The following is a 57,671-nucleotide window of genomic DNA, read 5'->3' as shown; positions in this document are numbered from 1 at the left end:
CGTGTCAGCAACGCTTTCGTGTACAACCCAGCGCTGCCGTTCCAACATTTCCACAGCAATCTCGAAGGTCGGAGGTGCTTTGCGTTCCAAAACAGTCTTTTGAGAACCTCGGCGTCTAGCTTCGTCGTCTCCCAGAGTCACAGCTTGGATACCCCCAACTAAATCAGCCAGGGTGGGGTTTTTGATCAGGTTTTCAATCTGATTACCGTGGGCAGTACCTACCAACTGTACACCCCGTTCAGCAATGGTACGAGCTGCTAAAGCTTCCAGTTCCGTGCCAATTTCATCAATGACGATGACTTCTGGCATATGGTTTTCCACTGCTTCAATCATCACCTGATGCTGTTGATCTGGATGAGCCACTTGCATCCGCCGAGCGCGACCAATGGCGGGGTGAGCAACATCACCATCCCCGGCAATTTCATTGGACGTGTCAATAATCACAACTCGTTTCAGCAGATCATCCGCTAAAACACGGGCAATTTCTCGTAAGGCAGTAGTTTTGCCCACGCCTGGACGCCCCAGCATGAGAATCGATTTACCAGTTTCTACCAAATCGCGGATCATACCGATGGTTCCGAACACCGCCCGGCCGACGCGACACGTCAACCCAATAATCTTACCAGTCCGGTTGCGGATAGCACTGATCCGATGCAAAGTTTGCTCAATTCCTGCCCGATTATCTCCGCCAAAAATTCCAACTCGTTGAATGCAATCATCTATCTGTTCTTGAGTAACGGGTGTTTCGCTCAGATACTCGGCTTGATTAGGAAAGCGAGCCTCTGGGCGACGACCCAAATCCAAGACCACTTCAACTAAACTATCTCGTTTGGGATGACTCTCTAGTACTTGTCGCAGGTCTTGGGGCAAAATGTCTAATAACTTTTGGAGATCGTCTGTAATCGTCATGCTTTCTATGGTGACGTTTTGAGAGATAGCGAGGACATTTGCGTGCAGGAGAACCCGGTGTGGGAATTTGTCCAGAACGAGTAATTAATACTCCTGCTGTGACTTGATCTGGGAAACGAGAGAATGGGCTAGCTCTACAGCTTGCCAAAGTAATTCCTCATCTTCTTCTAGATGAACTGTAGTTTTAAAATTTGTGTTACTCACCTCCTTATTCTCTAATTGTTCAAGAATCGGTGACAGCAGTACACGGGCGTAGCTACCGTAGGCAATCCCAGCGATGGATGACGCGGAGACTGGGAGACGCGGGGACGCGGTGAAAGAATTCTCCGTGTCCCCGCGTCCCCGCGTCCCCGTGTCCTCTTCCTCTACCTCTTTAAGCAGTGCCATTGCCTTTAACTTAGCAACGGTATAGCTATTTGTGCCGCCTGCTAACTGCACATATCCTGGTAACTTAGCTGCCAAAACTTTTTGCCCTAATTTCACCGCTGCTAAGGTGGTGCCATCACCGATGTCACCGCTCATGGGGCGACCGTCGGTTTGCCAAATTAAAGCACTTTTGAGTGGGGTAATCAGGTTATACAGCGCTTTTAGGTAGTCAGTCATCCCCTCGCCATCGGGACAACTGATAGCTACTAGCTTAAGTCGATCTACCCACGGTAAAATTGCTTGCCACAATTGCTCAAATTCTGCCAACCGCCCAACTTTTGTATGGATTTCTACGGCATCTACTCCCGTTGACATTACCAATGGCGCGATCGCTCCCGGCGTTGACATATATGAACTTGTATAAATTATATCATATGGACAAACTGGTATACAACGACCACAGCCATAGCATTTTTGAGCTATTACTCCCGAAAATTCTTCTTTTATACTGTTAAACACGATTGCTTGTGCCGGACAAATCCTTTCACAGGGTCTAGGGCAGTCTGTAGGGCACTGAGTATAATTAAATTCTGCTTTACGAAAATGGGGGTCTTCTCCATCGTTCAGGCTGACCATTAAAAAAGGTGAATTGCCTTTGTAGTCAAAGCCTCGCTCCTGGGCATCCCTAGCCAAATCCTTGGCTACTTGTAGCGCTGCTTGCGCTGCTGCAATCACCGCCGGATCAGCTGCGACATCTATGCAGTCAGCGCCCGCCAAAGTGTAGGCTAACGTTAAACTTCTGACTGCCGGCAGATGCTGGTAACTGGCTCCGCAGATGAGCTTGAACCAGTGACCTTGTTTGAGGGATTGTAAAGGGGCGAACAGATCAGTCACATTTCTATTATGCGTTTATGCGACTAAAAATAGTAGTGTGTAATCAATAAAAAGTCCGGATTTCCTGATTTGGGGCATTGGGAGGTGTGGGAAGCTTTTTTCTAATCTCCCCACACTCCCCACTCCCTACTCCCCATATTTCAAGAAAGGTCACCATGACAGCCGATTCAACAACTGTATTCTTTGTGGAAGACTCTGCCCAAGACAGAGCTTTATATCGACGCTTGTTAGAGCAAGACGATCGCCACACCTACAATATTTACGAATTTGAGTCTGGGGAGGAGGCGCTGCACAGTTGTCAAGCTACAACACCGGATGTGGTTTTGTTGGACTATCAATTGCCGGATTTAGATGGGCTGGAATTTCTCACTGAGCTACAAAGGCAAACCCAAGGTAGCCAAATTTCAGTAATTATGCTGACTGGACAGGGTGATGAAGCGATCGCAGTCCAAGCCATCAAGAATGGAGCGCATGATTATTTGGTAAAGGGAAAATTGACTCGTGACAGTTTGTGCCGAGCAATTCATGGAGCAATCAAGCAAATGCAGCTCATGCAGCAGCTACAACAGCAGCAGGAACAACAACGCCTAGTTGGAGCGATCGCTCTGCGTATCCGCCAATCTTTCAAACTTCAAGACATCCTTGCTACTAGTGTTCAAGAAGTTCGCCAGTTACTCAAGACCGATCGGGTACTAGTATATAAAATAACACCTCAAATCAAGGACAGAGTTGTAGCGGAGTCGGTATTACCTGAATGGACACCAAGTTTAGGACTTGAGATTGAAGGCAGTTGTTTTCAGGAAAACCAGAGGGAAGAATACCGTCAAGGAAAAATCTGGAGAAGCACGAACATCTATGAAGCGGGCTTAAGTGACTGCCATATTCAATTATTAGAACAATTTCAGGTAAAGGCGAATTTAGTTGTCCCGATTGTGCTAGAGAGCCAAGGAACTCCAGATCTGGAACTTTGGGGGCTATTTATTGTGCATCAATGTTCTGCCCCCCGACAATGGCAGACATTTGAAGTGGAATTGCTCAAACAATTGACAGTGCAACTAGCGATCGCCATCCAACAAGCCCAACTTTACGACAATCTACAAACCCTGAACACTCAGTTGGAAGCTAAAGTACAGGAACGCACTGCTGCACTACAAGAAAGCGATCGCCGATTCCGTGCTATCTTCAACAACAGTTTCCAATTCACAGGTTTATTGACACCAAATGGCATTCTTTTGGAAGCAAACCAGACTGCGCTCAGTTTTGGCGGACTGAAACTAGAGGATATCATCAATCGCCCTTTTTGGGAAGCACACTGGTGGACAATTTCACCACAAACCCAAGAACAATTAAAACAAGCGATCGCCCGTGCAGCCCAAGGGGAGTTTATCCGTTATGAAGTTGATGTGATTGGGGCAAATAACCGAGTCGCAACAATCGATTTTTCGCTGCGTCCCCTGCAAAACGAAATCGGTCAAGTGGTTTTGTTGATTCCGGAAGGGCGAGATATCACTGAACGCAAACAAACAGAACTTGCTTTGCATGAGCGTGAAGTGATGTTGTACTTGATTGGAGATAATCTGCCCAATGGCGCAGTTTATCGGGTGATCCGGGAATTGGATGGCAGCGATCGCTTTTCCTACCTGAGTGGGGGAATTGAAAGACTGATGGAAGTCAAGGTAGAAGATGCACTCAGAGATTCATCTTTGCTTTATCGCCAGTTTATTCCAGAGGATATCCCCCGTCTACAGGCAGCCGTTGACGAGTCGATGCGTCATTTGTCTGTGTTTGATATTCAGCTGCGAATCCAAACTCCCAGGGGTCAACTCAAATGGTTGCATTTTCGTTCTACACCACGCAAGTTACAGGATGGGCGTGTGGCTTGGGATGGATTGGTGGTAGATGTCACCGACCTCAAGCGCACTGAAGAAACCTTGCGCCAAAGTGAAGAACGTTGGCAATTAGCGATCGCTGGTACTAATGAGGCGATTTGGGATTGGGACATCTCTACTAATCAAACCTTCCGGTCTGATCGTTGGTTCGCAATTTTGGGATATGAACCCAACGAAATAAGCAATTACGATGATGAGTGGGGTAGTCGCATCCACTCGGATGATTATACCAGAGTCATGGCTGCACAAGCAGCTTATCTGCTGCGGCAAGTTCCAGATTATAACGTCGAGTATCGTCTGCGGTGTAAGGACGGCAGCTATCGCTGGGTGCGATCGCGAGCCAAAGCTATTTGGAATCACCAAGGAAATCCAGTGCGATTAGTGGGTTCACTTGGGGACATTAGCGATGTCTACGACGAGCTTCGCTTACGCAAACTTGCCGAGGATAAACTCCGAGAAAGTGAAGCCCAGCTAGCCACTACTCAACAAATCGCCCATGTAGGCAGTTGGGAATGGGACTTAGAAAAGAAAAAGCGCTCCTGGTCAAAGGAAACTTTTCGCATTTTTGGTCTAAACCCAAGTCAAAGAGAACCAAACCAAGCAGAATTTCTCCAGATGGTTCACGCGGAGGATCGCGAACTGTTCCAGACTAATTTTGAACGAGCGATCGCCCAAAAAACCCCTTTCAATATTGAGTATCGAATTGTCCGACCCGATGGCTCAATCCGCTACCTTGAGGCTAAAGCAGAGATAGCTTACAATCCCCAAGGACAGGCAGTTAAGCTGTTGGGATCTATTCTAGATATTACAGAACGCAAACAAACCGAGTTAGAAATCATCCGTAACCGAGACTTGCTAGAAGCTGTTTATAACGAATCCGCTGATGCGCTTTTTTTGGTGGATAAAGAAACATTACTAACCACTGACTGTAATGAGCAAGCAGTAAAGCTATTTGCAGCCTCTAGCAAAGCTGAACTCATTAACATTGCAGGTCACACTTTGCAAAAACAACAGTTTACCCCTGATGAATTAGACTCCATAACCGCAGAAGTTAACGAGCAAGGGTTTTGGAGTCGAGAAATTGAGTATGTTACCAAGCAGGGGAATTGCTTTTGGGGAAACATCGCAGCAAAACAAATCACAGTTGCTGGCAATGTCATGAGCCTAGTACGAGTCACGGATATTACTGCCCGCAAACAAGTCGAAATAGCCCTCAGAGAAAGTGAGGAACGGCTACAATTAGCACTTGAAGCTTCTGGAGATGGTTTATGGGACTGGAATATTCTGACTGGAGAGGTATATTACAGCCCTCGGTATTTAGAAATGCTCGGATACGCCTTCGATGAACTTCCGCAAAATTTGAGTACTTGGAAGCGATTAGTTCATCCAGAGGATCGGGCTTGGGTAGAGGAAATTATGGCAGCCCACCTCAAGGACAGTTCAGTACCTTACAAATTTGACTATCGGCTCCTAACTAAATCCGGTGAATACAAATGGGTTGCCGACTATGGCAAAGTTGTCATGCGGGATCAACAAGGTAACCCTTTGCGGATGACTGGTACTCATCGGGATATCAGCGATGTCTATGACGAGCTGCACTTACGCAAGCAAACTGAAGCAGCTTTAGCCAGAAGTGAAGAACAATTGAGACTAACCTTGGAATTTAACAACATCGGTCTCTGGGATTGGAATGTTAAAACAGGAGAAGTTATCTGGAACGACAACCATTTTCGCTTGCTGGGGTTGGAACCAGAAACATCAACAGCCAAGTATCGGCTATGGCGCAATTCTATGCATCCAGAGGATATTGACCGAGTTGAACAGGCTTTATTCAAAGCCCTAGCAGAGCATACTAATTATGAAGCTGAATATCGAGTAATTTACCCCGATGCTAGTATTCATTGGCTCACTGGTAAAGGGCGCGGCGTTTACAATGAAGCAGGCGAAGCTGTACGGATGTTGGGCGTGATAATTAATATCAGCGAACATAAGCAAGCAGAGGCAGCTCTGCGAGAAAGTGAAGCCCGATTCCAGGCATTTATGAACAATAGTCCGGTACTAGCTTGGATTACCGATACAGACGGGCGTGTACTTTACTTAAATCAAACATACTTACGCACATTTAAATTACGACCTCAAGAGGCGATCGGGCAATCTATTTTTGATCTTTACCCAGCTGAAATTGCTCAGCAGCATTTTAATCACATTCGCACAGTAACACAGACAAATCAGGTACTTGAGGTAATCGAAGTTGCTCCCCGACCAGACGGCACCCTTGGAGAGTTCTTAGTATATAAGTTCCCAATTCTGGGATTGTCTGCACAAAAGCTAGTAGGTAGGGTGGCAATTGACATCACAGAACGTAAAATTCTGGAGCGAGAACTGGCTCATCAGCAACAGTTATTAGATGCTTTTATCAGCAGCGCACCCGTTGGTTTAACCATTCTCGATCGCCATTTGCATTTTACATTGGTGAATCAAGCATTAGCACAAATGAATGGTATCCCCGCAGCAGCGCATATTGGCAAGACTGTGTGGGAAATTATCCCTGATTTGGCACGAAAGCTTGAACCAATCTTTCAACATGTTTTAACAATGGGTGAACCGATTCTGGATTTGGAAATCGGTGGCGAAACTCCAAAACACCCCGGTGTCAACCGGACGTGGTTAGTTTCCTGCTTTCCAATTCCTTTTCAGGCTGAGCAACCCATCGGTATCGGCTTTGTAATTGTGGAAATCAGCGATCGCAAACGTGCCCAACAGATGTTAGAACTGCAAGCAGTAATTACCCGCAATATGGCTGAGGGAATTTGCTTAATTAGAGCTAGTGATGCGATTCTTGTCTACACCAATCCGAAATTTGAGCAAATGTTTGGCTATGATCCTGGTGAATTAGTCGGTCAGCATGTATCACTTGTCAACTACGGCGATGAAAACAATACACCTGAAGATGTTAACCAGGCAATTAGAGCTGCTGTTTTCCAACACGGTGAAGCTACTTATGAAGTTCATAATGTTAAGAAAGATGGCACCCCTTTCTGGTGTAGTGCCACTACTTCCGTGTTTGAGCATCCGGAGTATGGAAGCGTCCTTGTAGCTGTCCAACAAGATATCACTGAGCATAAGCAAGCCGAGGAAAAAATCAAAGCTTCTCTCAAAGAAAAGGAGGTATTACTTAAAGAAATTCATCATCGTGTGAAGAACAATTTAGGAATTGTCAGCAGTTTGCTGCAAATGCAATGCAGACGTACACAAGATCCTCAGGTAGCTGCAATTCTGCGCGATAGCCAAAACCGCATCGCCTCTATTGCCCTAGTTCATGAAAAATTGTACCGTTCCGAAGATCTCGCTGATATTGATTTCGCTCAATACATCCCAGATTTAACAACTCATTTATTTGATTCTTATAACGTCAGTTCCAGTCAAATTCAACTGAAGATTCAAGTCGATAATGCTAGCCTCGATATCGAAACCGCCATTCCTTGCGGCTTGATTATCAATGAACTAGTCTCCAATGCTTTGAAATACGCTTTTGTTGATAATCGTCAAGGGGAAATTGAGGTTAAGTTTTATCAAGAACTAGAGTCTACTTTGATACTGATTATTCGAGATAATGGTATTGGTTTACCTGAAAATTTTGATAGTAAGAAAGCCAAAACTCTGGGCATAACCCTTGTCCAGGGTTTAGTCAAGCAGTTGAGAGGAAAGCTCGAAATTGACTGTCACCAGGGAACACAATTCAAGATTTCTTTTACAAACACCGGGGCATAGACATGATTGCGAGCGCATCAAACAGTAATGCAAAGGAGACAGTTGGAGTCCTTATTGTTGAAGATGAATATATTCTTGCCATCAATTTACAAGAAAGCTTAGAATCTCTGGGATACATTGTTTTAGACATTGCCGATTCCGCAGAAGGGGCAATTGCAAGAGCAACTAAACTACGTCCCAACTTGATTTTAATGGATATCAGGTTACGTAGTGGCATGGACGGCATCGAGGCAGCAGGCCAAATTTGGCGTGATTTGCAAATTCCTGTTATCTACGTCACTGGTCACTCAGATAAAAGTACTGTGGAACGGGCAACGCTCACATCTCCCTTTGGATATATTCTCAAACCCATTAAGGAGCAAGAACTTTACGTTGCCATTCAAACAGCCCTCAATCGCTACAATCGCGAGCAATTTTTGACTTCTGTGCTTCGAGGAATGGGTGATGGAGTAATTGTAGTAGATACTGAATTACGTGTAAAATACATCAATCAAGTAGCTGAAGCCCTGACAGGTTGGCGATGGGATGAAGCTAAGGACAAGATCTTAACTGAAGTCATCAAACTCATTGACGAACAAACTCAGCTGACTGTAGAAAATCCAATTATCGCAGCCCTTCAACAACAAACTATTATCTATCTAGGCAGTCGCGTCTTACTCGTTGGCAAAGACGGAACAACTATTCCAGTAGCTGATAGCGCTACTCCGTTGAGAGATAACAATGGTGTAATTACAGGAGTAGTAATGGTTTTCCGGGATGACACCCAACGACGGCTAATTGAAGAACGTAATCTTGCCGCTGAACGTGCTAAACAATTAGAAATTCAGGTGGCAGAACTCGAAAGATTGAACCAATTGAAAGAAGATTTTTTAGTAACTACGTCTCATGAAATGCGAACGCCATTGTCAAACATTAAAATGGCAATTAGCGTGCTAGAAAACATTTTAGATCGGCAGAGTGTTTTCAATTCAGAGGCATCTTTTTCATCTGAGATTGTAGCTCGTTACCTAAATATTATGCGTGACCAGTGCGAACAAGAGTTAGATTTAGTGGATGATTTGCTGTACATGCGAATGATTGATGCAGATGCCTATCCATTGGAATTAACTTCAATTCAGCTACAAAATTGGCTTCCTCATGTTGCTGAGGGTTTTGAAGCGCGTGTTCGAGAACAGCAACAGATGTTGCAAGTTAGGGTTTATCCTGATTTACCACCTTTAGTTTCAGACTTGGCGAGTCTGACGGAAATTATCTCAGAATTACTGAACAATGCTTGTAAATACAGTCCTGATAATGAACAGATTCAAGTAACTGCTGAGATCGTCGATATCACAAAAAGTCTTATCAATGAAGATGCAGAATCTAGTGTATTACATAATCTTAAAGTTCCCTACTTTCAAATTAAAATTAGTAATTCTGGAGTTGAAATTTCGATAGATGAACAATCTCGGATATTTGACCCGTTTTACCGGATTGCTCAAAGCAAGACACAAGATCAATCTCAAGTTTTTGACCAAATTTATCCGATTGTCCAAAGCGATCGCCGACAATATGGCAACACAGGATTAGGTTTAGCATTGGTCAAAAAGTTAGTGGAATATCTCCAAGGTACGATTGAAGTTAACAGTTCTCAAGGCTGGACAAATTTCATTGTGAAACTGCCTGTCTTGCCGTCGGAGTGATTAATATATTGTGAATTATGAATTTTTCTATTAACACTCAGATTGTTCTATGGGAATTTGAATTGTAAATTCTGCTCCTTCTCCAACAGATGAAGTGCAGGTAATCTCTCCTCGATGTTTTTGCACAATAATTTGATAGCTAATAGACAATCCTAAGCCACTACCTTTGCCTACAGGTTTTGTGGTAAAAAATGGGTCAAATAAACGCGATCGCAATGACTCTTGTATACCAGGACCATTATCGGCGATCACAATTTTAACCATATTAGAGTTTGTCATCTCTGTGTAAATCCGAATTTGGGGCATGGGGCATTGGCCACTTGTACTGAGCCTTCGCGTAGCATCTCTACAAGAAGCCGTTGGCGCAGCCTCTCGTAGAGATGTATTGGGCATTGGGGGGCTGAGGGGATGGGGGGCTGAGGCTAAAGGCTTACTGCTACTTCCCTTCTGCTCCTCTGCCCCTTTGCTCCCTATCCCTCCATCTCCCCATTCCCCATTCCCTACTTCCTTTTCTAAAGCATCAATAGCATTATTTAATAGATGCATAAAGACTTGATTGAGTTCACTTGCATAACAGTTGATTGCAGGCAATTTACCATAATTTTTAACTACAACAATTGCAGGGCGATTTCCTGTTTCTTTAAGTCGATGCTGTAACATCACTAAAGTATTTTCGAGACCCTCATGGATATTTACCCGCTTCATTTCGGACTCATCGTGTCGAGAAAAGTTTTGAAGTGCCAATACTATTTCTCGAATCCGATTAGAACCTCTATACATTGCACCTATAAGGTTTTGCAAATCTTTAATCACAAAATTCAGGTCTATATCTTGAGCTATTTGCTGAATTTTTGGTGTAGGTTGTAGATATTCTTGTTGATAAACCTCAATTATATTTACTAAGTCTTGTACATATTGACCAGCATATTGAAGATTGCCATAGATAAAACTGATCGGGTTATTAATTTCATGAGCAATTCCAGCTACTAACTGCCCCAAGGCTACCATTTTTTCGTTTTGAATTTGTTGAACTTGGGCGGTTTTCAAGTTATCAAGAGCTTGTTGGAGTAAGAAATTTTTTTCTTGCAGTTTAACTTGGAGCAAACGTAAATTAATCTGATTTTCAATTCGCAAAACAACCTCTGCTCCATGAAAAGGTTTAGCAATATAATCTACACCACCGACATCAAAAGCTTTTGCCTTATCTACAACATCATCAAGGGCGCTAATAAAAATTACTGGAATTTCGCAAGTTCTAGCGTCAGCTTTGAGTTGTTGGCAAACTTGATAGCCATCCATACCTGGCATATTAATATCCAACAAAATCACATCTGGCAAAACCATTTGACACGCGGTCAGCGCCATTTTACCATTTAAAGCTTTGCGAACTTCAAAACCTTGTGCAGTCAACATTGCCGACAAAAGCCGCAAATTATCTGGGGTATCATCTACCACTAAAATATTTTTTTTATGATGGTTAATTTGATTTAAATGCATTATCAAAAACTATGTTTATAAGGATTTAGGTAAGAATTGAACACCCAAAATTCATAAAGCAAAATATAAAAGTAATCTAGGATTATTGGTATATTGATTTCATTATATTTTATCCAGATTCTTTAATTATTTTGATTCTCCGTTGGTTTAGTGCCCCGCTGTTAATTTTCGAGCACGAAAAGCTGGCGAGCAAATTTATCTGTTGAATTATGGCTGCTGAATTATTACGGATTGAGGATAGGAAATGCGGATTTAAAATCACTCTGCAAATTTGGCTCAATTTCGCCAAAATAGTTATATTTATAGTTTAACTCCCACAGCGTTTGGAGAGTTTTGCAGACGATAAAAAGTATTGGCGAGTTAGGAACTTTGTGAGCATATGAGCTAACCGACTGCCAATCATGAAGTTTTTGCTAGCTACTATTTGATGGCTACCATTGGGGTGCTGCGGCAAGTAACTTCAGAACCAATTGTTCTTCTATGGGTTTAGAAAACAGATATCCTTGAGCAAAATCACAGTTTAAATTTCTCAGTTGGGCTAACTGTTCCTCTGTTTCAACGCCTTCAGCGATCGCACTCATTCCCATTGAGTTGGCAATTCCAATCATTGCTGGCACTAACCCCATATTTTCTTCGTTTTCCTGCATACGTTTGACAAAAGATTTATCAATTTTTAGTGCATTTAAAGGAAAGCTATGCAGATAACTTAAAGACGAATATCCTGTACCAAAGTCATCCATAATCAATTTAATTTTACGCTGTTTTAATTGCTCAAGTATGATTTTAATTGCATTGGTATTTTCCATAATTACACTTTCTGTAATTTCTAGTTGTAAATGTTCGGGATTGATTTTATTTTCATCAATTATGCGGTCAATTTGATCTACTAAATTGGGCTGTGAAAATAATCTAGCACTCAAGTTTACACTAATACTTAACGGTTCTGGTGTTACTGGATGATGTTGCCAGATGCTTAGTTGCTGACAAGCTGATTGTAATACCCAAGTATTGATGGCACTAATCAAACCTGTTTCTTCTGCTACAGGAATAAATTCTATAGGAGAAACCAAACCGCGAGTCGGATGTCGCCAGCGTACCAACGCTTCAAATCCAGAAATTCTCCCTGTAGTTAGGCAAACAATTGGTTGATAGTAAACCAGGAATTCTTGCCTTTCAACTGCCCTCCGCAAGTCGTTTTCCAACTCTAAAAGATGAATAGCTTCCTGATGCATTGCTGGATCGAAAACGTGATATTTTGCCCTTCCTTGAGCCTTGGCACGATACATTGCTGTATCAGCATCCCGCAGCAAATATTCTGGGCGATCGTAATCTTTATTGCCCCAACTAATACCAATACTGGCATTCATAAACACTTCATATCTTGATAGTTTAAAAGCCAGTGATAGCTGTTGAAGAATGCGTTCGGCAACTTGGATTGCGATATTGATATCTGTAAGATTTTCTAGAAGAATGCCAAATTCGTCACCGCCTAACCGTGCTAGGGTATCAATAGGTATCAGGCATGTTTGCAGGCGGCGAGCGATAGCTATGAGCAATTCATCTCCTACCAAATGACCCAGAGAATCATTAATCACTTTGAAGCGATCGCAGTCTAAAAAAAGTACAGCAAATTGATAATTGGGTTCTTGTTTAGCACGAGTTAGAGCATTTTTGAGTTGTCTGATAAACAAAACTCGGTTTGGTAACCCAGTTAGGGAATCATGCAGTGCTATATCTAGGATTTGACTTTGTAATTTCTGGCGAGAAATGATTTCTTCGTGGAGCTTTTGCAGAGCATTTTCTAGCTCCCAAGTACGCTGTTTTACCCGATGTTCCAGTTCGACATTTAGTTTCAATATTTCCAATCGCGCCGATCTTAAAGCCAGTTGATTTTGCACCCGTACTAGAACTTCTTGAAACTCAAAAGGTTTGGTGATGTAGTCTACACCACCTACTTTAAAAGCTTTAACTTTATCAAAAACATCATCTAAAGCACTAATAAAAATTACTGGAATATCAGCTGTTAGCTCCCAAGCTTTAAAGGTTTGACAAATTTCATAACCATCTACTTCTGGCATCATAATATCGAGCAGAATTAGATCGGGTAATACTGTTTGAGTTGCTGTCAGCGCCATTTGCCAGTTCAAGGCTTTACGAACGTTGTACCCTTCCCTTGTCAATATTGAAGATAAAACCCGTAGGTTATCTGGCATATCGTCAACGATCAAAATATCTTTTTTATAAGGGTCTAAATGCTCGTAATTCATTCTAGGTTTGTTCTAGTCAATTCCATGATTTTCTCAAACTGATAGTTATTTGCTAAATCCCTGAAAACTTGGAAAACTTGACTCTTATCTGATGGAATTTCCTTGAGTAACTGTAAAATTAGGTCATCGCTACAGCTGGCTGCGGCATAGTGTATCTGGTGGAGCCACTCAGGGGACATTTGTGACAAATGGCTCAGGAGTTCAGCAACACTAGTAAACATTGGTGTCGGTTGCTCGGCAACTAGTGTGTTTGTGGTTTGTATTTGGCTGGTATATTTTACGCCCAAATGTTCACTCAGTTTTTCTAATAATACTTCTTGGGTGAATGGCTTGCGAATAAAATCATCACACCCAATGGACAAAGTTTTCTGGCGTTCTTCTTCAAAGGCGCTAGCAGTCAGGGCAATAATAATGCTGCTTTTATGTGAGTAGTCTTCATTTGTTCCAGGGAAGTCGCAACGTGAAGCTAAAGCTCTGGAGAAGTTTGGGTCAAAAGAAGAGGAATTTGCCGTTGTACAAGAGTGACTTCCACTCAAGTGACTAGCAACTAATGTTGGACTGTGGGAATTCAGGTCACTTACAGCTGGTTCTCTATGGCCGTTGCCCCATTCCTGATGCTGCAATTCTTGAGATTTAATAATTCTTGTGGCTTCATAACCGTCCATGATAGGCATTCGCATATCCATGAAAATCAAGTGTGGTTGCCAAGATTCCCAATTGGCAACTGCTTCCCTACCATTTGTAGCTTCCCTGACTTCAAAGCCTATAGATGTGAGAATTTTAACTAGCAACAGACGGCTTTCTTTGGAGTCGTCAACCACTAAAATACGGTATGCCTTTTCAGCAGCAGCTAAAGCGAGAACTTGGTATTTATTTTTGTTTTTCGGCATTTCTCTGGGACAAGCCAGAGCAATCTGAACATCAAAAGTAAATATACTACCAATACCAGGAGTACTGCTGAGAGTAATATCTCCACCCATCAATTCTACGTATTTGCGGCTAATGGCCAAGCCTAGTCCTGTGCCTTGTTGGGATTTTCTACCGATTTCGGTTTGCTCAAAAGCCTCAAACAGCAAATCAATTTCTTCTGGAGCAATACCACAACCAGTGTCTTGTACCTCAAAGATTAGGGATTGAGACTGTTGACTGTTGACCCTTCGGCTTACCTCGACTTCTCTACTTCGACTGCCCTCAGCACAAGTCGGTACAAGTCGCTCAGGGTCAAGGTTGAGCGGCTTGTCCTGAGCAAAGCCGTTGGCGCAGCCTCTTGTAGAGAAGGAAGTCGAAGCCTTGAGTGTTGAGTGAGGAGCTATTATTCGCCCCTTTGCGCTGTCCCTCTGCTCCTCTGCTCCCCCGCTCAGCGTCAGGGGTTCCTGCTTAGCTGATTTCATGCTCCTGTGCTCCTCATTTCTCCAGTCCTCATTCCCCAGGGGTGCACTGAGCATCTCGTTCGCGGAGCGTCTCGTTTGCGGAGCGTCTCGTAGAGAAGAGAAGTGTCCCCAGTCCCCAGTCCCTAGTTTTACCCGTAAGGTTACCCTACCAGTATCGGTAAATTTGATGGCGTTTCCCAAGAGGTTGAGCAAGACTTGATACAGCTTATTTGCATCGGTTTCTACGTATTGGGGCAGATCTGGTGCATATTCAAATACTAGTTCTAAGTTTTTTGATGCAGCACGTAAGTGCAACATTTCTTCTAAGTTCTTCAAAAGATGAATTAAGTCAAAGCTGCTCAGATTTAATCTGATTCTACCAGCTTCAATTTTGGACATTTCTAGAATGTCGTTAATTAAATTCAGTAGATGTTCGCCAGCACGATTTATAATTGCTAAGTTTTGCTGATGTTCGCTAGATAATGAATAATCTCGGCTCATAACTTGGGTAAAACCAAGAATAGCGTTGAGTGGGGTACGCAGTTCGTGGCTCATATTAGCGAGAAATTCGCTTTTGGCGAGGTTGGCAGCGCTGCTTCGTGCTGCTTCGCGAACGGCTGCTTGTTTTTCCTGTGCGGCGATTTGTTGTGATTCAATCAGTTCTTCTTGGGTGATTTGCAATTGCTCAATAACTTGCTGAAATTCATCAGTACGTTTTTTAACTTGAGCCTCTAAGATGAGATTGTATTCTGCTAATAACTTTTCTGCTTGTTTGCGTTGACCAATCTCAAAAAATGTAGCGATCGCAAAAGCCAAATTCCCTGATTCATCATAAATTGGCTTTCCTAAAACTTCAATGGGAATAATCTTGTCATGACGGCGAATTTCCATATCATCAATCCTGGCACTTTCACCTTCCAATGCTCTTAAAATCGGCAAGCGATCGCTAGGATAAAGTTGATTTGTACCAGCAAGATAAGTTTGATATACCTCTGACAATTTTTCAGGGGGAACTTCTGCTACTGTCCCTTGTCCAAGAATTTCTTGACCGATTTCATTTGTATAATAAGGGTTACCTTCAGCATCTAGAATAAATACACCTACTGGCATGGCTTCTAAAAATTGAGTCAGCCGACTTTGACTTTCAGATAGCGCTTCATTTAAAACTTGCATTTCGGCATTCTTGGCTTGCAAAACACTAAATGATGCTTCGAGTTGCTTGGCCATAGTTTCAAATGATTTGGCTAGTTCCCCTAATTCATCAGAGCGGTTAATTTTTGGTGTTTGCTCCCATTTTCCTTCAGCAATTTTCTTGGCTGAGGTGTTTAATTGCAGGATCGGCTTAATTATCCAGCGAGCAGTCAAAATCCCAATTTCTGTAGCTACTAAAAAAGCAATTATGCACAGCAAAAACGTACTACGGGTGTTGGCGTTAATTTGCTCCATGAATTCCCCTTCAGGGATGACTGCGACAATTAGCCAATCCAAACCCAAATCGTCTTGCCAATTTTTTACCTGGACAAAATAATCTATCCCATCAACAGTAAAATTCAGCTGTTTTTTTCCCGCGACAACCTTAAGACTACCAAAGTGTTTGATTAAATATTGCGTTGTAAATCTAATTACAGAATCTTGACTATCTAATCCCGATAAGCGCTTCGGTTGACCATTGATCGTACTATATGGTGACTCACTAGAAGAAGCCACTATTAATCCTGAGCGCTCTAATATAAATGTTCTACCCGACTGTCTGGTCTTTAATTGGGATAAAAAATTGCCGATTTGTGATAATATCAAATCAACACCAATCACCCCTACAAGCTGGCGATTTTGATCGTAAATAGGATAGCTGGAAGATATGGATAAAATTTCTGGTTTATCTTCCCATTGATAAATTTGACTCCAAACTGGTTTGCCCACATTGACTGCATCTACATACCACGCTTCTTGACGAGGATCGTAATTTTTAATTTCCTGTAAATGTTGGCGATTTCCTTGGTTATCTGTAGTGTAAACATGAAGTTTGCCTATACCTTGCTTTTCGCTAACTTCATTAACTAAGAGCTTGCCATTATCTAAACGTTCAACACCAATAAATTCACCTTTGGAATTGGCAAAGTTGTTGTAGCCAATATTGAAAACTTGCATTTGCTTCCAAAAGTATTTTCCCGTGGTTTTAAAGTCAGAGAGGTTGAGCAAACTTAGCTCAACTGCATCTAAATTAATTTGATTGATTTGTTTGGGGGTAGTTAAATAGCTATCAAGATGCTGTTCAATGCGATCGCAAATTTCATTTTCTAATTGAGCAGCAAGCTCTTTTACCGCTTTTTGTCCGTTTTCATAGGAAAGATAGCCTACTAGTCCTACTGCCCCACAAATTTGCAATATAAAGGGGACAATCAGAATATACCTAAGGGGCATCTTGGCATACACTATGCCAACTAAGCAATTGAAAGATTTAACGGGCTGAAGTTTAGATAACATTGTTTTCTGATTCTTCCCCAAGTGTTACTAGGGGGATTTTTGCCATATTAGCTACATTGAATAGCAGGATAACTACGGTATCCCATAATTCACCTTATGACATATTTTAGATTTAAAGTATAAAAACACACTAAATTTTAATTGACATACTTGTTTTACTGGCTGAGTTCCTCCAATATCTAATTTTCAGACTTGATGATTACACGTGAATTTGCTCAATTTTATCTAGCAATGTATCAACAGATTTTCTGGAACAGAAATTGAACCGAACAGCTACAGTATGCCATTCTCAAATTCAGGTTGCCATTAGCACCGAATCCTAAATTTAATTTTCAATTGCTGATGTCTTGGTTTTCCAGTATTAAAACCTTTAGGTTTGTACAAAAATCTGGATCGGAAGTACAACAATTTTTAGATTTTGATGTAAACACACACCAAAAATAAAAAAAATAAAAAAAAATTTACTCTATATGTGATAGTTTTACAAAATGTTAATTTTGTTATGGAAATATCTCAACTTTTGTTCCGATTTGTAAAATTTTTCCGGCTGACGATGCAGGTAATTGTGTATTGATGCTCAATCTGTAGAAGTGGTTGAAGCGCGATGAAGTAACCCATTCTGGTAAGGTTGCTTGGCGATAGTTCGTAAAGGTTTTTTGAAAGTTTGGATAAGCTTCCCCCAAGTAAGAATCGCGTGTTGGGACTATACAACGCTGACAAGGTTTAACTCCAAAAAAATCCACATCTCCGACTCGAAAGGAGACTAATTCACCTTGTTCGCGAAATAGCCTATCTTCCCAAAATGCTGGTACACCATCGATTTCGATGTTGGCACGGATTCTGCGGCGCATTTCATCTACACTTAAACCGGGAAACCAAGAAGCTACTTCTGCTAACGTTGCTGTACTAATTACGGTTGGCCCAGGTGAGTCTGTATCGTCAGGAAAGCCCATTAGAGAATTTTGTCTGAGTGTGACAGGAAATCCAAAAAAATCACTCAAACTTGCTTCTAATGCTTGCTGTTCCTCATTCAAATGAAAAACTTGTTGTGAGTTACTACCAGGGATTTCCAGCGATATAGTTTTATTAAAAAGTGTGAATTGCGATGTCCCAAGAAGGTTTGTGTAAGACGCCCGTAGTAAATGAATTTTGGCATGGCGCTTGCCATTAACAAATCTACCCTGTCGATCAAAAATTGCAAATTCCCGGTCATGTTCTAGCGCACCACTGGCAAGAACTCTAGCACTCTCAACTTCAATTCCATCCAGTGACTTAACCGGATACAGTAAAATTTTAGCTAGGTAAGGCTTCATAGCAATTTTGGATTTGAGATTTTGGACGAACTCATTGATTCAGAATTCTGAATTCTCCATTCTTCTTCAATTATGGATAAAGTGGTGATTTATCGATTCCCCCAATATGGTTGAGAGGCCAGAAACGAAATACAGCACGACCAATAATATTCTGGCGGGGGACAACACCCCAACAACGGCTATCGTAGCTACTGTTACGATTGTCACCTAGTACTAAATATGAGTCTGATGGTATTGTCTGAGGTTTCGCTAAGAAGGGTAGTTGCGCTCCTGATAAGCAAACATCAACTGATGTACTCTGCCCAGAACTCAGATAATTTTCTTCTCGCAGAGGTTTGTTGTTGATATAAACTTTGCCATTCTGAAGTTGTACTTTTTCTTCAGGTAAACCGATTACGCGTTGAATAAAAGCATCCTGGTATTGTTCTTTTTGCAACTCTTCAGTAGGTCTAAAAACTACAATATCTCCCCGTTGTGGTTTAAAAAATCTATACTTCAACTTATCAATAATGATTTTATCTGCTTCCCACTGGTTTGGTATACCATGCAGAGTCGGTTCCATAGCACCAGAAGGAATCCAGCGTGCTTCACTAAAAATCAGCGTATACGCAGCAAAAGTATAGAAGACTAGTATTCGACTACCCTTTACAATCATCTGACGGTTGATACTGGGCATACCACGTTTTGTTAGCTGTACTTTCTCCTTTGCCCTTTGTCATTTTTTTAGCTCGATGACATTGATGGCTAATAACCAATGACCAATGACTAATGACGAATTTATGGAGTTGTTTGTGGATAGAGTGGTGTTTTATCAATCCCGCCGATGTGATTGAGAGGCCAGAAGCGAAATACAGCACGACCAATAATATTCTGGCGGGGGACAACACCCCAACAGCGGCTATCGTAGCTACTGTTACGATTGTCACCTAGTACTAAATATGAGTCCGATGGTATTGTCTGAGGTTTCGCCAAAAAGCGCGGTTGGGGAGCGTCTTTACAAACATCAATAACTGTACTCTGCCCTGAGCTAAGATAATTTTCTTCTGGCAGGGGTTTATTATTGATATAGACTTTACCATTCCTAAGTTGTACTTTTTCTCCAGGTAAGCCGATTACACGTTTAATGAAAGCATCCTGGTATTGTTCTTTTTGTAGTTCTTCTGTAGGTGAAAATACTATAATATCTCCGCGCTGGGGGCTAGCAAATTTATACTTCAACTTATCGACAATAATTTTGTCTGCCTCCCATTGGTTTGGTGTACCATGCAGAGTTGGTTCCATTGAACCAGAAGGAATCCAGCGTGCTTCAGCAACAAAGGTACGAATTCCCAGAGCTAAAACTATGCTCAAGACAATTGTTCTACCTAGCTCTGCGATCCAGGAATTATCGGGTTGTTGACTAGAGTTGTTATCAGACACTTTATTTTGCATGAAATTACTTAACAAAGAGAGAGAGGTAGGTAACTAACTAGACTAAAGTGATTTTATCTGTTAATGTTAACGGAAAAATTTTGATTTCCCAGTTAGATTCGGATTTTCACGAGGTTCTTCATAAATTAAAAATAAACTTTTTTTTAACGCTCCGCAAAAATTCGTCTCTTAGAGCGCGACTAAGTTTAACCTAAAAGGATAGTTATCTGTAATACGTAAGCTGCTCTTGCTGACGAAAGTGTTCCAGAAATAGTCTGAATACTTGCCAATATTACATTTTCTGATTTTGAATTTTAAATTGGAATTGCTAAGCCCCATGTCCTCTCCAAAAAGTTTACTGATTCGCCACGCTCGTATTATCCTACCCAATGGTGAAGCAATGATTGGGGATGTGTTGACGCGCGATCGCCAAATAGTCGAAGTTGCGCCAGAAATCTCCCAAACAGCACCAGCCACAGAAGTTGACGCACAAGGGTTAACTTTGTTGCCAGGAATTATCGATCCGCAGGTGCATTTCCGCGAACCAGGACTAGAACACAAAGAAGATTTGTTCACTGCCAGTTGTGCCTGTGCCAAAGGAGGAGTGACTTCTTTTTTGGAAATGCCCAATACCCGCCCACTGACAACAACACAGCAAGCTTTAGACGACAAGCTAGAACGTGCCTCCAACAAGTGCTTGGTTAATTATGGCTTTTTTATTGGAGCAACAGCAGAGAACCTACCAGATTTGCTTCTAGCTAAGCCAACACCAGGCATTAAAATTTTCATGGGGTCGATGCATGGTCAATTGCTGGTTGATGGCGAAACAGCACTGGAGGGTATATTTGCTAAAGGCGATCGCTTAATTGCTGTTCATGCTGAAGACCAAGCTAGAATCAACCAACGGCGTCAAGAATTTGCCAATATTCACGATCCAGCCATTCATTCCCAAATTCAAGATAATCAAGCAGCTTTGTTGGCAACTCAACTGGCATTAAAACTTTCTAAAAAATATCAACGTCGTCTACATATTCTGCATCTGTCAACAGCCGAAGAAGCTGAGTTGCTGCGTCAGGATAAACCGAGTTGGGTAACGGCAGAGGTAACGCCACAGCATTTGTTGTTAAACACTAGTGCTTATGAACAGATTGGTACTTTAGCACAGATGAATCCACCTTTGCGATCGCCCCATGATAATGAAGTCCTCTGGGAGGCTTTGCGCGATGGCGTAATTGATTTTATCGCCACAGATCATGCGCCCCACACCTTAGAGGAAAAAGCACAAGAATATCCCAATACTCCATCAGGAATGCCTGGGGTAGAAACTTCTCTCGCTTTGATGTTGACTGCGGCGATGGAGGGAAAGTGTACTGTTGCCCAAGTTGTGAATTGGATGTCCAAAGCTGTTGCTGTGGCTTATGGTATTCCCCAAAAAGGAGCGATCGCACCAGGTTATGATGCTGATTTAGTGCTTGTAGATTTAAACACATATCGTCCAGTCCGGCGCGAGCAACTGCTAACCAAGTGCGGTTGGAGTCCTTTTGAAGGCTGGAACCTTACCGGCTGGGCTGTAACCACCATTGTCGGTGGTGAGATTGTTTATGACAAAGGGCAGCTAAATACCCAAGTGCGGGGTCAAGCTTTAACTTTTTTGTAGTAAATATTTATTTAAGCTTACGTAATACATAAGTAATTATATAGCAAAGTCATACTTGGACTGGCAAGATTTCGATCTACCAAAGCCAAGTTTAGTACTGCTGTGCAAAATTCCAAATTTAAAAAGTTTATTTAAGTAAGTTTTTTAAATTTGGAATCGTTTGTCTTTTAAAGTCTTTGGTACTAGAACTTGTTTGATAAATTGACTTGACTTCTCTAAGGAGTCAGAGAAAGTCGAGTTTCGACAAATCGGCATGGGCGAACGGCGGTAAGGGTAATACTGCTCGGTTAAGCATTTTGAACTCGGAATTGGGTTCGGGTAAAAAGTTAAAGGTTTTTCTTTCCCACTTTCCCTTTTCCTCTTAACCGACAAGTATTGGGGGTAAGCGTGAATATCCGTCTCTTTACCCTTTTGACTTTAACTAATTGTGAGTTAAAATCACAAACTTCTAAAAGCCGCTTAATTACGAATTCTGAATTCAGAATTACAAAATCAAGGAGAATTACTATCTATGTCGTTCAAAATTCTCAGTTTAGACGGTGGTGGTATTCGTGGAGTTATTGCTGCACGGATACTTCAACAAGTAGAGCAAGAAATTAGAATTCAGGGTAAAGGAGAATTTTTACACGAATACTTTGATATGATTGCAGGCACTTCTACTGGTTCTATATTAACAGCTGGGATTGCCGTGGGAAAAGAGAGTGATGAACTAATTAAACTTTATCGAGAGAAAGGTAAAGATATATTTCCCCAAGATAGAAAAGACCGCTACAAAAGCTTGCCATCCATCATTAAAACAATTATTAATGTATTCTCACCACCTAAATATTCTCATGATGGTATTATTAATGTTCTCAAAGATGCATATAAAAGCAAAAGAATTAAAGATATTCAAAACCCCATTATTTTGATTCTTGCTTACGATACACTTTATCGCAATACAACCTTTTTTACTAATTGTCATCCCGATCTCGGAGACAGATGGTATGATGACTGTTTTTTATGGGAGATATGCACCGCTTCTGCCTCGGCTCCCACTTTTTTTCCACCCTATAAATTACAATGTGTTGATAAAGATAAATTTGGCGATTGGGTATTCCCACATATTGATGGGGGAGTTGGTGCTAATAACCCCTCTCTAGCTGCCCTGAGTTTAGCTTTGAGAGTAAGTCAATCTAATTCAGTTTCTGAAACAATTAAGCAACAATATAAACTTAATAATTTGGGGCTGGAAGATATTTCTATGCTTTCTATTGGTACAGGTCAAACTGGTGAACCATATCAATATGAACAAGTAAAAACATGGAAAGGCTTAGATTGGGTACAACATCTGACTGATATTTTTATGGAGCCTACATCTGAAATTGGTAGTACAATTTGCCGTCAAATTATGGGTGGATACAATTCTAAGCGTTACTTACGTCTTCAATTTGATTTAAATGAGAGATTTAAAGCCAAGCCGAATGAGACTTATAAAGATAGTCGGATTTTATTAAGCCAAGAGGAGCGAAAAAATCAGTTTACCCATGAAAATGTTAATGAAGAAATAGATAACACTCACAAAGAGATTATTGAGCAGTTAATAGATACTACATCTGCTTTTATTGACAAAGGCTGTAGCTACTATACGAGAGATGGAAATGGACCGCAGGTGAAAAAGGCGATCGCCTCTTTCATTAGAGATAACTAGTGCATCCACGTAAGTATATTAATGTTAGGCAAGTTATTCTAAAATTTCTCGTATTTCTACGCTATTTTATGTAGAAATACGATAATAATTCCTTGTTTATTGTTTAAGATAGTACTATTTACAGATGTAACTCAGAAAAATTATTGATAATTAGAATTATAAAAATTAGTCTCAAAAAATAAACTAGTTTATTTTTGTGTATAGATTACGAACATAAGTTGGGAATACTAAGTATTAGAACAAGTTAAACAACTTATGCAGAACTTGATTGTTGTTTAGCTTTTCTGTACTAGCTTTAGCTGCTAAATAATTTAGATTAGTTCTCGCAATGACAGTAGAAAACTAATCCAGTTCAACTAAACTAATTAAATTCTGTCAAACCTCTCATTTTAACCCAACAACAGTTAACATTTGCTTGAATCATAAACCGTCAAAACTAGGTTTTTAACTGATTTTTTAGCCATAAAGCTAGTAAACATTAATTTTAAATTTCTCAATACTGTTCAGGCAACAATCACTGTAGGTTCAATACTATTCGGATTCAAAAGATTAACCGAAGTGTATTGTAATTCAACCTGCTGGTGTCTCGCGTTTTTAGCTTTAACTGAACCGTATATCTGCTGTTGACCAATTCTCTCTTTTATTTTTGGTTGAGATAACAATGTTAGTGATTTACAGTGGTGAGCGTGGTAGTGGTAGATAGAAGGAGTGCATAACTCCTATTCATACTGAATTCTGACCTCTGACTTTTGAATTCTGCTGTAAATGGCAGCAATAGTTTTGTCAATGGCACAACCGAAAGGTGTGATTTCTGCCTGACGTAGGCGTAGCCCGTCGTAGACATCGCCTTCGTATCCGTGTGTCAAACTTATACTCAGATAACTATTTGGCTTGTATGGCATTCGTTCTGCCCATTCAATAGCCACAATTCCTGGTGTCACCTCAACACCTTCCCAGTAACTTTCTAAATTCAGGCTTAGAACTTCTTGCGGTTCTAGGCGATATAAATCTAGGTGGTAAAGGGGAAGGCGTCCTTCGGTGTACTCATTAATCAAAGTGAAAGTGGGACTGACAATCGGTTCAGTAATTCCCAAACCCTTGCCAATGCCTTGAACTAGGGTAGTTTTGCCTGTGCCCAAATCACCTTCTAGTAAAATTACACTGCCAGGGAGTAGGGATTCACCGAGAGTAATACCTAAACGTAATGTTGCCTCTGTATCTGCAAGAAAAATTTTCATAATTAGGCATTGGGCATGAAAAGAGGACAAGGAGATGGAGGGAATAACTAATGACTATTTTCCATGATTAGCTCTACCGTACCACCGCAATAACACTCGTGCTAGTTTCTGCGGATTGTGACGTATAATACCTATTTCATCTTCATATAAAACATTAGCTGGGACAATTCGCCGTCCTAGCTCAATTACGGCTTCTCTATCTAGGAAAACTGGATGAGAATTTTGTTGGGCGTAGCGAATGAGTGATTGCTCGGAGGGGGATTTTTTGTGTACTAGTACAGCATCAAATAGCTGTATTTGCTGACAAGCGGCATCAATCGCTCGGATGTGATCGGCAACAGTATATCCTTCAGTTTCTCCTGGTTGAGTCATTATATTGCAGATATAGATACGGGGAACCTTTGCTTTGGCGATCGCATCGGCAATTTCTGGTACTAATAAATTAGGAATCAGGCTAGTATAAAGGCTACCTGGGCCAATAATAATGTAATCTGCTTCTTTAAGTGCCTTGATAGCTGCTGGTATCGCTGGGGGATTAGCTGGAATACAGCCAATTTTGACAATTTTTCCGGCAGCTTTGGGAATGTTAGACTCTCCTTCAATGCGGCGACCATCGGCTAATTCTGCCCAGAGGCGAACATCACTGAGAGTTGCTGGTAGTACTTGTCCCCGCACCGCTAGCACTTTGGAACTAGCTGCAACTGCACGTTCCAAATCTCCAGTAATATCACTCATAGCTGTTAAAAATAAATTGCCAAAACTATGACCTGTTAACCCATCTCCAGCACGAAAGCGGTATTGAAATAATTCTGTTAATAACTTTTCTTCATCTGCTAGGGCTGCTAAACAATTGCGAATATCTCCTGGTGGTAGTACGCCAAATTCCTGGCGCAATCGCCCAGAAGAGCCACCATCATCGGCTACGGTTACAATGGCAGTAATATTAGCGCTGTAAGTTTTTAATCCCCTTAATAACGTAGAAAGCCCCGTACCACCGCCAATCACTACTATTTTCGGTCCTCGGTACAATCTACGATGCGCCAACAGAACATCAATGAGTTCCTCTTCATCATTTGATCTTAATACCTTAGTAATCGATCCGACGGTGCGAGTCTGCCCCCAAAGCAGTAACAGCAAGCCGCCAAGCAGCACCAAAGGGCCGCTAATATAGTTGGGTAAGATCTCGGTGATTACTCCCAGGAAACTCCTAACCAACTCGAACATCCAAAAAATTGGGGTCAGCTTAATCCAAATAGCTAACCCCAAAATTGCTAGCAGTACACCTCCAACACTGATTAACAACCAACGTTTAATCGATAGGCCAGGGGATAACCATTTGAACCACTGGTTAACGCGATAGGAAGTACGAGAGGGCGACTGCTTTCGCAGGGCGTTGAGGGCTTGTCTGAGAAAACCAATTGACATACCTGATGATTCACAGCAGTGCTACAAACTAATAATTAACAGAAAATCTACACCACTTGGTTTCAAACACGAGGCGTGAAACTATTATATTTTTCAATCCCATTACGCTAACAAGCAAGTCGTCAACATTGCCAGTGTTCCCAGTTAAACAATACCTTGGCTTGGTAAGAGTGAATTTAATGGAAAAACGAATTTTAGGATTAGATCCAGGACTGGCAATTTTAGGATTTGGGGCAATTACCTGTACACAAATTCCCAACAAGATGCAAGAGACTACAGTAAATATGCTGGATTTTGGGGTAATCAAAACATCAGCAGATGTTGAAATGGCACAGCGCCTATGCACCTTGTTTGATGATTTACACACCGTAATTGAGGAATTTCAACCAGATTTAGTGGCGATCGAGAAACTATTCTTCTATCGTATGTCAAGTACTATCCTGGTTGCACAGGCGCGGGGTGTAGTTATGTTAGTGTTGGGACAGCGCCGACTTCCCTATGTGGAATTTACTCCTGCTCAAATTAAACAAGCCTTAACAGGGTATGGCAATGCCGATAAGTCTGAAGTACAAGAAGCCGTGGCGCGGGAGTTGGATTTAGATGATATTCCCAAGCCAGATGATGCTGCGGATGCTTTGGCAGTGGCGTTGACAGCGTGTTATCAAATTTAATTGTGTAAAACGAGAATAAAGTTGGAAACTGAATAATAAACTTGGAAACTAGAGAATAAAGTTGGAAACTAACTGGCACATCTTTCTTTAGCACCTCAGCTAAACAAAGCTGGCTACAATGCCAGCTTCATTCTAACTTACCTAAAATTCGCTATTAATTTATCTGAAATGCCTTCAGATAATGAATTTATTTTAAATTAAATTGATTTTTTTTCTCAAGTTTTTTGTTTTTGAAAAGAACGGTAATGCCAGAACTATTAGCATTTCTCCAAATATACGTCATAGTTATCTCAGACCTTTCTACCTCAACACCTCGGCCAAGAATAGACTCAACTTCTGTTAGGGTCATACCAGGTTCAAGCCTAATATATTCGGCAAGCCCAAGGTTTTGCTTTTCACTTATAGTGTCGGTGCTATTAGACTTGGAAGGCGGTATTGAATCTGTTGCCTGTTTAAAACCATAACCTAAACCCGAACCAAGTGTAATGCCAATCAAGAACACTTTAGCTAGCAAGTGGACAGAGTTAGGAGGTTGTGGCTTTTGGCCATTACCCCCGTTTAGAATAGACATGGACTCCTCCTGGAGTTACAAAAAATTAGATTGATATTTTTCCTGTTGACGTAGGAAATGAAAAATCAAATTGTCGGGAGAGTTGATGAGCCAACATCAACTCTTCTTTTGTAGCAATAGATGAATTTATGAGCGTTTCCTTTTAAACGCCCATAAGAATATGAAAGGCACTTTGCCCACTAACTGAAAAAACTCCTAACTCTCCTGTAAAAAAATCTCCCGCCCGTAAGCTATTTGGCCAGGGGAGAGATTTTGTAATATTTGAATAAACGTACCCCAAGATGTGTTACTATTCTGCCCGGTTTTCTGAGCCGTCAAAGTCAGGTGTGTATAACACTCATCTTGCAATGATTCTTCCCAACCATTTTCTCTAAGCCGACCTGGTAGTTGCAGTGCTGGATCTAGAGAGCTACTGAAGATTAACTCCGAAAAAGGTAATTCTTTGGCAAGTTCGTAGTTATTGTGTTTGAGCTTGAATCTACGATCGCACAAATGGTAGCGGATGTACCCCCCAATATCGGTTACTCGAAGATAAGGTAATTTAATTGACATTGGATTTTTCTCTTTCAAATTTTGGAGATGCGATTGAAAGGCTATTCATTGGGAAGGTTTGGTTATGGCAGCTACTCAGTAACGATCAAATCTACATGAAAAAAATTGCTACTAATCAGTAGCCAGTACTTATCAAGTATTTGTCGCTTATCTGACTCACGGGTGATTGCTGACTGTTTTTTTAGAATAGCATACCCAGAATTTTATCCATGTGTACTCACAAAATTTTAAATTTGATTTTCTGGGCTTGAGATGCTATATTAGCATTGATCGGAAATTAGGTATAGTTTGGCACGAATAATTTATTAAGATGGGATTCCTCCACAGCACCTTAACCTTGTCAGTTGGAGGATAAATTTGTTGGCTTGAGGCAAATTCAAGAGCCAATTTGCTGTAGTGGAGGCAAGGAAATTGAAAGCACCAGCCCATACTCGAATTACACCGGGAATTCTGCATCAAGAAGATTGTTGGAGTGCTGGTTTATACTGCTCATCAGCTCAGCAGATTTTTAGTGGAGGTATTTCCCGTAAGGCAATTGGCGAAATTGGCAACTGTCTTGAAGGTTGGCGGGTGAGTACTCAATCTTGGACTAATACTTACGATCGCAGGATTGAGGAAACGCCTATTTACCGTCAGGCAAACTTGGATTGTATGAAATTTCGCCTTGATCCTGAACACTGGGAAAAACCAACAATGGAGGAGGAATGGTGTGTTCAACCTGGGGATGTGGTGCTGAATAAAATTCCGCCTGTGCGGGCTGCGGTGGTAACTTTTCGCCTACCTCGTCACCCAGTCGATGCCAACTGCATCCTGATTAGGGGTGTTCAATCTCCTTTTGGTGTCTGGGTAGCATTTTGTCTGAACCAAAAACCTTATGAGGCTTATCTTGTTCAACGGCAAGGGTCAGCTATTTTACCTCGTGTCAGTTTAAGGGTGCTGTCTAATATGCATATCCCTCTACCGACAGTAGAGGAGGCAAGTGTGCTTCAGGGGAATGTCTGGGATTGGAACGATGAGATTTTGGATAATCACGAGTCGCTAGTGCGCTTGCTGGGTGAAGTTGAAGCTTATATGGCTGAGGAACACAAACAATTAGATGAGTCCGAGGCAGTTTCTAGTGATTCATTATCAACTGGGCGGTTTTTTCCGGGTGAGTCAATTGATGATTCTTTATTACCTACTCATGTCCAGCTTTCCCATCGACTGCACCAGTTAAAACATCAATTGGGATGGGTTTCTTTAGCAAAACTGCTTTCAGCAGATGAAATTCCGAGAAGTCGCCTACATGGTGATGTTCCGCAACGGGGATATTATTTGCGGTTGAGCGATATTGGAACAGATTTAAGTTTTTCGCAACCAGAGGAAACAGAAAGTGAGCGACTATCGCATATGTTTTATCGTGTTTTTCGCGAACCTCTGACTCCTGGGGAAGTATTGCTATCAACTTTAGTGAGTCACCCGCGCGTGGCTTTTATTGATGAAGCACCGTCTACCAAAATTTACGTGACTGACCATTTGGAACGGTTACGGTTTAGAGAAACACCAGGCGCTTGGGCACTAGTGTTAAATACTACTGCTATTCGCACTCAATTAAAAGGAATGGCAATAGGAACTGTGCAACAGTTTACTTATCCTGCAAATATTCCACGCTTGACAGTTCCCAATGTACCTTTAGAACTGCGCCAGCGATGGGAAAAATTATTACGTCGCCATCACCAGCGACAGCGAGAGTTAAACGAACGATGGCAAGTTATTTGGAATGATGCACAGACTTTGTTTGAGGAAGTTCATAAATGAGGAAATGAGGAATGGGACATTTACTTAATTACACAGGGTTTTAAATGGGTATGACACCAGCGATTTACGAAGAAATTACCACTGCATTAAAGCGCGAAAATTTACCGCTAACTAAAGTATGTGAACTGGCTAAAAATTCTGGTAGCAATTGGTCAGAAACACAGGTTCACCTTTTTCTTGCCTGTATGGATGGTGTGGAAGTTGACACGGTATCGGAGGATTTACCACTGGTGAGGTTAGGTCAACGGACTGAGAAAGAAGAACTGGTGGAAGCGATTATTCAAGTAGTCAATTCTAATACTGGTAAACCAATATCGGCTGCGGAAATTCGCCGCAAGTTACCAGGAAAGTTTACTACTACAGAGGCGCAAATCAAAGCTTTGGCAAAAGAAACTCCTGTGTTGGAAGTTTTCGGGCCTGGACTCATTCGTTACAAAGGTTAATTGACCAAAATTAGGGATATGGCAAAGACAAAAACGGAAGCAAAACAAGAATCTTCGGGTGTGCAAGAGATATTAACGACTCTGTGCCAACAATATAATAATGATGGTTTTGATAAGTTAATTACGCTGACGAGTTCGGCGGATGAGGAAGCCGCAGCTATTGTTTGGGGACAGTATCAGGGAGTAGAAACACCCCGTATTTTCCTATTAGCATTAGCACCGGGACACTGGGATAAGGCAAATGCAGAATACGTTCAACAAAAATCCTATACCTTACCGCCTGCTGATACTAGAGAAGATGAGTTTCCCCAGTTTGGTGTGGTTAGTGATGGGGAACATAAAACATTCTTTGAATTAAGCTTTCCGGCTTACGAAATTGACCGTCTCCCGACACTCACAGAAATTAACGAATACAAACGCATCAAGGCTGACCCGACTTATCGGTGGTCAATGAAGATGTATGACCGTTTGATGCGGGGGTTTGATGAATTTCATGAACAGGTTTATCAAAACGTCCGGGATAACGTTTCTAGTTCTAATGACATTATCCGGGAAGTTACAAAAATCCTGTTTTTAGAATCTTTCCGCTTGCATCATGAAGGTTCTAATTTAGAATTTCAGCACGACAACCAAACGCTGAATTTAAATCAAATTTTTAACGTTGCTTACGTCAAACAACACGGTAAAAAAGCAGTAGCACAAATTCAGGCGGCTTTTGACTACTTTAAATCTCACGCTGACTATGTGGTGACAGATGATAACGGCGAGCATCACGCAATTTTTGATGAACAAACTCACCTCCGACTAGGACAACCCCGCAACTACGAAACCTTATTAGATTTAATTCAAAATTTGGGGGCTGTTACTAATAATTACGATCAGGTGGTGAAAACGCAAGGTACATTGGCAAATATTGCGGCGGATGTGCTGGGGCGGTTGTTAGATGTGTTTTTGCGGGCTAAGTTTAAACCGGAGGGGATGGGGGTATATTTGACTCCTGCACCTGTAAAACAGGCGATGTTGGCTATTGCTTTTCACGATATTAAGGAAGAAACGCCGGAACTGCTAACAGCGCGGGATGAAGATTGGAAGCCACTTTTTCGCTTTTGTGACCCTGCTTGTGGAAGTTATGGGTTTGGTGCAGTGGCGATGGGCTATTTAGAACGGGCGTTACTAGAAATATTGGGGAAGGAAACTTCTGAAGATGTGCGCCGTGACAAGCTGTTTCAGGATATGTGCCAGTACAGTTTTATTGGTGCGGACAATTCCCAAGATATGGTAACGTTGGCGCGGGTAAATATGGCGTTGTTGGGTGCGCCAAAAGCAAAAATTTTTCGTACCTATGACTCGTTAATCACTGATCAACTTAAACCCTGTAGTTATGACTTGATTTGTACTAACCCGCCTTTTGGTACGCCGAAGTTTAGCAAAGGTCAGGATAAGGCTAAAAAAAGCTATGAGGAAGCGAGGAAAAAGATTTTACAACAGTTTCGCTCTGATTTGGTAGAGAATCCCAAGAAAGCGGGAACTTATACTTATGAGCCTTCTGTGTCTGGGTTGGCGATGGGTGGAAAGCCGGATAGTAAGGGTATATGGAAGCCTGTTTCTGCCAGTATTGACCCAGCAGTTTTATTTATTGACCGTTGTTTACAATTGCTGAAGCCGGGAGGAAGGTTATTAATTGTATTGCCTGATGGGGTGCTTTGTAACTCTGGGGATAAATATGTGCGTGAGTACATAATGGGTACAAAAGATGAGGCAACGGGTCAATTTCATGGTGGGAAGGCAATAGTTAAGGCGGTAATTAGTTTGCCATCGGATACGTTTAAGTTGTCGGGAACTGGTGCAAAAACTAGCATTTTATATCTGCAAAAACGTCAAGCAAGAGAAGAAGACCCACAGCGTTTTCAGGATGAACCACAGCCTGATGTGTTTATGGGGGTGGCAGATACTTTGGGGTATTTAGTTAAGAATAACGTTGAAGATTACAGTGCTGGTGTGCCAAATGATTTGGCAAAAATTCAAGGAGCTTATGTGAGGGGAGAATAATTTTATGCAAATTTCTAGAGCTTCTTGGATAGACTTGCGAAATCGGATTGATCCACAATTTTACCACCCACAAAATCTAAAAGATGTTGCAGAAATTAATAAATTTAAAACAACTCGTTTAGATGATTTGCGTTATCGTGATACTAAAATTTCATATGGCGTTTTAAAACCACGGTTTGTTGAATCTAACTTTAAACTAGTAAGGATTCAAAATTTTGAAGATCCATTTTTGGATATTGACTCTTGTGAAGGAATTGCTGAAGAGCAGTTTTTGGAATATCAACGTTCAGAGTGCTGTGAAGGAGATATTTTAATTGCCATTGGAGGTTATGTTGGACGTGCAGCCATTATTCCGAAGCTTTCTTCAGTAAGACTAAATATAAATCAACATATTGCTCGCTTCAGACCTAATACAACGAAAAAATTTGATTTTTATTTTCTTTTGAGCTATCTCATTAGTTCCATTGGCTATAGGCAACTGAATCGTTATGTATCAGGTGCAGTTCAAGCTGGTATTAATTTAGAAGATTTACGAGAGATTCCTATCCCAACACCTATAATTCATGCTCAAACATACATAGGGGATAAGGTGAGGTTGGCGGAGAGGTTGAGAGACCGATCGCGAATATTAGCAGCAGACATTCAAGATAAGATGCAGGAATGTTTTTATAGCAATCCAAAGCCTCGCCCTAGCAAACACCATCGTATTAATTCGGATGTTTTGACAGCGAACAGATTAGAGTATGAGTTTTATACACCTTTAGGACTGTGGGCTGATGCAGAAATACGGGGTAGTCAGTGGCCCTATAAACGACTTGCTAACATTTCCCTTCGGATCAAAGATGGCCCAGGAGGTTGGGGTGTTTCAACAAGTGATTATGTCAATATAGGTGTTCCTGTAATTCGTGCAATTAATTTAATTGATGGAGAGTGTGATTTAACAGATTGCGTTTATATTACTCCCAAAAAACATAAAGAATTAGCAAGCCACACTGTCAAACAAAATAGTGTCTTACTTTCAGTACGAGGGACAATAGGTAGGGCTGCTGTTTTTGAATCAGATGAATACAAAGAAGTTAATCTCAATGCAGCAGTAGTTACAATTGACTGTAACAATGAAATCTTGCCTCACTTTTTAGCTGAATTTTTAAATACGGAAGTAGGTAAAATTCAAAGTCAGCGCATGGCTAATGGCGCGGTTCAACTAAATATGAATCTAGAGGAAACAGGAAATAACCTGATAGTTGTACCGCCTAAAGATTTCCAAGAAAAAATAGTTAGTTTGAGACAGAATAGACTTGCGACGAAGAGTTTTAGTGAAAAATTTACCACCGCCGCAAAACTCCTAGTTGAAGCCCTCATCGAAGGCAAACTGACTGAAGAAGAACTCAAAATCGCCCAAGAAGCACTACAAAAAGGCGACAGAGAACCAGACAAAGCCATCCTCTCACGCCTCACCCGCAAAGGCTACGACATCAAAGACGAACCCCCCTTATTTCCCGACTTAGACCTTCTCTATCAAACAATTGACCAATTAAAAGCTGATGAACAAGGCGAATAAATTCTAAATTCAAAACAGAGAATCACAGAAAAATCACCCGTTCTCCATTCCCCAAATCTATGAAATGCACAATCAACCTACCTGATACCCTAGCCCAACAACTAGAGGAATACTTACAAGATAATCCCAAACAAACCTTAGATAGCCTCATCCAAGAAGCACTAGAAGAAAAACTGACCAGCAAAAACTTGTCTAAACTGCTTAACTTAGCCGGAATTGTCAGCGAATCTCCCACAAATGCCAGCGAATATGCAGTTATTCCTAAAAAACTTTAATGAACTACGGATTAATGAACTACGAAGAACTAATCAACGATATTAGCCATATTAATAATACAGCGCAAACAGCAGTTGTAAGAGCAATAAACCAAATTCAAACAATTCGCAACTGGTTTATCGGTGCTTATATTGTTGAGTATGAACAAAATGGGGTAGACCGAGCCGCATATGGTACACAACTAATAAAAAAACTAGCCGATGATTTAAAACATCGCAGTATTGAAGGACTATCAGACCGAAATTTAAAAAATTTTCGACAATTTGCCTTAACTTATCCAGGCTTGGCTAAGAATGAAAATTTATCTGCTTTTCTTCCCCTAATCAGTTTACCAGTAAGCAATCTCCCAATTCGGCAGACAGTGTCTGCCGAATTTAAAACGATACCACAAAATCTATTCCCAGCACTGGAAGCACGCGAGCAACAGCAACCTTCGCTGTCATGGCAAGACAACGGCTACTACCAACGTTTGTTTACCTCCCTGTCTTGGTCTCATATGCTGGAATTAACTCGGATTGAAGATACTACTAAACGTGCTTTTTATGAACTTGAATGTATAAAAGGTAACTGGTCAATCAGAGAACTTAAGCGTCAAATGAACAGTATGCTTTATGAAAGGGTAGGTCTATCTAAAGATAAAGATGCTGTGCTTGCTCTTGCTAATCAGGGACAAATCCTTGATAGTCCTAAAAATGTGTTGCGCGACCCCTACGTTTTAGAATTTTTGGGACTAGAAGAACGAAATACCTACTCGGAATCTGAGTTAGAACAGGCTTTAATTGACCATTTGCAAGACTTTATGCACGAACTGGGCCGGGATTTTTGCTTTGTTGACCGCCAGTATCGCATCACAGTAGACGCAGAACATTATTTTATTGACCTCTTATTCTACCATCGTGCTTTACGATGCCTGATTGCCATTGACTTAAAGCTAGGGAAGTTCCGTCACGATTACGCTGGACAGATGAACTTCTACCTCAACTATTTAAAAGAGAATGTCACCTATCCTCATGAAAACCCTCCTGTCGGGATTCTCCTGTGTGCCGAAAAAGATGCCGAAGCTGTTCATTATGCCACTGCGGGATTAGATAATCAATTATTTGTGTCTCGCTACTTAGTTGCACTCCCCTCAGAAGAAACTCTCAAAAAGTGGCTAAAAGAAGAACAGGACAGATTAGAACAAAAATTTGATTTCGATACTGAGAGGGAAAAATGATTGTTTCCCCAACCATCATCCGTTCTCTCGAACAACTTCTGACAACAGGCGAAGTTCCCGCCGCAGACATTAGCCCCCTAAAAACAGGTGAAACTCTGGGACTGTGGACAACATCCGCCAATACTAACCGCGCTGTCGCCACCCCCACCACTGTTCAATTATTGCAAACCTTACCCAGCCTATCGGAAACAGTCGCCGCACTCCTCAGTTGCGAACCAGAAATCCGCCAAGCCTGGGGTAAAATTATCGCCGCCCGATTGCAAGAACTAGGTACAAGACGGGATACTCAAGGACTTTGCGAAGCTATCACAACCTTAGGACAAGCTGCTGAAACATTACTGAAATTATTGCCCCAAGCAGCCCTCACCGCTACCAAGTACAGCGAAATAGAACGCATCATTTTTGAAGTCCCAGCCGAACAAGCCCAAGCTACACCGAAATTGCAGCGCGTCTTCGGTGCTACCGCCTCCTTAGTAGAAGGAAAACAGGGAACACCTGCAAATTCTCTCCCAGATATCGACTTCCTCAACCCTGCGATTAATTGGGTGCGGGGACGGTTGCTGCGTTTACCCACTGCGGAAAGCCCTAAATTACTAGCTACAAATTCCTCGGTATTATTTGGTGAGTGCGGAGAATTAACCCCTGCGGAAATCAATCACCAGGACACCCCAGACCAAGCTATTATGCGCTGGGTACTTTTCCGCCCTTGGTTGTTTCTTTTAGCACAGATTGTTTTTACACAAGAAGCCTGGGCAGCAGAACGCATCTCTGGCAAATTATCTCTAGAACTTGAATCTAGCCAACTATCCCAATTTTACGAGCCTACGCAAGTGCTAGTCGTCATTACTACCCCGCTTGGCGAAGAGGTGATTTGCGGTAGCCTCGCTGAACTACTACTACTGGTCTTAAATCAGTTAGGAGTTGACATACTTACACCCAACTTATCCACAACAGAACTTGATAACCAACTTGCACCTTTAATCAACAACTTATTGCATCAGAAAGTTTGGCGTTTCCAAACTGGTACAAGTAGACAACGTTCTGGTTACGTCATTCACCCCGAATTTTCTGATAGCTGCTATCGCGTATTAGGCAGTAAATCTTTTATTCGCCTGAGTAATCATATCACCTCTGCGATTCGCAATACCTGCGATCGCTGGGTAAAAGAAAAACTTGCCACTACTGGCAATACTGCGCTGTTGGAGGTCAGCACCACATGAGCAAGAAAATGTCAATCCTACTTGCGCCTCCCTCCTTTTGGTCAGAACCCCGCGACCCAGAAGCTTGGTTACGGGCATTAGCTATTCTGGCAAAGTCAGAAAAAACCACATTTTCCGGTTACTGGTCAACCTGGGAACAGCATCTTACTAATACAGTTTCCCGCCGTAGCACTCCCGGACTTTTTGGGCTGGACAGTACAAGTAAACCCGCGAAAATCCTTGGTGTGGGCTTTTTAGAACAAATCCCCGCCAGTAAAAACTGGAAATTAGCTGATGAAGCGCAATTACTCCTCAACCTCTGGCGCGACAACGACACCCAAAAAACCCTCGAAGCCCTAGCCGTGCATTTATTGAAATGGAGTGTTTGGTTACGTGTTCTACTGCTGCACCTGACTTTAGGCGATTGGCAACTGATTCATTGGCAGAAACCCATTCAGGTAAATTCAACATCCCCAAACTGGACAAAAGATATAGAAAACGCTTGCCTTGGTGCTTGGCTGAGTTCAGCTTCTAGCCCTCTACTACAAAACAACAGAAGCAAAAATACTAACGACAAAAGCAATAATAGCTACAATATAAATATTAAATTTACCCAAAAGCAATTATCTCTAATATCATTAAAAGCACCATTATATCTGCTCGATAGTATCGATTGGCTACGAAATGGGCAATTAAATTTACCGTCATATTTATTACATCAATCAGAACTAGCTATTTTATCACCATTAGCTAACTCTCCCAGCACTCAACTTCAGTCTGCTACCAGCACCTACGCCGATATTCGCGGATTTTCGCCCATCGAACCCGTTATGCGATCACTGGCTGAAAAAACTGCGATCGCCTCAGCTTTAGAAACTGGCAGTAGCTTTGAAAAATGGATGGATGAGTTGCTGAGTGCAGCTTTGACAAAAGGCGCAATTGAACTACACGCCGCCGAACCAGGGCAAGCAAGACATGGCAGAGGATTATTTGGCGACAGACAACGCAAATTAGTTAACTGGAGTATTCACCCAGAATTTGACACTTTATTTCAAGCTTTTAAACCTAAAAACTAAACTATGAATAGACCCGAACAATTTTTAATTAAACTTCCTTATACTTTGGCATTTACCTATCATGGTGCATATGACTTTAATAGAGTTCTATCCATATTTGACTGGAACTTAAAAAATCAAGAAGTTGTAATAGATTTTAGCCAATGTTTAAGAGCTAACTATCAAGCTTTATCCTTATTTGTACTTTACGTATGGTACTTAAGGAATAATGGATGCCAGGTAAGATTTCATTATGACAATGTAGATAAATGGCATAGTAAAGGTGCATCAAAAATGTGGCGAATGATGGGAGCAAATGGGTTATTTTATGTTTCTGAATCGCCTAAAGAAAATTTTATTAGTCACAACTCAAAGCCGCTTTTTGCAATTAGAAATAGCTTGGATTTTAGAACAGCTTTAGAAAAGGCTGAGAGCTATACAGATGGATTTGACGTTGAATATGAAAAAACTCTACGTTATGTTATATCGGAATTACTCTACAATACTTTAGAACATGGACACAACCCTAAAATTCCATCAATAATACAGTTTTCTTGGTATAGAGAGAAAGATGAAATATCTTTTATTATAGCTGATCTTGGAATTGGTATTAAAAAACATCTTCGACAAGTTTATCCTGAAATTGATGATAATGTATCAGCTATTAAAAAAGCTTTGAAGCCCCAAGTTTCCGGTACTTTTCTTAAAAATAACCCATATCAAGCAAAAAATAATGCTGGTATTGGCTTATATATTTCAAGTAATATTATTCGTAAACTTCATGCTGATATGCACATTGTTTCTGGTGATGGGGTTGTACATCAGGGCGGCCGCATCATGTCAACAAGCAAAGTCTATTCTCAATAGAACTAAAATTAATGTCATTAACTCTTGCTTATTGCGAAAATTTTAGGCGATCGCTTTGGGGCTTAAAAAATAATCAAGCGCGAAATCCTGATTTTTTCGTTGGTTTTTAACCTTCGTTGTGATCAAGAGTAATTTAGATGCGTTTGCCCTGGGTTGTACATATTTCACCAACTGATGTAACGGGAAGAAAAATAGAATCATACTGGCCAGGTACATTAGTATACGTCACTATTAAACTAGGTATTTCGCAGGATATCAATCTACAAAGGATGATGTCTGAGTTTCGTACAGCAGCCACACAAGAGCTTTCCGAAGCTTCTAATATCGAAGCCAAGACAAATTTTTATATCAATGTACGTAATTATTTTGGTAAATATGCTGAGGATAAGATGACAGCAATTCGTATTAGAGATGAAAAACTTATGCCTGAAATTGCTGAGGGAAAGTCTTTAACAATAGACTTTGATGATATTATTTCTGCCCCTCATAGCTTTTTGAATGCTTTATTAGCTACTCCGATTCGTCAATATGGTATGGCAGCATATAAAAAAATAAAGATAATCAATGCTGCACCTGAGATTAGAGAAACCATTGATTTTATTCTAGATGAAAATACTAATATTGGAGAATAACAACAATAAATTAAACATAAAAAATAGTAGCTCAACTAATTACAAAATCTATTGGTAATGAATTTAAGAATATGGAAAATTTAGAATTATTAAATAATAATCAAACAATTTCATCCTATCACTGGGCTGCTACTGGTATTTCTTCCTATCCTTTAACTCATCCCATTATTGGACAAGGAGATTTCTTTTATAAATTCCAGCATTTTATCCATCTCATAGACCAAGAAGATGAACGCTTCGCTCATGTTTTTGCCATCATCGCCCAATGGGGTGTAGGTAAATCTCGTCTCGCCTACGAACTCATCAGCCAAATTAACGATACTTCCCCTGGTTGGGTAGTACGCGACCCAGCAGGGTCTTTAATTAACGCCAAACTTTTTAATGATGACGCAGACCGCGAACAATACCTTGGTCTTTACATCCGCTACAGCCAAATTGCTAATGAATATCATAACGTTGACAACTGGTTTGGCTACGGTTTGTATAAAGCCCTTTTACCCTTAGCTAAAAGTACATTTGATAATTCAATTCAAGCCAGTATTGCGAAAGAAGCCTACGACCGCTTAATTGTTAAAGGATTTGAGGAAAGTAAATTAGCAGCAGCACTGGAAGTTGATAAAAATTACTCTGATGAAACTTTGTATGAAGACCCGTATTTAGTGACAAATCTCTGCCAAGCTGCTTACGATTACTTAAGCCAATTTGGAATCAAATATCTATTAATTGCCCTTGATGAACTAGAAACTGCCGCCGAAGCTGCTACCTACGGCTTAGAAGATGAAGATATTAAGCACCTAGACGGACGGGCAATTAAACTGATGGGGAAAGCCATTAAAGAAGAAGACCCCCGGCGTAAATTACCTTGGTTGCGATACGTAGCTTTATGTTCTCCAGCTATTGGCGATGAACTGCGAGAGATTCAATCTACAGCGCGACGTTTTGAGATAGTGGAACTTGCACAAAATGCTTTTGCAGATGTGAGCGATTTTGTCAACCTACTGAAACAACAAGGACGTTTAAGTGAAACTTATCCCGACGGCTTAGTTGAAGCTGCTTATGCTATGAGTGGCGGTAACTTTGGCTGGTTTAACGTGATTATGGCTAACGTAGATCAAATTCTACGCGATCGCCGCCTTCGCATTAAAGCAGGACAAAGCAAACCAACTTCTCATAATCAAGCAGATCCGCCAAGTGTTGCGGAACTTTTTGATGATGCGGTGACAAAATCCAACCGCATTAGCCAGTACATCCTAGACCATAACGCTATTAATGAACTGAAAATAGATAAAGCTTATTTACCAGCAGCCCAAAAGTTACTCTACGAACAATTACCAGTTCCTTTGACACAATGGCAACCAGAAGAACTGAATGCTCTGTTAACAGGGGTGAACGAGTATGATGAAGCGATCGCCTTGCGCTATCGCCGGGTAGAGTGGGATGAAGTCGATTGCACTAAAGCTCTCAGAGAAGGCAAGTTTTTTCGGGAGCTAAACACTTGGAAATTAAACGGAGTAGATCAGCCCCTTGACCTGAGACAGTTGTTGGCTAACCTCAGCACCTACGCTATTCACGAAAGCCGCAATAGCCAGAATAATCAGGGCAAATATAATCTTTTAATTCCTCTACGAAGAAATGATTTTGTTCAATTAGTCAGCTTACTTTATCCCCATGCTGCGGCTGAAGATGCAGCACGCGCATTGTGGCGAAATCTTATAGGGGAACAAGATTTAGAAGAATCCCAAGCAACACATATTGGCCCTAGTATTGCCATGTTAGGACGGCTGAATTTGCGTTACCGCAAACAAAGCCGCAATTCTTTAATATTTAGAGATCCAGACTTTAATAATGCTCACGAAAAAGCAATAAAGCAGCTTGAGCCGCAATCTCGCTCTGACAAAGCCATTCAAATTCTCACAGGGGTAATGCGTCTTCTAGATGAGAACTGGAACTACAACCCCGTTAGCTCAGGGCTAAAAGATGTTATAGCAATTGCTACTGCTAGCGGAAGAAATGGGGGGCTGATGAGTTGCGATGCACTCAAGCTGCATCCTCAAGGTAGACTGATTCTCGCTTGGGTCAACAATGAAGAAGAACTAGAGCTACTGTGCAGCCAAGCAGCAACACAGTTTATTCAGGAAGGGCGAACTCCTGTTTTAGCTTTTACATCTTCCCGTGCTTTGGTGGATCTGTTTGCTAAACCCTCAACAGATGTTCTCAAAAATGCCCATCAATACTTGTTACTGTATCAGCTATCAGATAGCGAAGAATTTGTATTGCATCAAATAGGAATCCCGACCTCAGCTTCTATGGGATTCAAAATAGATATTCAAGGTTTCACCACAGCATTTTATAACCGGATTTTATCTTTATCCCGGCCTTTAATGCAAGAAATTCACAAATGGCGGAGAAAACTACATGAGCAAGGTGCGATTGCTTATCCGTTGCGTCCTAGCGGTAAATTAAAAGATGACGAGAAAGAATTACTATTTAAGGCTTGGCGTTATTTACTGATAGAACAAAATTCACCTCAAGTAGTACGTTTGGATCGCAGCAGTGGCATAGATTTAGAAAAATTAGTAGCTGTTTTGAGCAAACTAGGAATTACTCCTAAAGCCCAAAAACAAGGCTATGAACCAGAAGAGCGTGCTTGGCTATTTGATAGGCTAGATGATGCCGCAAATGCAGTATTTCCACCTTTCGTGAAAAAAATTATTAACCGTCTATTAAAAGGAGATTCCTGGACTTTAGAAGCAGCAGAACAAGAATGGTTTTGGGGTTATCTATGGGAAGGTGCAAAACCCAAAGATATTTTCATTGATTGGATGGCTTTAGCTTGTGAACTAGAGTTTGCCAAAATTGACCCAGATGTTACAGGCGGTAAAGATAAAAAATATAGCCTGAAAACTCGTAGTGAATTAGACAACCTGATTAACGAAGCTGAAAACTGGTTACAGAATGACTACCCACAAATAGTTCAGAAAATGGAATCAGTGTATGGGGAGGGGAAAGTAAGTGAATATTTTTCTTTAAACAGTTACCGTGTTGGTTCAAAAACTAGACAGGCTAAAGCAAAAATAGAAGAAGCTAAAAAGTCTTTATCAGCATTAGAAGCAGCCGAGATTAACCAATACTCTCATGTTACAGATTTTGAAAATCAACAAAATATTCTGATTACAGCAGCAAAGCATCGTCTATCATTGCTGCAAAATATTAGTTCTGTCTATTTGCGGGATGAGTACGAAAGCCTGCAATCGGATTACAACATTAAAACCCTCAATTTTGAGGATGATTCAAAACCCTTATGGGAACGCATTCGCCGCGCTGAAATTTTCGCCAAATTGGTAAATGATGTTGCAGAAATAATTTGCGATCGCATTGATTCACTTAAAGAAGAAATGAAGGTAGAAGTTCACACAATACCTTACTTTCCAACATCTCTATTTACTCTAACTTTAGAAAAAGTTCGTGATATTTTAGATGGAGCATTGCACTTGAGCCTTCCCCAAGGCAGTACAGGTCGCCAACAATTAACAGAAGTAGATACCCTTGGACAGTATCTCAAGGATTTAAAAGTTGCTGATGCTACTGAAAAGTTATCACAGCTAGGACGAGAAGTAGGTATTGACCTTAGCTTGCAAAAATTAACTCTTTTAAGAGAAATAGACGGCTCAATTGTGAGCGGATTCCGTCGCACTAAACAAGGATATGAACAAATAAAAAGCAGATTTGTTGATGTCAAAAATAGACTGCAAAAATTGCAAACTGTACTAGATGATGTGCCTGGGGATTTCGATTATCCTCAAAATTTACCACCAATTAACAAATTATCAGAGCAGCCTGACCTGATTGAAGACGCTTTGCTCGACATACAAGAAGAAAAAGCCGAACGTCTGCGGAATGACTCCACCTATGATAAACCAGCAAAGCTGGGTAACTTCAAACCATTAATGGATGCAGCTGTAGAACTGCCAAAAGAAGCAAGAAACAGATTAGATGCTCTTTCAGGCCAAATTGTCACTTTAGAGAACGCAATTACAGGTTATTACAAGCAGCTGTTAAACGACATCAGCCTGCAATCTCTAGAACAGAGCGTGAATGCTTTACTACAAATACAAGGGAGACCTTTGTTTAATCCATTAACTCTAACAGAGTTAGAAGCAACAGGAAGTTTAAAGGCAGCGATCGCACTCAAAGAACAACGCCGTCAAGAATGCTTACAAACAGCAGAAGAAATCCTTGCGCTTACAGGCATTCCCTTTGACCGTTGGCAAGAAATTATCACTGCCATAAATTCAGGAAGTGACCCCCAATTAACAGCAGATGAAGAAAAAAATCTAGTAAATCAACGATTCCTCGTTCGCACCTATCGGCTGGGAGGAAAAACATTATGAACACCGCCTTCTGGTTAGTCGCTACTCTAGCAACCCATCGCCGCCGACGTATTTTACAAAATGTGATTGCTGCTCAACCTGTTGAACATCAACTACCATCTTCTGGTTTGTGCTTAATTTTTGGCAGTGATTTTCAAGAAGCTGCTGAACAACAGCAACAGGACTGGTACAACTGGTCGCAGGAACCAGGAAGGACACTATTGTTAATTCCTCCCTTTGAAACCAAGAAATGTTCTACTCCCTGTAGCTGGGAAATACGGCGGTCTTCTGGTGTAAAACCACAACAAGATATGCCACTACTTCAAGCACTAGCTCCAGAAGTAGATTACGAACTGCAAGGACAATTACAAATTGCCAGCGAAATTGGCGGCGCTTGGGAAGACATGAGCATCAATACTGCTTACTATCGCAAGCATCCCCACTCTGGAATTTTTGCTATAACCTGTCTACCAATATGGTCTTTAGCCGTTCTAGACAAAGAACAGGAACTACAAAAATGGCTAGAGAAAATACACAGTTTGGCTGGTCAACCTGTTGAGAATCATACTGTAGACGAAACCGCATTTCAACTAAAACCAGAACACTTTACAGTAATGCTTCACTTGCTCTCACAAAAATTTGCTGATGCGGCAACAGCACTAACAGCATTACAAAGTTCAACGATTTTCTCTCTAGATAGAAATACAGCCCAAACCTATTTATCAGACTTGCAATCTCAGGGATTAGTGAGAGGAGTTCAGTTAACAGAAAGCGGCATAGATGTAATTCGTCAAAGTCCCTATTTAGCTTATGCAGAAGAACTGGAGGCATTAGCCCGATGACACTAACATTTAACACACAGGGGCGATCGCTGGTACAAACTCTGGCTATTCAATCACAGATTAACCTGCCAGGAACAGTTGGTCGCATCTTAAAGCAAATTAGAGATATTGAACGTGTCGCGCCCTTATTCTTCCAAGCAGGCTTAGTGCGTTCAGTTGATCGCCCTAATCCCTTAAATGTCCGCGTAGCAGGAATTTCTACTAAAGCCACAAGTACAAAAACTATAGGGGGTTTTCTTTATGCTGCGGCTGCGGTTCGTGTCGATTTAGCCGTTGATGACAACGTAATATCCACAGTTGGTCAGGATAGCACTTGCGAACTGGATGATATCAATTACGAAAACCAGTCAAAACGCTTACAGCTTATTGGTGTGCGTCAAGCTTACGAGATGGCAGATCGGGCAATGCGATCGCAAAATCCCTATGACCTGATTTTGCTGGATTGTCCACTGGTGCTAGACCGGAGCATGGTTCCTCTGCGAGAAGCAGAAAGTTACGCAAGTTATCGCGCTGCTTTTGATAGTGCAATTCAGGCAATTTCTAATTTCTGGTCAAAGCACCGCAAAAAACTTCAGCCTTGGAATCCTAATGGTACTGCTGTTGTAGGTTTAGCATCAGAGCGTTACGGTGCCATAGTTCATATTGCCCAGCAAGACTTACGCACAGCCGAGGGGCGCAAACACATCTTGAATACTGAGGGAGTCGATGCAAATCTGACTCATCAAATTATTGGATCGGAAGAAGCGATCGCAGGCATTGGTGAAAGACGTTTTATTTACGGCATTCTCAACAGTTACACGCGCACCGCAGCTTTCCGCATGAGTGTACAAACACCTCGCATGGAACCCAGCGATGTCACTTCATTAGGAGTGCTTGGTTATCATTTCAAAGCTGCACAAACAAATACTCCGCAATTACTCCAGTTAATTGGGGATGAACCTCACTGGAACCAGAAAAACCTGGACATAATTTGTTCTCAAATCATGGCACTCACACTAACTGGTGGGTCACAAGCCGCTCCTTTACCAATCCAGTTGGCAGAACGAGAACAAAACGCTTTAGATAATTTCCTCGAATATTATAGTCAAAGCCTACAAGCAGAAATTAGACGGCGTGAAGTCGAGGATTTATGGCTATCAGATTTAGATGATTTTGTTTAATTATCTGCATAAATGGCAATGAAACATCAAATTCTTGGCAAATTAGTAGGCAACACTGGCGATCCCAACAATCTCACAATGATTCTTTCTTCATCCTTTGCTGGTAGACGCGGCGAATTTGTTCGCATCTGCCACCAAGAACGGCAAGAGGAGCCAGAAATTAATGTTTTGGGGAGAATTAATAGTATTATCCGCACAAATGTTCTCTACAACTCAGAGATGGGGCAATCGCTCACAGATTTAGAACTACTACCTGGCGCTCAAATTACAGGAGAACGAGTAGCTGCCAAACTCGAACTTGTTGGTTACAAAGACCCATACACAGGTCAAATCAAAATTCCTCGCCGTGCGCTTGACCCTGGTGCAAAAGTGGAAACTGTAGATTATCAATTTCTTAGCTCATTCTACGAATTTGATGAACAAACCAGTTTACATATAGGCAACTTGGTAGGTTATGAATCTGGCGACAATATTGTTCCTGTATATTTGGACGTTAACCGCTTGGTTACAGAACACCTAGCAGTTTTGGCAATGACAGGTTCTGGAAAATCTTACACAGTCGGTCGCATTATTGAGCGTATTGTCACCCTCAACAATGGCACAGTTGTTGTTTTTGACCCCCACGGCGAATATGGCCGTGCTTTGCAAGGTGGCAATTTGCAATTCAACCTTGACTTTAACAATCTTGATGACCCCCGCGATCGCAAAACTATTCCCGAAATCCAAGAAAACTTTAAGCGATTAATTGAGGCTGGTGCGGGAGTAGTGGTTTACACACCTCAAAATACTTCATTTCGGGAAAAGTATGCAGGGAAAAATAAAGAATTAGCTCTGCAATTTGACCGCTTTGAAATGGATGATGTGAGCGAAATTCTTCCTGGTTTAACAGAACCACAACAGCGCGTTCTTGATGTAGCAATTCGTTACTGGAAAAACAACGAAACTACCGAACCCAGAGATATTAACTCTTTACGCTACTACTTGGGAGATGGAATAGAAAAGTTGCGCGAGTGGGAAGAACTAAGTTCTGCTGAGGCTACCGCCCTTAATAGTCGCAGTGCGGCTGTTGCTTCTATGAAGCTATCACGGGTTCTAAATGAAGCTCAAAGTTTTTACTCCGCAGCCCTGGCGCGACCTACAGATATATATGAAATGGTAGGCCGACCCAGTGATAAACGCGGCAGACTAGTAGTGATTGACCTACAAGGCTTAAGTGATACAGCAAAACAAATTATTACAGCCTTAATTTCTAGTGAAATTCTGCGCGGTGCTGCTAGTAAAACAGACCGCATTCGTCCTTGTTTTTTAGTTTACGAAGAAGGACACAACTTTGCACCCGCAGGAGAAGCAGCAGTAAGCCACCGCATTATTAAGAAAATTGCTAGTGAGGGACGCAAATTTGGCGTTGGGTTCGCCATTGTTAGCCAGCGTCCTTCAAAACTAGATTCTGATGTTACTTCCCAATGCAATACTTTAATTGCGATGCGCTTGAAAAACCCAGATGACCAGAGGTTTATTACTAAAACTTCGGATATGGTGAGCAAAGCTGACATTGAGGAATTACCCAGCCTTTCTACTGGGGAAGCATTGATTTGTGGACGTTCAATTCCCGCACCTTTGTTAGTCAAAATTGGTACTAAAGCACTGGTTCATGGTGGGCAATCACCAGAAGTTCTGAATCTGTGGGGAAGATTCAATGGCTAATCTCCTGGAAAGCACCATAACAGAACTACAAAATTTAACCACGGCTCAAGAATTGCTACCAATCTGGACTGAGAATTGGGGAGTTAAAGATTTTAGTTTCTCAATTCACAGTCTTGGAATGACCTTCTTAGCCCTACTAGGCAATCATCTTGGCTACGTAGGAGTTGCAGAGATTCCGGCTTTACAACAAGGAAATTACGCTCGTATTGGGGATGATGTACGCCCAGATGCGGTTTGGTTTGACAAAATTAGTCATTCGCCTTTTTTGATTGCTGAATTTGAGCGTTACAGCAACAAAAACGAACAGTACAAGTTAGAAGATAAAGCGAAAAATTTACTCCTAGCACAGCATCGTTGGCACGAAACTGCACAAATCTTACTGTTGGCTTACTGGAGAAAAACAACTGTTTCACCGCCCAAGCACGCAGACTTACTGCAAATTATTGAAAGCGGATTTGAAACTCAGGCAAAAGAGCGAGTGAGAGGTAGCAGTAAGGGGCAGTTCCTTTTGCTTGAATTCGTCATGAGAGAAAACAGCAACAGTTTATTGTACCTATCAGACATTATTCTGCGAGAAAACTGATGAGTCGCAAATCTAAATTTTTTATTCCACGGCCTGATCGGCGGTTAGGCGATCGCTACGAACTGCTCGAATGTTTAGGCGATGGTTCTTATGGTTGGGTTTGGCGATCGCAACGCCTAGAAGATAATCAAATTGTGGCGGTAAAAATACCAAAAGAGCAAAGTGCAACAAATGAAGAACTTGCTGAAGGTTCAGCCTTAGTGGGAGCAGAACTTCATCCTAACGTTATTCAAGTTTTTTGGATGGGACGAGTGCCTCCAGAGCGTGAATGGTATGTCATTGAAATGGAATATTTCCCTAGCCTGACTTTATCTCAGTTACTCGATAAAGGAGAGCAAGGATTTGTTGCTAGTTACAAGCGAATTCTCGATATTTATCAACAAGTTTTAGCTGGAGTAGAACATCTCCACCGGCTGGGAATGTCCCACGGGGATATTAAACCCCAAAATATTCTTGTCTCTGGGGATCAGGTAAAACTAACTGATTTTGGATGCAGCGTGTTACCTGATGATATGTATGCCAGAACCCGCGAAAATGGTGGAACAATTCTTTACTCAGCACCTGAAATAGTTGGCTCAAGTGTAAAAGGACGTAGTGCTGAAACTCTATTTAAAGCTGACATCTACAGCTTAGGGGTTTTAATTTATCATCTAGTAACAGCCCGATTGCCTCACGATACTCTTAGCCAAGTTGCTCGGCATACACCTTTTCCTCGTCCTCGTGAGATTAACTCTTCAGTTTCGCCTGCTTTAGAACATTTTATTTTGCGTTGCCTTGCCCTTGAGCCAGCAAATCGTTGGGAATCACTCTCGGAGATGGCAATCGCATTTAGACGGGCTGCTCACGCCCAGGTCGATTACCAACCAATTCGTATCTTGCCAGCTCAGCAACAGCCTTCAGAAGATTGGTCAACTCAGGCTTTGCGCTTGTTACAAGCTGGAGCGTACTCTCAAGCAGAAAATGTGGCGCATTCAGAGTTTGCAAGTAGCTCTGATCCCCATGCTTTCTTACTGATGATTACCGCAGCATACAGAGACGGAAGGTTTTTTGACTGCATAAGAGATATTGAAGCACATCCATATTTTTTAAATGTTGAGTCTCCTGTAGGCCGCGACCTTTGTCGTATTACGTTAACTGCCTATATACAAACTCGGCAAATTCCTCAAGCTTTTGGAATGGTAGAAAAGTGTTTAGTAATTGAAGGCGATTTGCCAGATTTACTGCTGAAGAAAGCTTCTCTGCTAGGTTTGCTGGCAAGGTACGAGGATGCTGCAAAGATTTTGTTATTGTTGAACCGTGAGAACCCTAACCATCCCGCCATCCTTAAGCGTCTTGTCATGGTTTTTGAGCAAATGAGAGATGCAGGAAAAGCAATTGCCTTTTTACGTGCATATGCAAAGGTTATGCCTAATGATCGGTGGGTAAAATTAAAGCTGGACAAATTTAATGCTATTGGTGTGCTTTAATCTTTACAACAGTTCTCTTCATCCCAACTAACGTTAGTACTATAAAATTTCATACTCCAGAAACTACCTTATGATTTTGCCAAACTGGGTCATCACCCCAACCTTTGCCTCTTGTTATGCAAAATTGAAATTTTTGATATCAGCAGTCAAATGTGATTTAGGTAGCAATTGAGAAAGGACTAAGTGAGCTTAAATTTTTAGCTATTGCGAAGATGAAGAGAGTCTTCAAAAAATAGCAGAACTCCAAATGTCCAAAAAAAACCCCTTAGACACAAATCAAATCGTTACCTTACTTCACTTAGCGCTTATTGAACGAGTTAGCAATGTGCCACAACTCCTTCAGCAAGTCCTGGAAGAAGAGTTATGGCAAGAACGAATTATCTCAGAAACTGGGGAAATTGTGAGATTTGAGTATTTTGTTGATTTTATCCAAACTCCCCCACCCGCAGGATTAGGGACAGATTTTGATACACTTTGGCGATTGTCTGACCATGACCCACTGCTTCTAGATCTCCTCGACCGCGCTGTCCAGAGAGAACCTGGGGCACCAGAAAAAAATCCAAGGATTGACAACTACCAAAAAAACGTTGATGATATACACAGTTACGAACAACCAGAGAGACCTTCTGGTACTAGTAAGCAAGCTGGACTGCGCCAGTTGCGTAGGAAAAATCCAGAGTTACACGCCAAAGTTCTGGCTGGTGAGTTAACTGTCAATGCTGCTATGGTTCAAGCTGGATTGAGAACTAAGCAAGTAACAGTTTTTGTAGATCCTCATCGGGCAGCAACTAAGTTAAAAAAAACCTTTAAGCAGGAGGATTTCATTGAACTCGTAGCATTACTTATGTCTGCCTTACCAGAACAAAAGGAGATGGTGGCGGAAAAATTCCAACAAGTTTTGGATGAAGAGCAACTCAACAACATTAAAAAATTTTTAGCATCTCTTTGAAGAAAGCCATTGAGTAGCCTTCCACTTCAGAACTTGTAGCATAGGCAAAATGCAGTTGACGCTGTGGGTAGCACTGCAACCGCAACATGTGTGTAAAAACCAGTCTGAAGAAGAACCCTAGTAATTGAATTGGGAGGCGGGAATGGCTAAACGCAAAAGAACAGCAAATCAGACAGTTATTGATAGATACCTTAAAGAAGGTCGTGGGCAGGGTAGAGGTTCTGAGTACCAACCCTGGCTTTTGATTCAAGATGTAGCATCTCAAGGTCTTGCTAGCAGAATCAAAGGTTGGAAAACCAATCGAGTTCATCACTTACACAGCAATTTTGAACTGAACTATTTTTATCTACTGGAGTGGTCGTCTATTGTTTGTGATATTCGAGAGCAGTATCCTCTACTACCTCTAGAAGAAACACTAGCGATCGCAGAACAGAGCGGTATACCTCATCCCAAAGATCCAAAAACTCAAGAACCCGTAGTGATTGTCGCGGACTTCTGCATCACTGTCCGCCAGAATATTGGAGTTACCGAACAAATCCGCACGCTTAGGTCTGCAAAAGATTTGCAATCAGAACGCACAATCCAAAAGTTAGAAATTGAGCGCCAATATTGGCATTCCAGAGATATCAGTTGGGGAATTGTCACTGAAAATGAAATTCCTGAAACATTCGCCAGAAATGTTCATTGGCTACACCCTTTCCTCAACCTTGAAGACCTGTCACCCCTGTCAGAATCTAATATTCGTCGAATTGCAACAGCTTTAACACTGGGAGTAGTCGAAGGCAAAAAGTCACTAGCAAGCATAGCTGCTGATTGTGATGACAAACTGGGTCTAGAGCCAGGTATTGGACTTTCTGTGACTCGTTATCTGATTGCCAATCGGCAGTGGGTGGTTGATATGAATCAGCCAATTAAACCTAGTCAACCTTTAGTTCTTCTAGCCAATCCATTGGTGCAGTCGCAGGAATTATGGGGTGTAGGATGACTCTCTTTGTAAATATGCTGCTGGAGTGGCAAAATACTGATACTGAAATTTATATCGAGCGCCTACTTTGGATTGATCCGTCTGGTACAGATGTGGTGACTATTGAGATTAATAACTCAAAAGCTCTTCCAAAATGGCAAAAATTCAAGGAATTAGAAATAGCGATCGCTTCTAGAGAAATTTGCATCCTTAAAGTTGATCCATACACTGGGTTGCTTCGTCCCGAAAATTCGATTTCGCAGAATCACCTCAATCGTAGGGATCGGGCATGGGAAGTCATTAGCCCACTGGTTGAGAGAAATACTGAGCTAATGTTTAATCCCCGCGATCGTGGCCCGCTTGTAGAGGCTACAGCCGAACGCACAGGTTGCATAAAAAAGACTATTTACAATTATTTGCGTCGTTACTGGCAAGGAGGACAAACGAAAAACGCCCTTCTTCCCCTCTTTGATAGGTGTGGTGCAAAGGGTAAAGAAAGGAAACCTTCTAATTGTAAGCGTGGTCGTCCCAGTAAGCTTTCAAAAGCAATGGAGATATCCATTGGAGTCAACGTTGACGATGAAATTAAGAAATGCTTTCATCGCGGTATCAAAGCATTTTATGAAAATCGTCAAGGAAGAACTTTAAAAGATGCATTTCAATTGACATTGGAAAAGTTTTTTCATCAAGGCTATGAAATGCGGAATGGGGTATTAGTCCCCATGCTACCGCCTGCTACTGAACTTCCCACATTTGCTCAGTTCCGATATTGGTATGAAAAAGAACGAGATATTACTCAGGAAACAATTTCGCGTGAAGGTAAGCGTCGATTCAATTTGCGTCACAGATCTGTACTTGGAGATTCAACGCAGATGGCCTATGGGCCAGGGTCAGTCTATCAAATTGATGCTACCATCGGCGACATTTACTTAGTCAGTTCCTTAGACAGAAATCGCATTATTGGTCGTCCTGTCATTTACTTTGTCATCGATACTTTTAGCCGACTCATTACAGGATTTAGCGTAAGTCTAGAAGGCCCCAGTTGGTTAGGCGCTATGTTAGCTCTCGAAAATGTTGCTGCCGATAAGGTAGCTTTTTGCCAAGAGTATGACATTGAAATTAATGAAAGTGATTGGCCTAGTCATCACCTTCCTGAAGCCATCCTTGCAGATAGAGGTGAACTCGAAGGTTACAACGCTGACAATCTAGTAAACGCTCTCAACATAAGGGTATCCAATACACCTCCATACAGAGCCGACTGGAAAGGTATTGTGGAGAGAAATTTCCGTCTCAGCAATGACAAAATGATTCGTTGGATACCTGGAGCAGTCTATCGAAAAAGAGAAAGAGGTGACCATGACTATCGGCTAGATGCAATCTTAGACCTTCGCCAGTTCCGACAACTGATAATCAATTGCATCCTTGACCATAACAAAGAAAACCGGATGGACTGGTATCGAATGGACGAGTTCATGATCCAAGAATATGTTGACCCATACCCAATCGACCTCTGGTACTGGGGAGTCCAAAATCGAAGCGGTCATCTACGCCAAATAGCACCTGATATTGTGCGCTTAAATCTGCTACCTACAGATGAGGCTTCTGTGACTTATCAAGGCATCTACTATAAAGGCCTTTACTACACATGTGAACTAGCTCTACGGGAACAGTGGTTTGTCAAAGCTAGAGTAAATCGCAGATGGAAAATTCCTATTGCCTACGATCCTCGTAGGCTCGACATAATCTACTTGCGTCTCGATGACAGTAGAAAATTAGAGCCTTGCCAACTCATCGAAACTCAAAAGACATTTCAGCAGCGAGACTGGCATGAAGCCATTGACTACTTTGAATTGCAAAAACAAGCGAAGGACGCAGCCAAAACTCGCCAATACCAGGCAAAAGCAGATTTCCATGCCCAAATAGACAAAATTGTTGCTGAAGGTAAAGAGCAGACTGAGAAAGCCTTTACTGGACAGAGTAAACAATCGCGCCTCCAAAGCATTCGAGACAATCGCAAGTTGGAGCGTGAGAACGAACGAGAAGTACAAGCATGGCAACTAGGGGTTAAAGAAATTTCCAATCAACCAGGGAAAGTAATTTCAATGCCTTCAGCCACTGAACCAGAAGAGGAGGACGAAGGTTATGTAGCTCCACCAAAGCCTATCGATAAATTACGCAAACTTCGGGAGAAAAACTGGAACAATGACAAGTAATAATTCCGTACCGTCACTTTTAGTTGGTAAGGGACAGATCGTACCAGCTTCATACCGTGACCCATTAATTGCCAGCTATCGCGACAATCCACTTATCGAGGCTTTGCCCTTAATATTATCGGAAGAAGAAGCTATGAGGCTTCTAGCACGTTATCCCAAATATAGTGAAGAGGAGCGATTACTACCAAATCATCTACGCTTACATTTAGTGCAGAACGTACTCCAATTTTTTGAACCATTACCAATCCATTTAGACTTAGAGCAGCGATTTTCGCGGATGATTCGAGCAGGATATCAAGCACGCAATCCCTTAACGGCAGATTTTTGGAGAGATTTTCAACAGCGGATAGATACTTTGAATCCTGAGTCTGTGCCTAAAAATCATCTGCGCTCAACAGCAACAGGTTTCACCATAATTGGTATTAGCGGTGTTGGTAAGACCACTGCTATTGAAGCTATTCTTTCACTCTATCCCCAAGTAATTGTTCACAGCCAATATCGCAATCGAAATTTCACTCTCATGCAAATTGTTTGGCTGAAACTTGATTGCCCCTTTGATGGCTCAATTAAAGGTCTGTGCCTTAACTTCTTTCATGCAATTGATGATCTTATGGGGACACACTACTCTAAACACTACGCAGGGAGTAAACGCACAGTTGATGAGTTAATACCCTTTATGGCTCGTATAGCGTCACTGCACTGTATCGGAGTTTTGGTAATAGATGAAATTCAACATCTTAGCGAAGCTAAAAGTGGTGGTTCCAAGAAAATGCTCAATTTCTTTGTTCAACTTGTCAATACAATTGGTATCCCTGTTGTTTTGGTTGGAACTTACAAAGCTATGTCAGTTTTGAGTGGAGAATTCCGACAAACTCGTCGAGCAAGTGGCCAAGGTGATTTAGTGTGGGACAGAATGGCAGAAGATGAAGTTTGGGATTTATTTGTTGAATCACTTTGGCGATACCAATTTGTTCGGAAATCATGTTTGCCAAACCCAAAAATTTGTCATGCTTTGTATGAGGTTACTCAAGGTATTACTGACTTTGCTGTCAAAGTTTATATGTTGGCACAGGTGAGAGCAATAACAACAGAAAAAGAAGTTATTACTGAAAGTATAATTAGGTCTGTAGCACAGGATAGCCTTCGCCTAGCACAACCAATTTTGTTAGCTTTGAAAACAGGTAATATCCAATCACTCAAAAATATAGAAGATGTTTACCCTATAAATTATCTATCTTTGATAGAGAAAATCCAAAATAATTCTAAGATTGTGGGTAAGCTGAATTCTTCACCTCTGATAAATAAAAATCAAACAAATAATGAAGATAACAATATTGCCAATCAAAATATAGCCGATAATTTTTCTCAATCAGAAGTAAAGGCAATTTCTAAAAAAACTAAAAAAATTAGTCAGAACATAAGTTTAAATAATCAAGAGTCAACAAATAAAAATACATCAGATAAAGATAGCTTAAGAAAGATCGTTTCTACTGGTGCAGAAATAGGTATGGTTGCATATGAAGCTCTTAAGCAAAAAGGATATATCCGCTCTGCTACAGAATATCTTCTAGAGGAGATAGCAAAATGATTGCTTTTTTTCCAGATCCATATCCTGATGAATTACTTTACAGTATATGTGCGCGTTTTTCTAATAGAACGCAATATCCAAATACTTTCTTAACAACACAAGAACTATTTGGAACTTGGGGAGCTAAATTAACTATCGATTTGCCAAGGCATTTGAATCACCTTGTTTCGGTTTTACCAAAAGGACATCTATACACTGTTGACACACTGATAAATAATCATACATTACTGCCTTTCTATTCTCCCTTTCTACCCACCGAGCGAGTTGAGATTATCCGTGAAAATATGGAAGGAAGTAATCAGCGAGGAATCCATCAATCATCAGGCATCTCACCCAGTATAATTCGTTCACCAAAGTACCTGCGATTTTGTCCTTTATGTGCAGAAGAAGATAGGAAGCAGTTCGGTGAGACATATTGGCATCGGCTTCATCAACTACCAGGTGTCGAGGTTTGTCCTACTCATGTGGTTTTTTTAGAAGATAGCACAGTAGCCGCACGGAATCAAATTCATAACTGTAAATTATTTGCAGCAGAGGAAAATCTACCAATTATATCACCACATTATTTAGATTTATCAAAACCAGAGCACACAAATTTATTGAATATAGCTAAGGATGTAGTTTGGTTATTAAATCAGAAAGACTTTAATCCTGGCTTTAATTCGCTGAAAGAGCGCTATGGATTTTTACTGGCTGAACATAATTTTGCTGCTTATATAACTTATCGCGTGCATGTAAAAAAACTCAAAAAAGCCTTTAATGATTATTATTCTCCTAGTCTTTTGAAACAATTACAAGCTGAAGTGGATGAAGATAAAGATAGTAATTGGCTATCTTGCATAATAAAAAATTTAACCAAAAAACAAGCACATCATCCCATACGCCATTTATTACTCATTCAATTTTTAGGATATACAGTAGGAGAATTTTTTCAAATATCTATATCTAATAAACCCTTTGGAGATGGGCCTTGGCCTTGTCTCAATAAAGCCAGTAAACACTTCCATCAACTGGTAATTAAAGAGTGCAATTATACTAAGCATAGTTGGCCGTCGAAAAAACCAATTGGGATCTTCAATTGTACTTGTGGTTTTGTATATAGCCGTATAGGCCGTGATATCTCTCCAGAAGATAGATTTAAAATTACCACAATTAGGTCTTATGGTTCAGTATGGGAAGCAACTTTGAAGAATTTATGGGAAGACTCGTCAGTGACTTGGAAGGAAATGGTAAGTCAGTTGGGAGTTGAGCGAGAAAGAATTATCAACCATGCTGATAGACTAGGACTGAAATTTCCTCGCTTCGGATCAAAAGGGGAATCTGTTCGGAAGAGTACACTGGTAAATTACAACCGCAAAAAAAGAAAAGTAGCAACATCAGATGAGTTAGAAACTTACCGAAGAAACTGGCTTTCTATCCGAGAAGAGAATCCAGAATTTGGAAGAACGAAACTCATGAAGGAATTCTCTTCTACTTATTCATGGCTCCGCACTTACGATAGGGAATGGTTGAAAGCCCATTTGCCACCAGTTAAATGCATTAGAGCAAAACGTGTTGTAGATTGGGAAAATCGTGATGCAGAACTGGCAAGTGCTGTTAGGCTTTTAGCTTTACATATTAAAAGCCAACCTGGACGGCCTCAGAAAATAACTAAAGGTGTAATTTGCAAAGGCTTAGATAAAAAAGCACAGATTCAGCACAATCTCCATAAATTGCCGAAAACAAAACAAGTTTTAATTGAGGTAGTTGAAACTTGTGAGGATTTTGCAGTTCGCAAGGTTAAATGGGCTGCTGAGTGTTTTTATCAAGAAAACATTAGTCCTGCATGGTCTCAACTCGTTCTTCTAGCTAATGTTTACGATTTTAAAGATGTCCCACAGGTTAAAGATGCTATTGATGCTGCTTTAGAATCTCTAGCATTACTCAGTCCCATAGATAGGTGGCACAGAGGAGAGTCAATCATTGAACAATACCGCCAAAGTGAATAACAACTGATTGTTCCCTAATTTGATAATGAAAGAGGACACAATGCTTGGTTTATTTCCCGAACCTTACCCAGATGAGTTGCTCTACAGTATTTGCGCTCGATTTCAACACAGAGTACAGTACCCTAGTCAGAAGTCAATAGTTGTGGATTTATTCCAAACAAAAAGCGCGATCGCAATTGTTGACCTACCAAGCAAGCTGAATAAACTTATTGCTAGCTTACCTCCTAATTCAGGGTATACAGTTGAATATTTCATAAATAATCACACTCTATTACCTTTTTACAGGCCTTTTCTACCCCCAGAAAGACTTCATCTGATTCAGGAAGATATGGGTGGGGATAATGGCTCGAAAATTCATGCAAGGCTAGGAATTGTGGCTGGCATTATTGAGATGCCTGAGCATCTGCGCTTTTGTCCTTTATGCATAGAAGATGATAGGAAGCAATTTGGTGAATGCTACTGGCATCGTCTTCATCAACTACCTGGTGTTGAAGTCTGCCCTATTCATGAAGTTTTTTTAGAGAACAGTAGTGTATTAACGCACAATCGTAGACGTATATATGAATTTATTTCGGCAGAACAGTCATCCCAAGTAGTATCGCCTTACCGAATAGACTCTTTGAATCCTATTCACAAAGTTCTGTTGAGTATAGCTAAAGAGCTAGGCTGGCTTTTGAACCATTGCCACATCGTTCTTGGTTTGGAGAATTTGCATAAGAGATACCAATCTTTAGTGATGAGAAATCCAGAGTGGGTAACTTATGCTGGCAGAATTCGTATTCAGGAATTATTGAAAGCATTTAAAAATCACTATCCTTTGGGAGCCTTAGATCGGATTCAATGCCCACTTGATGAACAGATTCGCGATCACTGGCTCGCCCAATTAGTGCGCTTTCCTCAAAGGGTTCACCATCCCCTACGTCATCTTCTACTCATCCAGTTTTTGGGTTATACGGCTAAAGAATTCTTTGAGTTACAAGAAGCGCCACCTCCATTTGGTCATGCTCCTTGGCCATGCTTGAATCCCGTATGCAAGCACTATAGCGGTTATCAGTCTTGTGAAGTACAGTAGCAGCAGTGAGTAAACCAACCC

At 41.2% G+C, this 57,671-nt stretch carries 39 protein-coding genes (1 of these 39 running past the window's edge); 27 read left to right on the top strand and 12 right to left on the bottom strand.

The window, feature by feature from the left end:
* Both ACM0OY_RS14540 and ldpA read right to left on the bottom strand, forming a co-directional pair.
* Window positions 1-909: the 5' portion of a R3H domain-containing nucleic acid-binding protein gene (locus ACM0OY_RS14540; RefSeq protein WP_414569547.1), read on the bottom strand. The gene continues 822 nt to the left of window position 1, outside the view; only the first 909 of its 1,731 coding nucleotides appear in the window; its start codon is at window positions 907-909; its stop codon lies beyond the left edge, outside the window.
* A gap of 84 nt (window positions 910-993) precedes the next feature.
* Window positions 994-2,169 (bottom strand): circadian clock protein LdpA, encoded by a 1,176-nt coding sequence (gene ldpA / locus ACM0OY_RS14535; RefSeq protein ID WP_414569546.1) that lies wholly within the window; start codon window positions 2,167-2,169, stop codon window positions 994-996.
* A 155-nt stretch (window positions 2,170-2,324) separates the two neighbouring features.
* Between ldpA and ACM0OY_RS14530 the strand changes: the two genes are divergently transcribed.
* Window positions 2,325-7,829 (top strand): PAS domain S-box protein, encoded by a 5,505-nt coding sequence (locus ACM0OY_RS14530; protein WP_414569545.1) that lies wholly within the window; start codon window positions 2,325-2,327, stop codon window positions 7,827-7,829.
* Between the two features lie 2 nt (window positions 7,830-7,831).
* The gene (locus tag ACM0OY_RS14525; protein WP_414569544.1) at window positions 7,832-9,511 is read left to right on the top strand and encodes a response regulator; all 1,680 of its coding nucleotides are present in this window, start codon (window positions 7,832-7,834) and stop codon (window positions 9,509-9,511) included.
* A 30-nt stretch (window positions 9,512-9,541) separates the two neighbouring features.
* On the opposite strand, the gene ACM0OY_RS14520 is transcribed toward ACM0OY_RS14525, so the two are convergent.
* The 6 genes from ACM0OY_RS14520 to lepB (ACM0OY_RS14495) all read right to left on the bottom strand — a co-directional run bounded on the left by ACM0OY_RS14520 (window position 9,542) and on the right by lepB (ACM0OY_RS14495) (window position 19,873).
* Window positions 9,542-11,008, bottom strand: a complete 1,467-nt coding sequence (locus ACM0OY_RS14520; RefSeq protein WP_414569543.1) for a response regulator — start codon at window positions 11,006-11,008, stop codon at window positions 9,542-9,544.
* Window positions 11,009-11,439: 431 nt separating this feature from the next.
* Window positions 11,440-13,275: an EAL domain-containing protein gene (locus ACM0OY_RS14515; RefSeq protein WP_414569542.1), complete on the bottom strand. Its 1,836-nt coding sequence runs from the start codon at window positions 13,273-13,275 to the stop codon at window positions 11,440-11,442.
* Window positions 13,272-17,129: an ATP-binding protein gene (locus ACM0OY_RS14510; protein WP_414569541.1), complete on the bottom strand. Its 3,858-nt coding sequence runs from the start codon at window positions 17,127-17,129 to the stop codon at window positions 13,272-13,274. The genes ACM0OY_RS14515 and ACM0OY_RS14510 overlap by 4 nt, the downstream gene beginning before the upstream one ends.
* Window positions 17,130-17,629: 500 nt before the next feature.
* On the bottom strand, window positions 17,630-18,442 hold the full coding sequence (locus ACM0OY_RS14505; protein ID WP_414569540.1) for an MOSC domain-containing protein: 813 nt from the start codon (window positions 18,440-18,442) through the stop codon (window positions 17,630-17,632).
* Window positions 18,443-18,512: 70 nt separating this feature from the next.
* Window positions 18,513-19,118 (bottom strand): signal peptidase I, encoded by a 606-nt coding sequence (gene lepB, locus ACM0OY_RS14500; protein WP_414569539.1) that lies wholly within the window; start codon window positions 19,116-19,118, stop codon window positions 18,513-18,515.
* Window positions 19,119-19,219: 101 nt separating this feature from the next.
* Window positions 19,220-19,873: a signal peptidase I gene (gene lepB, locus ACM0OY_RS14495; protein WP_414569538.1), complete on the bottom strand. Its 654-nt coding sequence runs from the start codon at window positions 19,871-19,873 to the stop codon at window positions 19,220-19,222.
* Window positions 19,874-20,189: 316 nt separating this feature from the next.
* Between lepB (ACM0OY_RS14495) and ACM0OY_RS14490 the strand changes: the two genes are divergently transcribed.
* Both ACM0OY_RS14490 and ACM0OY_RS14485 read left to right on the top strand, forming a co-directional pair.
* The gene (locus ACM0OY_RS14490) at window positions 20,190-21,509 is read left to right on the top strand and encodes a dihydroorotase (protein WP_414569537.1); all 1,320 of its coding nucleotides are present in this window, start codon (window positions 20,190-20,192) and stop codon (window positions 21,507-21,509) included.
* 511 nt (window positions 21,510-22,020) lie between these two features.
* Window positions 22,021-23,199 (top strand): patatin-like phospholipase family protein, encoded by a 1,179-nt coding sequence (locus tag ACM0OY_RS14485; RefSeq protein WP_414569536.1) that lies wholly within the window; start codon window positions 22,021-22,023, stop codon window positions 23,197-23,199.
* A 719-nt stretch (window positions 23,200-23,918) separates the two neighbouring features.
* Here ACM0OY_RS14485 and tsaE read toward each other — a convergent pair.
* Window positions 23,919-24,437: a tRNA (adenosine(37)-N6)-threonylcarbamoyltransferase complex ATPase subunit type 1 TsaE gene (tsaE, locus tag ACM0OY_RS14480; protein WP_414569535.1), complete on the bottom strand. Its 519-nt coding sequence runs from the start codon at window positions 24,435-24,437 to the stop codon at window positions 23,919-23,921.
* Between the two features lie 54 nt (window positions 24,438-24,491).
* Entirely contained in the window at window positions 24,492-25,862 is a 1,371-nt protein-coding gene (locus ACM0OY_RS14475) for a gluconeogenesis factor YvcK family protein (RefSeq protein WP_414569534.1), read from the bottom strand.
* A gap of 179 nt (window positions 25,863-26,041) precedes the next feature.
* On the opposite strand from ACM0OY_RS14475, the gene ruvC reads away from it, so the two are divergent.
* Window positions 26,042-26,533, top strand: coding sequence for a crossover junction endodeoxyribonuclease RuvC (gene ruvC / locus ACM0OY_RS14470; RefSeq protein WP_414569533.1), 492 nt, complete (start codon window positions 26,042-26,044; stop codon window positions 26,531-26,533).
* A 187-nt stretch (window positions 26,534-26,720) separates the two neighbouring features.
* Here the strand turns inward: ruvC and ACM0OY_RS14465 are convergent, their stop codons facing one another.
* Both ACM0OY_RS14465 and ACM0OY_RS14460 read right to left on the bottom strand, forming a co-directional pair.
* Window positions 26,721-27,104 (bottom strand): hypothetical protein, encoded by a 384-nt coding sequence (locus tag ACM0OY_RS14465; protein ID WP_414569532.1) that lies wholly within the window; start codon window positions 27,102-27,104, stop codon window positions 26,721-26,723.
* Window positions 27,105-27,299: 195 nt separating this feature from the next.
* Window positions 27,300-27,656 carry a hypothetical protein gene (locus tag ACM0OY_RS14460; protein WP_414569531.1) on the bottom strand — a complete coding sequence of 119 codons (357 nt, stop codon included), beginning with the start codon at window positions 27,654-27,656 and terminating at the stop codon, window positions 27,300-27,302.
* 411 nt (window positions 27,657-28,067) lie between these two features.
* On the opposite strand from ACM0OY_RS14460, the gene ACM0OY_RS14455 reads away from it, so the two are divergent.
* The 22 genes from ACM0OY_RS14455 to ACM0OY_RS14350 all read left to right on the top strand — a co-directional run bounded on the left by ACM0OY_RS14455 (window position 28,068) and on the right by ACM0OY_RS14350 (window position 57,650).
* Window positions 28,068-29,453 (top strand): hypothetical protein, encoded by a 1,386-nt coding sequence (locus ACM0OY_RS14455; protein ID WP_414569530.1) that lies wholly within the window; start codon window positions 28,068-28,070, stop codon window positions 29,451-29,453.
* A gap of 44 nt (window positions 29,454-29,497) precedes the next feature.
* Window positions 29,498-29,896 carry a hypothetical protein gene (locus tag ACM0OY_RS14450; protein ID WP_414569529.1) on the top strand — a complete coding sequence of 133 codons (399 nt, stop codon included), beginning with the start codon at window positions 29,498-29,500 and terminating at the stop codon, window positions 29,894-29,896.
* Between the two features lie 18 nt (window positions 29,897-29,914).
* Complete coding sequence (locus ACM0OY_RS14445; RefSeq protein ID WP_414569528.1) at window positions 29,915-31,945, top strand: HsdM family class I SAM-dependent methyltransferase; 2,031 nt, start codon at window positions 29,915-29,917, stop codon at window positions 31,943-31,945.
* A gap of 4 nt (window positions 31,946-31,949) precedes the next feature.
* Window positions 31,950-33,506 carry a restriction endonuclease subunit S gene (locus ACM0OY_RS14440; protein WP_414569527.1) on the top strand — a complete coding sequence of 519 codons (1,557 nt, stop codon included), beginning with the start codon at window positions 31,950-31,952 and terminating at the stop codon, window positions 33,504-33,506.
* A 59-nt stretch (window positions 33,507-33,565) separates the two neighbouring features.
* Window positions 33,566-33,781, top strand: coding sequence for a hypothetical protein (locus ACM0OY_RS14435; RefSeq protein ID WP_414569526.1), 216 nt, complete (start codon window positions 33,566-33,568; stop codon window positions 33,779-33,781).
* Complete coding sequence (locus tag ACM0OY_RS14430) at window positions 33,781-34,998, top strand: PDDEXK nuclease domain-containing protein (protein WP_414569525.1); 1,218 nt, start codon at window positions 33,781-33,783, stop codon at window positions 34,996-34,998. Before ACM0OY_RS14435 ends, ACM0OY_RS14430 begins: the two co-directional genes overlap by 1 nt.
* Window positions 34,995-36,218, top strand: a complete 1,224-nt coding sequence (locus tag ACM0OY_RS14425; protein WP_414569524.1) for a hypothetical protein — start codon at window positions 34,995-34,997, stop codon at window positions 36,216-36,218. Before ACM0OY_RS14430 ends, ACM0OY_RS14425 begins: the two co-directional genes overlap by 4 nt.
* Window positions 36,219-36,226: 8 nt before the next feature.
* Entirely contained in the window at window positions 36,227-37,273 is a 1,047-nt protein-coding gene (locus ACM0OY_RS14420) for a hypothetical protein (protein ID WP_414569523.1), read from the top strand.
* Window positions 37,274-37,276: 3 nt separating this feature from the next.
* Window positions 37,277-38,119 (top strand): ATP-binding protein, encoded by an 843-nt coding sequence (locus tag ACM0OY_RS14415; RefSeq protein WP_414569522.1) that lies wholly within the window; start codon window positions 37,277-37,279, stop codon window positions 38,117-38,119.
* A gap of 137 nt (window positions 38,120-38,256) precedes the next feature.
* Entirely contained in the window at window positions 38,257-38,751 is a 495-nt protein-coding gene (locus ACM0OY_RS14410) for an STAS-like domain-containing protein (RefSeq protein WP_414569521.1), read from the top strand.
* 71 nt (window positions 38,752-38,822) lie between these two features.
* The gene (locus tag ACM0OY_RS14405) at window positions 38,823-43,142 is read left to right on the top strand and encodes a hypothetical protein (RefSeq protein ID WP_414569520.1); all 4,320 of its coding nucleotides are present in this window, start codon (window positions 38,823-38,825) and stop codon (window positions 43,140-43,142) included.
* Window positions 43,139-43,963, top strand: coding sequence for a hypothetical protein (locus ACM0OY_RS14400; RefSeq protein WP_414569519.1), 825 nt, complete (start codon window positions 43,139-43,141; stop codon window positions 43,961-43,963). Before ACM0OY_RS14405 ends, ACM0OY_RS14400 begins: the two co-directional genes overlap by 4 nt.
* A complete protein-coding gene (locus ACM0OY_RS14395; protein ID WP_414569518.1) occupies window positions 43,960-45,123 on the top strand; it encodes a hypothetical protein in 1,164 nt (387 codons plus the stop codon). The genes ACM0OY_RS14400 and ACM0OY_RS14395 overlap by 4 nt, the downstream gene beginning before the upstream one ends.
* A gap of 18 nt (window positions 45,124-45,141) precedes the next feature.
* Window positions 45,142-46,827 (top strand): ATP-binding protein, encoded by a 1,686-nt coding sequence (locus tag ACM0OY_RS14390; protein WP_414569517.1) that lies wholly within the window; start codon window positions 45,142-45,144, stop codon window positions 46,825-46,827.
* Window positions 46,820-47,410, top strand: coding sequence for a hypothetical protein (locus tag ACM0OY_RS14385; RefSeq protein ID WP_414569516.1), 591 nt, complete (start codon window positions 46,820-46,822; stop codon window positions 47,408-47,410). The genes ACM0OY_RS14390 and ACM0OY_RS14385 overlap by 8 nt, the downstream gene beginning before the upstream one ends.
* Window positions 47,410-48,876 carry a protein kinase domain-containing protein gene (locus ACM0OY_RS14380; protein ID WP_414569515.1) on the top strand — a complete coding sequence of 489 codons (1,467 nt, stop codon included), beginning with the start codon at window positions 47,410-47,412 and terminating at the stop codon, window positions 48,874-48,876. The genes ACM0OY_RS14385 and ACM0OY_RS14380 overlap by 1 nt, the downstream gene beginning before the upstream one ends.
* 247 nt (window positions 48,877-49,123) lie before the next feature.
* Window positions 49,124-49,825, top strand: a complete 702-nt coding sequence (locus ACM0OY_RS14375; protein WP_414569514.1) for a hypothetical protein — start codon at window positions 49,124-49,126, stop codon at window positions 49,823-49,825.
* A 142-nt stretch (window positions 49,826-49,967) separates the two neighbouring features.
* Window positions 49,968-50,810 (top strand): TnsA endonuclease C-terminal domain-containing protein, encoded by an 843-nt coding sequence (locus tag ACM0OY_RS14370; protein ID WP_414569513.1) that lies wholly within the window; start codon window positions 49,968-49,970, stop codon window positions 50,808-50,810.
* The gene (locus tag ACM0OY_RS14365; RefSeq protein ID WP_414569512.1) at window positions 50,807-53,002 is read left to right on the top strand and encodes a Mu transposase C-terminal domain-containing protein; all 2,196 of its coding nucleotides are present in this window, start codon (window positions 50,807-50,809) and stop codon (window positions 53,000-53,002) included. Before ACM0OY_RS14370 ends, ACM0OY_RS14365 begins: the two co-directional genes overlap by 4 nt.
* Window positions 52,992-54,590, top strand: a complete 1,599-nt coding sequence (locus tag ACM0OY_RS14360) for an AAA family ATPase (protein ID WP_414569511.1) — start codon at window positions 52,992-52,994, stop codon at window positions 54,588-54,590. The genes ACM0OY_RS14365 and ACM0OY_RS14360 overlap by 11 nt, the downstream gene beginning before the upstream one ends.
* The gene (locus ACM0OY_RS14355; RefSeq protein ID WP_414569510.1) at window positions 54,587-56,578 is read left to right on the top strand and encodes a TnsD family transposase; all 1,992 of its coding nucleotides are present in this window, start codon (window positions 54,587-54,589) and stop codon (window positions 56,576-56,578) included. The genes ACM0OY_RS14360 and ACM0OY_RS14355 overlap by 4 nt, the downstream gene beginning before the upstream one ends.
* Window positions 56,579-56,603: 25 nt before the next feature.
* Window positions 56,604-57,650: a TnsD family Tn7-like transposition protein gene (locus ACM0OY_RS14350; RefSeq protein WP_414569509.1), complete on the top strand. Its 1,047-nt coding sequence runs from the start codon at window positions 56,604-56,606 to the stop codon at window positions 57,648-57,650.
* Window positions 57,651-57,671: the final 21 nt, after the last annotated feature.

Source organism: Nostoc sp. CCY 9925, assembly GCF_963920935.1.
Classification (GTDB): domain Bacteria; phylum Cyanobacteriota; class Cyanobacteriia; order Cyanobacteriales; family Nostocaceae; genus Nostoc.
Note: the sequence above shows the minus strand (reverse complement) of the source record. Positions and strands in the feature narration are given on the sequence as shown.

What these genes read in the sequence shown, in the direction of transcription:
- ACM0OY_RS14475 (WP_414569534.1), bottom strand. Translation starts at nt 25,862, where the DNA reads ATGTCAATTGGTTTTCTCAGACAAGCCCTCAACGCCCTGCGAAAGCAG.
- ACM0OY_RS14435 (WP_414569526.1), top strand. Translation starts at nt 33,566, where the DNA reads ATGAAATGCACAATCAACCTACCTGATACCCTAGCCCAACAACTAGAG.
- ACM0OY_RS14490 (WP_414569537.1), top strand. Translation starts at nt 20,190, where the DNA reads ATGTCCTCTCCAAAAAGTTTACTGATTCGCCACGCTCGTATTATCCTA.
- ACM0OY_RS14465 (WP_414569532.1), bottom strand. Translation starts at nt 27,104, where the DNA reads ATGTCTATTCTAAACGGGGGTAATGGCCAAAAGCCACAACCTCCTAAC.
- ACM0OY_RS14510 (WP_414569541.1), bottom strand. Translation starts at nt 17,129, where the DNA reads ATGTTATCTAAACTTCAGCCCGTTAAATCTTTCAATTGCTTAGTTGGC.
- ACM0OY_RS14350 (WP_414569509.1), top strand. Translation starts at nt 56,604, where the DNA reads ATGAAAGAGGACACAATGCTTGGTTTATTTCCCGAACCTTACCCAGAT.
- ACM0OY_RS14460 (WP_414569531.1), bottom strand. Translation starts at nt 27,656, where the DNA reads ATGTCAATTAAATTACCTTATCTTCGAGTAACCGATATTGGGGGGTAC.
- ACM0OY_RS14415 (WP_414569522.1), top strand. Translation starts at nt 37,277, where the DNA reads ATGAATAGACCCGAACAATTTTTAATTAAACTTCCTTATACTTTGGCA.
- ruvC (WP_414569533.1), top strand. Translation starts at nt 26,042, where the DNA reads ATGGAAAAACGAATTTTAGGATTAGATCCAGGACTGGCAATTTTAGGA.
- tsaE (WP_414569535.1), bottom strand. Translation starts at nt 24,437, where the DNA reads ATGAAAATTTTTCTTGCAGATACAGAGGCAACATTACGTTTAGGTATT.
- ACM0OY_RS14425 (WP_414569524.1), top strand. Translation starts at nt 34,995, where the DNA reads ATGATTGTTTCCCCAACCATCATCCGTTCTCTCGAACAACTTCTGACA.
- ACM0OY_RS14355 (WP_414569510.1), top strand. Translation starts at nt 54,587, where the DNA reads ATGATTGCTTTTTTTCCAGATCCATATCCTGATGAATTACTTTACAGT.
- ACM0OY_RS14430 (WP_414569525.1), top strand. Translation starts at nt 33,781, where the DNA reads ATGAACTACGGATTAATGAACTACGAAGAACTAATCAACGATATTAGC.
- ACM0OY_RS14370 (WP_414569513.1), top strand. Translation starts at nt 49,968, where the DNA reads ATGGCTAAACGCAAAAGAACAGCAAATCAGACAGTTATTGATAGATAC.
- ACM0OY_RS14525 (WP_414569544.1), top strand. Translation starts at nt 7,832, where the DNA reads ATGATTGCGAGCGCATCAAACAGTAATGCAAAGGAGACAGTTGGAGTC.
- ACM0OY_RS14395 (WP_414569518.1), top strand. Translation starts at nt 43,960, where the DNA reads ATGACACTAACATTTAACACACAGGGGCGATCGCTGGTACAAACTCTG.
- ACM0OY_RS14385 (WP_414569516.1), top strand. Translation starts at nt 46,820, where the DNA reads ATGGCTAATCTCCTGGAAAGCACCATAACAGAACTACAAAATTTAACC.
- ACM0OY_RS14515 (WP_414569542.1), bottom strand. Translation starts at nt 13,275, where the DNA reads ATGAATTACGAGCATTTAGACCCTTATAAAAAAGATATTTTGATCGTT.
- ACM0OY_RS14365 (WP_414569512.1), top strand. Translation starts at nt 50,807, where the DNA reads ATGACTCTCTTTGTAAATATGCTGCTGGAGTGGCAAAATACTGATACT.
- ACM0OY_RS14375 (WP_414569514.1), top strand. Translation starts at nt 49,124, where the DNA reads ATGTCCAAAAAAAACCCCTTAGACACAAATCAAATCGTTACCTTACTT.
- ACM0OY_RS14505 (WP_414569540.1), bottom strand. Translation starts at nt 18,442, where the DNA reads ATGAAGCCTTACCTAGCTAAAATTTTACTGTATCCGGTTAAGTCACTG.
- lepB (WP_414569538.1), bottom strand. Translation starts at nt 19,873, where the DNA reads ATGCAAAATAAAGTGTCTGATAACAACTCTAGTCAACAACCCGATAAT.
- ACM0OY_RS14485 (WP_414569536.1), top strand. Translation starts at nt 22,021, where the DNA reads ATGTCGTTCAAAATTCTCAGTTTAGACGGTGGTGGTATTCGTGGAGTT.
- lepB (WP_414569539.1), bottom strand. Translation starts at nt 19,118, where the DNA reads ATGCCCAGTATCAACCGTCAGATGATTGTAAAGGGTAGTCGAATACTA.
- ACM0OY_RS14380 (WP_414569515.1), top strand. Translation starts at nt 47,410, where the DNA reads ATGAGTCGCAAATCTAAATTTTTTATTCCACGGCCTGATCGGCGGTTA.
- ACM0OY_RS14390 (WP_414569517.1), top strand. Translation starts at nt 45,142, where the DNA reads ATGAAACATCAAATTCTTGGCAAATTAGTAGGCAACACTGGCGATCCC.
- ACM0OY_RS14520 (WP_414569543.1), bottom strand. Translation starts at nt 11,008, where the DNA reads ATGCATTTAAATCAAATTAACCATCATAAAAAAAATATTTTAGTGGTA.
- ACM0OY_RS14400 (WP_414569519.1), top strand. Translation starts at nt 43,139, where the DNA reads ATGAACACCGCCTTCTGGTTAGTCGCTACTCTAGCAACCCATCGCCGC.
- ACM0OY_RS14405 (WP_414569520.1), top strand. Translation starts at nt 38,823, where the DNA reads ATGGAAAATTTAGAATTATTAAATAATAATCAAACAATTTCATCCTAT.
- ACM0OY_RS14420 (WP_414569523.1), top strand. Translation starts at nt 36,227, where the DNA reads ATGTCAATCCTACTTGCGCCTCCCTCCTTTTGGTCAGAACCCCGCGAC.
- ACM0OY_RS14440 (WP_414569527.1), top strand. Translation starts at nt 31,950, where the DNA reads ATGCAAATTTCTAGAGCTTCTTGGATAGACTTGCGAAATCGGATTGAT.
- ACM0OY_RS14445 (WP_414569528.1), top strand. Translation starts at nt 29,915, where the DNA reads ATGGCAAAGACAAAAACGGAAGCAAAACAAGAATCTTCGGGTGTGCAA.
- ACM0OY_RS14360 (WP_414569511.1), top strand. Translation starts at nt 52,992, where the DNA reads ATGACAAGTAATAATTCCGTACCGTCACTTTTAGTTGGTAAGGGACAG.
- ACM0OY_RS14410 (WP_414569521.1), top strand. Translation starts at nt 38,257, where the DNA reads ATGCGTTTGCCCTGGGTTGTACATATTTCACCAACTGATGTAACGGGA.
- ACM0OY_RS14450 (WP_414569529.1), top strand. Translation starts at nt 29,498, where the DNA reads ATGGGTATGACACCAGCGATTTACGAAGAAATTACCACTGCATTAAAG.
- ACM0OY_RS14530 (WP_414569545.1), top strand. Translation starts at nt 2,325, where the DNA reads ATGACAGCCGATTCAACAACTGTATTCTTTGTGGAAGACTCTGCCCAA.